Origin of the sequence: Bacillus sp. SA1-12 (genome assembly GCF_000981385.1) — a bacterium.
Lineage (GTDB): Bacteria > Bacillota > Bacilli > Bacillales > Bacillaceae > Metabacillus.
Map to the genome: position 1 here is coordinate 1 of NZ_LATZ01000025.1, position 53,488 is coordinate 53,488.

The window sequence follows — 53,488 nt, forward strand, 5'->3', positions numbered from 1 at the left end:
CTTTTTCTTAGTGTGCCAGGCATGGCAACTATCTAGGTGGTGAAAGTCCACTGTGGGGGTACACATCGACCAACCACTAAGGAAGCGCAAGGTACTTATCGTGAGGTAAGGGCTGGAGGAAGCGTGGAATAAAATCTTGACTCGACGAACAGAAATCTGATACTAAGGCTCTACAAAGGGATTAGACTCCTAAGCAAGTTAAAGTCCAAAAGATGTGCGTAACTTTGTAGAGTAAATCAGGCGAGTAAAAGAGGAAAGATAGTTGTCTTACCCTGGGAGATCTTGCGGATGTACAGAAGTACAGTCGAAAAAAGGTTTGTCGCAAGAAGTCAGCAGAAGCCATAGTAATGAAATAAATTCATGAAGGGCTGAACAATTTATAGTGTTTCAACACCACGAATGCGTGAGTGACGAACTCCGAATGTGTTAATGGTAAAAGTATGAGCGTATCTCAAAGGATATCCAAAAGGGAGCTATCACTTACTACGTGAGAGGGAAGGAGAAACGAGTGTGGAACTTTTAGAACAGATTCTAAGTAATCTAAATATGAATGAAGCTTACTTACGTGTCTATAAAAATAAAGGTACAAGTGGGGTCGATGGAGCAACAGTCGACGAACTAAAGCAATATCTGAAAGAGAATAAGGATGATCTGCGTCAGCGCATCAGAACAAGAAAATACCAACCACAAGCTGCCTTAAGAGTGGAGATCCCAAAAGGAAATGGAAAGATGCGCAAGTTGGGAATACCAACAGTAGTGGATAGAGTAGTTCAACAAGCCATTCATCAAGTTCTCAGCCCGATATTTGAAGAACAGTTCAGCGAATTCAGTTACGGTTTCAGACCAAAAAGAAGTTGTGAGATGGCGATTATGAAAAGCCTGGAAATTCTGAATGATGGTCATGACTGGGTAGTCGACATTGATCTTGAAAGATTCTTTGATACAGTCCATCACGATAAAATCATGCGAATTATATCCAACACAATAAATGATGGAGATGTCATTTCTCTAATAAGAAAATACTTAGTTAGTGGGGTTATGGTGAATGGGAAATATGAAGAAACACCAGTTGGGACTCCGCAAGGAGGCAACCTCAGCCCTCTTTTGAGTAATATTATGTTGAACGAACTGGATAAGGAACTAGAAAGTAGAGGACTTCAATTCGTGAGATACGCTGATGACGCCCTGATTTTTGTGAAGAGCGAGAAAGCAGCGAGCAGAGTGATGAAATCAATCGTGAGATTTATAGAAGAGAAATTAGGTCTGATAGTCAATGCAGAGAAGAGTAAAATCTCTCGTCCAAAAGATCTGAAATTCTTAGGATTTGGATATTATTACGATTATAAAAATAAGAGATATCAAGTGAAACCTCATCCAAGTTCGGTACAGAAGTTTCAAAGGAAGCTTCGACAACTGACAAAACGAAGCTGGAGTGTTCCACTAGACTACCGAATATTGAAACTGAAACAAGTTATATTTGGATGGGTAAACTACTTCAGAGTGGCAAACATGAAAAAGGTGACTGAACGAATAGACAATAAGCTTCGTTCCAGAATTAGGGCCATCATCTGGAAACAATGGAAAGTAGCGAAGAAACAAATCAAATCGCTTATCCAGTTAGGGATTCCAGAGGAAGAAGCAAAAGGATTAACCTACTGTCGAAAAGGTTACCGATACATAGGATTATCAAAAGTCGTCCAAAGAGCAATCTCAAACAAAAGACTAAAGCAAAGGGGAGTCCCCTCTGCTTTAGAACATTATCTAAAAGTACACACTGTGATATAAATTGAAACGCCGTATACGCGATCCGTACGTACGGTGTTGTGAGAGGGGCGAAAATAATACATTTATTTTCCCTCTACTCGATTTCAAGTAACGGAGCATTTTGTTTAAAGGAGTTATAGCTAAAATGAGAGGAATGTTTAGATGGATTACATACAACATTTAAGGTCAATGGTAGGAAACGAGAAGGTTATTATGATTGTTTCGGGTGCATTTGTTTTTGATAAAGAAAATCGAGTGCTGATGCAAAAACGTTCTGATAATGGTCAATGGGGATTTCCAGGCGGATTTATGGATTTAGGAGAAAGTGTTCAAGATACAGCTAGAAGAGAAGTTTACGAAGAGACAGGACTTAAATTAGAAGAACTTGAGTTATTTGGGATTTATTCTGGTCCTCAATATGATAAGACATTTTCAAATGGAGACCAAGTATTACATAGTGGGGAGTTAGTTGAAAGTAACGAGGAGTCTATACAGAATAAATTTTATTCACTTAAAGAACTACCAGAGAATATATTCACGGAACATAAGATGCTTGTCGATGATTTATTATCGAAAAAACAACTTCCGATTATTGGGTAATAATTTTTCAACAAACAGGTGTAAGAGTTTAAGATCCAGCTACCATACTTGGTGGCTTTCTTATTGTACTAAAGAAGCAGTTTAATTAAAAAGGACTTTATAAAAAAAGGTAGAACTTAAAAATTAAAAAGGGGAGGGATTTGATGGCTTTAAAACATGGAACTGAAAAGTTTTATGATAACATTGCAGAAAAATATCACTGGTTTTTTTCATCATGGGATGATGTAATGGAACGACAAATGAAGAATTTAGTTCCGCAATTAAGGAATTATAATGCAGATACTATTCTTGATTGCTCCTGTGGTACAGGACTTCAAGCAATAGGTCTTGCAAAAGTTGGTTTTGATGTTGTAGGAACAGATTTAAGTCAGAACATGCTTGATAAAGCACAGAGAAACGCTACTGAAGCAAAAGTAAATCTAAGATTGTTGAAATCAGACTTAAGAGAATTAAATAGTAATGTTGTTGGTTTGTTTGATGCGGTTATATGTATGGGTAATTCCATTCCTCATCTGATGTCAGAAATTGATTTGAAAAAGGCGTTAAAAAATATCTACAATTGTGTTAATCAAAGTGGTGTAGCTATTTTTGAAATGAGGAATTATGACAAAATGTTGTCAGAGAAGCCAAGATTTCTCCCCATGAGAATTAACGATGAAAAAGATGGTAAATTTGTCAGCGTTTTATATGTGTTCGATTATCTTGAAAAAATTGTTAGATTTAACATTGTTTATTTAATTGAGGATAAGAATTCAGGTAATAAATCAATGGAAGTTGAGTCTGTTGATTATAACCCTATAAAAAGTGAAATATTTAAAAAATTATTATTGGAAGCTAGGTTTAAAGAAATTGAAGTATTAGAAGATGACCACAACTTACAATATATTGCAAAAAAATAGAAGCTAATACAACCTAATTTAGTGAAGCAATTTATTATCACTACTAAATATTGAAGCTATTTTTTCTTCAACTATAGGGTGCTAAAGTTTAAGATCTGCTTAGGATATGTAGCAGGTCTTTTTTTAACTTGCTATTATAATAATAAAGGTTTTTTAGAAGGGAATTTAATTACATTGGAAAAAACGATTAACGAACTTACATTATTGTTATTGTACCTAACTTCTTGGAATGAGAATGATTTACCAAACGAAATGAGAAGAAGTTGGAAAGGTTATCCATTTGATGCATTAAATGAACTTACAGATAAGGATTTTATCAGAGGAAGTATAAAGGCAAAGTCGGTTTATCTTACAGAGGAAGGTATAAAGGAAGCAGAAAAATTAGTTGGCAAATATTTAAATAATATGTAGAATTGTTGATTTTGTTGAACTAACAGTGCACCTATAGAATAATAACAAAAAACAACCTCTTGTGAGAATGAGAGAGTCCAATAACTGGCAAGAGGAAAGTAAAATACTCAAATACCAAGAGGCATAAAATGAATTATAACTAAATTAAAAAGATTGATCAAGGTTACCCAGGAGAATGTTTGTTATAAAGCGATCTAGAAAAAGATACCTTGTAACGATTGAGAGCAACGTTCAGACTATAGTAATTTTAGTAATTGCTATTGATGATGGTATGTGTCGGATACTTCGTAATCATTTATTAGTTGATGACAATGGAAATAAAATAGGTAAAGTCTCATTTACAGAAACGGTATTAGGTTAATTAGTGTTACTGAGGAATTTAGCGTAATTAAATTTTGTATTACATGAAAAACTTTGGTTATTATGTAAGGTTTTTTTAAAAGGAGAATCCTAGTTAAATTAAAAAAACACCATATAGGTGATTTACAAATGAAAGTATCAAAAATCATGTGAAATTGGGAAATTGCTTAATTTATTTTTGTTAAAAATGGTATAGATGTTTTTGGATCAACACTCATAGTTGCACTCGAACTCATATATGTATGATTCGTTGGGAAGTACGTATGACTAGGAAAGTATTAGCAAAAGAATGATTAAAAACAGGTGATATAGCTAAACAAATACCTGGTATGCTGATTCAAAATTTATGGATATTTATCATACAAAAAAAGAATCCTAATAAAAAAGTGAGGGTTCTAACATGTCAATAAAAAATCAATCGTTACTTAATATTATAATGGTTGTACTATCTTGGTCGTCATTACCTTTTTTAGGTATTCGTAATATAAAAAATTTTTTTCCTGCTACACTCCTAATTGGGATTATAGAAATACTGCATGCGCGAATTGGAAAAAAACGCAAATACTGGGTTTTTTACAATAAGCCAAACTCCTATCTATTTGATGAACTACCTTTTAATACTGGTCCGTTTATTTTTATCTCATTGTGGACTCTTAAGATAGGATACGGAAATTTTAAAAAGTTTATTTTAATCAATGCACTAGTACATGCTTTCTTTGCGTTTCCATACACATTTCTAGCAAAAAAAGTAAGATATTATTCCTTAGTTCGGCTCAATAATTTTCAATTTTTCCTCTATTTCTTCTCTAAGGCACCTATATTATATGGGGCTCAATATCTTTATGAGAATAGGAAGAAAATAATAGATAATAAATTAAATAAGTAGGACAAAGGACCTTCATTTTGAAGTCCTTTGTCCATATGTTTTAAATATATAGATTATACCAATTCCGTATTATAAGAAAGAACACTTTAAAAAGACAAAGAAATATTTCCTTTTGACCTTTTTTAATTTACCCACTCAGAATACTAAGTCATTGCTATACAGAGAAACTTTCTCCTGAAATGTCCTTTCAAAAAGTACCCCATGCATCAAAATATTTATGACTGCTAGGACCCTCATAAAATGTCGGAACTCTGCTTCTATCTTCTGAAAAATAAAGAATGTGAGGGAGGACGTCTTTCTTAACATTCCGTAGGTTCCTGTTCCATTTACGGCAAGCCGCCATACCGAACGAGCCGAAAACCTGTTGAAAGATTATTCTAAGAAGAAATGGTAAATTCTTGTCTGTAGCCAAGAATCGTGTCGCTTGCTTCGCATTGCTCCAAATCATTAGAGATTTCGGGTTGTTATAGGGCATCGAACCCAAACAACCCGACTATATCAACACCATGTTTATGATATAGCACGCTCTTTTTGTCCTTTTAGATTCTTGACGAATCAAAAAGTTCCAAAGAGCTTTTTCTTTTCTACTGTTTGAGAGATTAATTGCTTCGGGCGTTGAACCCTTCGCAATTAGGCGTTTACAGATCTTTCGATCTGATAGAAACGCCCAGCTCTAGCGTAGTGAACCTTCTTTGTTCTCCTCATTGTAATGAGTGGGCTTATAACCGAGTGAAGGGCTGGCGTCAGGCAAACAAAATCGGCAAAGCCAAGTAGGCTAAGGGGCAGTAAGAAAGCAGAAAAACACTTTCTGACTGCCCCTAAGTCATTGGGCTTTACTCGATTTTGAACGACAACTGGCAAGGACTAGGCCTGTTGTCTATGCCTGACTGGCGAGTTCGCTTCTTCGTAAGCGAACCCTTCACACGGTTTGCGCCCATCATTAGGAGTTAATCAAACAAAGAAAGGAGTGTTATAAATGGAAAAAATATACGAAATTTTACGAATCAAACAAGTTATTCAAGAAGTTGAAGGTGGAGACAAGTACATAGTTCGGTCACCACAAGATGGAGCAACTGTCGCATCAATGTTCATAGGTGATGAAGATCGGGAAGTATTCTTTGTGATGTGTCTGAATACAAAAAATCGAATCGTTGCCGTCCATCGTTGTCATGTTGGAGGTCTTAATGCTAGTTTAGTAGTACCACGTGAGGTGTTCAAATCCGCCATATTAAATAACAGCGCATCAATCATTGTAAGTCATCAGCACCCTTCAGGGGACGTCAATCCATCAAGAGAAGATCTTGACGTCACGAAGCATTTGGTGGAGTGTGGCAAGATCTTAGGAATCGAGGTCCTCGATCACATCATAGTGAATGATAAAGCCAACTATTTCAGCATGAAAGAAAAAGGATACGTCTAATATTCGAAGGAAGAGGGCAACCTCTTCTTTCTTCTTTCTTTTTTATAAAGAGTGTCGAAAGTAGGGGCATTGAGCCCTAACATTTCGAACTGCATTCAACGATTCGCGTTGATGCAGCATAAAAAATAGAGATATGCTATTCGTTGACTAAGTCAACATCGTGTGATATATTCTGTTGACTTGGTCAACAGAAAGGGGATAGGATGTGAAAAGATCTACGAAACGAATTAATGAACATTTTCCCGAATTTGAAGGGAAATTAAAAGCAAATAAGAACAATGTATTAATTGAAGAATCAATGAAAGGATTAAATGAAGTTGAAGTTACTTTTTTAAAGTTAGCTTGTTTTTTTGAAAATCCTGAACACGAAAAGTTTGATATTGGGCTGTTGTATCAACACTTAGACAATGATTGGTTAGAACTAGCGTTAGAATTAATAGCTCAATTCTTCAAAGAAGATACTTATTTGATTCAAATGCCAGCCCTTTCGTTCGTTAGAAAAGACAGCAAAGGCTTTTTTAATCAAAAACAATTTGCTGATTTTTTAGCGGAGAATGAACTAAATTATGACAGACGTAAATTGAATGTGTATTTTAGTAGAGGGAAGCTTCCAAATCCTGATTTGGAACTTGGAGGAACACCTTATTGGAGTCAAACATCAGTTGAAAAGTTCTGCGAAGAAGAGAAAAAGCGGTTAAAAAAATGATGACTTTAATGTATGAATTCCTTCCTTATTTATTTGCTTTAAATACTTGAAAACAAGAAAAAATTAATGTTATTCTAAACAGCATAGTACAAGAAAAGACCTAAATGCTGCTGTACACCAGTATTTATAATTTTAGCTGCGTTGCATTTGAAGCAACGGCTCAGGTTGAGTAGTTAAAAGGAAAAAAAGTAACCTACCCTCTACCGTTTTGCCGAACAGACAGGGTGGTTACTTTTTTTGATTTATGGTGTTGATTATATTTTTGTAAATAGTATAAACAGTACTAGTGTCATTTTACTATTACAGAATAATGCAGAGAAAATACTTATGTAAATAATGTTAATTATTCATAGAATCATGTCTGTTTTTCTGCTATCATAATAAGACAATTGCATAGCAGGGTGGGCGGTTGAGCCTCTCATAAGGGAGGTGCAACTGATGGACATAAATACAGCAATGTTTATGATAGCGTTAGTGACTTTAATCGTCCTATTGATCGAGAAAATAAACAAGTAATCCACCCTGCTCTTTGGCCAGAACGGGTGGATTACTTCTCTAAGTAAGAACCTTATTACTGCCAATCGCTCACTTTGCGATCGCAATTGTACAGGTAACCGTAGTGTTGGCGCACTGCGGTTATTTTTATTGTACTGATTGTTTCTATAATTATTCTTATTGTACCCATTTTACCTTATTTTTCAATCTTTTTGAATCTTTTGTACTTACATTATAGCACTTTTCTTGCTTATAAAAAAATATATAGGATTCATTTCATTATGTAAAGTGATACATTATTAATTCATCAAATTTTAGTCAGGAGTATTGGTTACATACTCCAGAAGTCTTCAAAATCAACATTATATCCTTCTTTTTTTAGGGTCTTAATAATCTTTTGGCCGTTCTTCATGGAAGGCCGATACTCATCCGATTGTGTTAGCCGACTAATACTATTTCTATTGACCCCACTATGCTTTGACAAATCCTGTTGTGTAATGGAATGTCGATCAAGAAATTTGCCAAACTTTGATCTTTTCTTACCCAGCCCAAACATTGTTCTTTCCGCCTCCTGAACCATATTCTTAGCAACATCATTGACTGAAGGCTTGTCTTTTATTCACTTTCGTGTGATTTTTTCATCAAAGTGTGAATAATGGACAAGCCTTCCTTAATAGCATGTAGTAAAGGGCGTTGAGTACAAGACGTCAATAATAGGGAGGAATGAAGATGATTAAAGAAATGGCTATGTTATTGCTTGAAGGGAAGGACGTCTATTTAACAGAGGAAGGAAAAAGACTTCTCGAAGAATTGGTTTCTAGAAATACAAATCAAACTCAAGGAAGTGAGAAATAAACCATGGTATATCGACCAACGGTTCGTTATGCAGATACCTTTAAGGAATATGTGGATGATTTATTTCATGCTACTGACTTAGATCGTAATCAAATCATGAGGGCAGCTCTTTTTTCTGCGGCTTTTTCTCCTTCATTCGAATCCATTTTGAAACAATATCAGAAGGGAGATGTACCTCTTCCATCGGCAAAGTGGTTGGAAGAAGATCACTTGTTATGGCTTGAGCAAAAGCCATCAAATAAGAAAAAGAAAGGGAAAAACGTCTATGTAAACGTACGAAGAGAAGTAGAGATTACAAAAGATCCTAACAAAGATAGAGAATCTAATGAAGAAAAAGCACAAAAAAATGGAAGTATGCAGTTGGTCGAGAGACGAGAAGGGAAATTTCCTACTGAACGATTTGTCTTTAAAAACCAAGGAGGTATCTCCATTAAAATTGGATAGACCAAGGAAGATCTTGTATGTACCTGGTCATAATTGATTTTATGTAATGAAGAAAGTTGGTTCACAGAGAGTGAGATGGATGTACTGATTGTGTTTGCTATTATCGGTGTGTATTGGAGATTGTTTTTTTAGGATGGTATAAACTATCAATACCTTATGAACACTTATCGTGTTTTTAATAAAAAAGAGGGTGTTTTATGTTGTGATTTACGCTGTGGGAAAACACCCTTGCTAATTGAATAAATAATTTTTTGACTAAATGTATTCATCCCCATAGGCAGCTCTTCATTGATTTAGAATCTTTGAATATCATAATATGTATTTCGTAGTTGAATGGTCTGTATAAAATGACCCAGGTCTGCTGAATTAAGGTTGGAAAGATTGAGGGGAATTGACAGAGAGTCTAAAATTATAAGAACATTTTGATCTTATTTGTTTCCAGTAACATAATGACTTTTGAAGAGCGTTTATTAAACAAATTTTACTTTGAAAATATATAGGGGGTTTTAAGAATATCTTTAAAAGTTCGTTAAAAACAAAAGGAATTGGGCGGCAGCACTACGGACTGATCAGAAAGTAAAGGACACTTTCTGTCATTCCGATACGTGTCGCTTCGATACTAAATGGCCCGATAACCACGGTCTTTACGGCTATCGCCTACATTCCGTAGGTTCCTGTTCCATTTGCGGCAAGCCGCCGTACCGAACGAGCCGGAACACTAAAGACAAAAAGAATAATGAAATATGGTAGCAGCCTAAAGGCTGCTTTTATTTTTGTTTTTTCCTCCCTTTTGCGCTACGAATCGTACAAGTTCGTAATCCAGCTAACCATCTAGCAGGTTGAGCCTCCTAGGCTGCGCCCTCCACCTGCTAGAAGCTAAGTTGGATCGACACCAGGTCAAGGGGCAAAAAAGTTTTTTGATTAAGGGCGCTTTGCAACATCAAATAACTTGTTGTGCTATTCCCTTGACCCGTTGCCGATACTCCTTGTTCGTTCTCCACGTCAAAAGGGCGAAAAAAATTCCCTTTGGGAAATACATCGCTCATAGCGCAAAAACAAGGGAGGAAAAACAAATGGCAAAACAAAAAGCTCTAGAAGAAATCAACCAACAATTAGAACAAGGAATTCAAGAAATAATGATGAGTGAAAAGTTCCAAGAATGGTTGAAATTTCTCTCGACGTTTCATACGTATAGTTTTAATAATACGGTTTTAATTTACTCGCAAAAGGCAGATGCAACACTAGTCAAGGGTTTTAATGAATGGAAAAAGGATGGGAGGATCGTTAAGAAAGGGGAGAAGGCAATCAAAATTTTGGCGCCACTTATTCGTAAGCAAAGGGAAGAGAAAAAAGAAGAAAACGAAGGGGAGAAAGAAAAAAAGGTGTTATATGGGTTCAGATATGTTAATGTTTTCGATCTTTCACAAACAGAAGGAAAAGAGATTCCAACTCCAGAAGTAAAAATGCTAGAAGGAGACGGAGAACAAGAAAAAGCATTACTTCAGGAATGGAGTATAAAAATAGATATTCCTGTTGTGTTTAAGGATACTGGGGAAGCAAATGGTTATTTTCACCTTGTGGAGAATTACATAGCTATTCATCAAAATCGCAGCACCACACAGCAACTAAAAACATTGATCCATGAATATGCCCATTATTTGCTGCATGCAAAAGGTGCAAAGTTTGAGAAAGAAAATAGAAGAATAAAAGAAGCGCAAGCAGAAGCAGTTGCTTATGTGGTCATGAACCACTTTGGATATGATACCTCACAATACAGCTTTGGTTATATCGCTGGATGGAGCAAAGATGTTACGATCATGAAACAGATTGGGGAGGATATTGTAAAATGTAGTCATCATATCATCGAAGATTTGAATAAACCAGCAAAGAAAACAGAAGTAGTGAAGATCTAAAGGGATTTTCCTAATTTCCATAAATAAAAAACGGGGAGTTTATTTATCTTTACCAATGTAACTCCCCACCTAACTATTTTTGTTATTGGTCCTTTAAAGGAGGTAAATTCATGAATACATGTCCTTATTGTGGAAGTGAAGTTGAATCGTATGGAGATCATTATTCTTGTCTCTATTGTGTAATGTTAATCGATACGAACGATGTACAGGAGAACGGAAAACGAAAAAACTATCTTCCAGATTCTCAACCAAAATATGAAGATCTTTACCTGAAAACCCCTGAATTAATGGCCTTGAATACAATTGAGTTGTTGTACCTTTTAAAATTTGCTAGAGCTGAGCGAGGTTCCATTTATAGCCAGCGCAAATTATTCCTTCAGGCAATGAAGGAAGGTGCTAGTGAATATGAAGAGGCTGAAAAGTATACATTTAAAGAGTATGAATTCTGGACTCGAAAGTGCTTTGTCTTAGAAAATCTTATCCGGGAACGAATTAGTTATATACCTAAAAAATTAACAGAATCATATATTGAAAATTTTGCTGGTAGAATGCTGAATTCAGCGAAGAAAGATATGTGTATACGTCAGCCAAAACGCTTAAAGAAATAGAACTGAAATATCAACAGACAACAAATTAAATACAGTCATCCTCTCAGGCTCTATCATAGTCTCTTATTTCTTTTGAAGCTTCTTTTTGATTTTGTTTAAATTCCCTAGTCCTTAAGCTTCATTCCAGCTGGAGCTATGTTATTTTTCTTTTGGCTAACAAAGGAAAAATACTTTGTGTAAAGTATTTGTAATGACATATCTTAAGTAAAATATGTGTGCTTTCTTTATCAATAGGACCAATGAGTAATAAAGGAAAACTGCCGAAGCAAGATAATATCCTGCTCCGACTTTAATGTTTTTAGGAGATTATTTTTTCAGCCAGCTGCTCATATAGTCCTCATCTTCCAAAGCATGGGCATCTTTAACAATATAAAGGGGACGGAATGTATCAACCATGACTGCCAGTTCCTGGGTTTCCTTTTTTCCAATACTTGCTTCAATTTTACCTGGATGCGGTCCATGAGGAAGTCCGCTTGGGTGAAGGGTAATCGAACCTTGTTCAATACCCCGGCGACTCATAAAATCACCGTCGACGTAATAGAGAACCTCATCACTGTCCACATTACTATGTACATAAGGTGCAGGAATAGCTTCGGGATGATAGTCGTACAAACGTGGCACAAATGAACATATTACATAATTATGTGCTTCAAACGTTTGGTGGACTGGAGGTGGCTGATGAACACGACCTGTGATCGGTTCAAAGTCATGGATACTGAATGCGTAAGGATAGAGATAACCATCCCAGCCTACTGCATCGAGAGGATGGAAATCATAGGTGTAGGCTGTGATCATTCCTTGTGCACGTACTCGAATTTCAAATTCACCTTTTTCATTTTTGGGCTCTAATCTTTCTGGTGTTCTGAAATCGCGCTCACAAAAAGGGGAATGCTCAAGAAGTTGGCCAAATTCATTCCTGTACCGCTTTGGTGTCAAAATGGACGAATTTGATTCAACGATAAAAAAGCGGGCTTCTTCTGATTCCAAAACAACACGATAGGTTGTTCCGATCGGAATAACGAGGTAGTCACCAGATTTAAAGCTTAATTCGCCAAAAATGCTTTCGATTTTACCCGTTCCTTCATGTACAAATAACAATTCATCACCTTCGCCATTACGGTAAAAATAATCCATCTGCTGGTTGGGACGTGAGACTCCTAACGCCACATCATCGTTTGCCATGAAAATTTTCCGTGCTTCAAGGAAATCGCCGCCCGGTTCTGTGTTCCATGTCCGGAAATGCCGGTGTCTTAAAGCTCCTTTTTCTTCATATTCATATCGAACATCACGAATTTTTTCGGCTTTCTTCACTTGTGTTGGCTGATTGATGTGGTAAATAAGCGATTGAATACTAGAGAATCCTTTAGTGCCCATCAACTGCTCATAATAAAGACTTCCGTCTTCTTGACGGAATTGGGTATGGCGTTTATGGGGAATGCGCCCCATTTTAATGTAATGTGTCATCATTAAAAACTCCTTCCATAAACCTTTTTTAATAAAGTGGTTAAATTTCCATTGTTTCGGCATCTAAAATGTCAGCTATTGAAACAGCTGGCAAAACTTTGCCGCTTACTTCACCAAAGCCAATTCGATACCCGTCTCCCTGACACCATCCGCTGATGGTTATTGTGTCTCCATCTTCGATCCAGCACCGTTCACCTCCGCCGTTAAGCTGGAGCGGTTGAGCACCACGCCAAGTCAGTTCAAGCAGGCTTCCACGTTCTTCACGATTAGGCCCGCTAATTGTTCCAGAAGCATGCATATCGCCAGGACGAATGTTGCACCCTGTGATGGTATGATGAGCTACCTGCTGGGCAATCGACCAATACATATAGTTAAAATTGGTATTGGTAATTTTCGTTGTTCCTTCTTTATTTTCTGGGGTCAGATATACCTCAAGGTTAATATTAAAAGCGCCATCTTTTGTTTGCTGCAGGTAAGGAAGCGGTTTTGGTTCCTGCTTCGGTCCTGCTACACGGAACGGCTCTAGTGCTTCTAACGGCACAACCCAAGGAGAGATGGAAGTAGCAAAATTTTTGGCAAGGAATGGGCCCAGCGGCTGGTACTCCCATGCCTGTATATCACGCGCACTCCAGTCATTTACAAGAACAAGCCCAAAAACATGATCTTCAGCTTTATTAACCGGAATAGGCTCTCCAAGATTGTTGCCAGGTCCTATAAACCATCCCATTTCAAGTTCAAAATCAAGTTGGATAGATGGTCCGAAAACCGGATATTCTGAATCCTGAGATTTTCGCTGTCCTAATGGACGCCTTATGGACGTCCCGCTTGGAACAACAGAACTAGCACGTCCATGATATCCAACCGGCAGGTGTGTCCAGTTTGGCATCAGTGCATGATCTTTTCCCCTAAACATCGTTCCCACATTGGTGGCATGCTCTTTGGAGGCATAGAAATCTGTATAGTCCCCAATCTCAGCTGGTAAAAGCATTTGTACATCAGCCAATAAATTAAACGCTCTTGAGCGGAGTTCTTCATTATCACGTATATCAGGCGTATCTGCATTCAAAAGATATTGAAGTTTCGAACGAACAGCTGTCCAGACAGGACAGCCCAGGGCCATAAATGGATTAAGTGATGAAGCAGAAAAAATTTCTTTTCTTTCTGCTCCAGTGCCGTCTAATAACCCTGCTTCATCGATAACAGATAAATCCAGAACATAATCGCCAATAGCTGTACCTACACGTGGTGATTGGCCTTTTTTTTGAAAAATACCATAAGGTAAGTTTTGAATAGGAAAATGCGAATCTGGTTTTGTATCGATAAAAGAATGGTTCATCGTACTGCCTCCCCATGAAAGATCGTAAGCTCTCCTAGTTCTTGCCGAGGCTCATCAAAGCTGCAGCTTCCGTATGACGCAGCAAAAAAATTTCGGGCATGATTGATCTCAGAAGAATTAACGGTCAAGTTACACCAGGAAAGTGTGTCTCTTGTAAATGAAAAGTTGGTCATGTCCTCATCAAGCAGTATCGCTTGGATGATAGCTTTATTAACTGAACGGCAGTAAGCCATGATGGAAGCAGTGAAGACATTAACGAAACCATGCATGAATGTTTCAACTTCTTCCCGGTATTGGCGAAGTGGATGATGAAGACCTGCTGTGAATTTAAGAGCCAGACCTCGCTGTTTGGATTCATAAATAACAAATGCTACTTGTTTCGCAGTAGGAAACAAATTCGAAGTAATGCCACCCATACGAAATTTAATACCGAGACTTCCTGGTGATGTTTTATTGTGCTTCTGAATAAAATCTAACTTTGCTAGTAGCTGATCATTTGTTCCTGTTATTTCACAAAATATCCGATAATCCGCTAACTGTTTAGTAACTTTCTCTAAAAACACATAATCAAGCTGTGAGGAAAGCGGGACTTCAATAGTTTCTATAAAACCTGCATTTTTGTAGGTTTCCAAAAAGAGTTGTAAAGCCATTAATTCCGATTCAAACTTTTCAGAATTGCTAAGGATAACAGATAATCGTAGGGGATACTGATCATTAAAATCATCCCTAAAAGGTTCCAGTTCCTTCAATCTGGAAGCGGGAAGAACAAATGGTCCAAGCATCCAACAATTCGGTCCATGGATATACGAATGATAATTTTTAATTGCTTCCGTAAGGGAAAGGGCTGCTGGCGGAAACAGTCCAGCATAATCAATAAGTTCTGTCATGAAATGACTGACCGCGTCCTCTTTCCACATTACATTGACTTTTGTTAGCAATCGTCTAACACCTCCTGTTAAAGGAGGTCATACCGGATATCATCTCGGTATGACCGGTTTAAGTTAAATGTTTCCACGTAGTGCTTGTTCACGTTCAATCGATTCAAATAAAGCTTTAAAATTTCCATCGCCGAAGCCAAGCGCACCTTTACGCTGAATAATTTCTATAAACAAGGTTGGGCGGTCCACAAGTGGTTTTGTAAAGATTTGTAGCAAATACCCTTCATCATCTCGATCGACTAGAATATTAAGTTCCTGAAGTCGTTTTACATCTTCATCGATTTCTCCCACACGATTGGCGAGGTCTTCATAATAAGTATCAGGGGTAGTTAGGAATTCCACACCACTTTCCCTTAATGCAGCTACGGTACCAATAATATCGTTTGTCAATAGGGCAAGATGCTGAACGCCTGGTCCATTATAGTAATCTAGGTATTCTTGAATCTGAGATTTGCGCTTTCCTTCAGCTGGCTCGTTAATTGGAAATTTAATGCGTCCTGTTCCATTCATCATCACTTTGGACATGAGTGCAGAGTATTCAGTCGAAATATCTTCATCATCAAAATGTTTTAGAACAGTAAAGCCAAATACCTTCTCATAATAACTAGTCCATTCTTCCATTACTTCTACATTACCAACGAGGTGGTCAACACCGATTAATCCTGTAGGCTTGGCAGATAAGATATCATCACGCGCTTCAAACCCTGGCATAAATACGCCTTTATAATCAAGCGGTTCAACAAGCGTGTGAATCGTATCGCCGTAGGTACCAAGAACAGCTTTTTTTACTTTGCCGTTTTCATCCTCTTCAATCCATGGTTCCCGGATAGCGATAGCCCCTCTCTCGACGGCACCTGCATATGTTTTCTCTAAATCTTTTACAAGAAGGGCAATATCTTTTACTCCTTCACCATGAGTTTTAATAAATGAAGCTATGTCAGTGTTTTCTGATAATGTACCGGTCAAAATTAAACGGATGGTCCCTTGTTCCATCACATACGAAACACGGTCACGTGAACCAGTTTCCAGCCCTTTATATGCAACAAGCTTGAAACCAAATGCTTTAGCATAATAATAAGCAGTCTGCTTGGCATTTCCTGTATAAATCTCTACGTAATGAACATTTTTAACTGGAAAAACTTCCTCCTTCTTTGCTTTAGATGATTGAATTATTTTTTCTACCATTTTCACCGCTCCCTTATACATTTTTCGTGTAGACAGAATCTTCTAAATTAACTGTCTGTAATGTAAATCATCATATGACAGAAAAAAATATCCCGCAAACCTAGGTTTTAACGCGTTTTTTCTACAGTGCTTTAATTGTTTAGTACATTAAAACCTAGTTGCGTTTAGGGGTGCTCTTGCAAGCCTACTACCTATCAACTTAAAATGTTGGCAATAAATTTAAGGGGGGTAAACATGAACATTTGTGTGAAATTCTGTCCTTGTAATTTCGAAGATGAACTGGAAGCCACTAAGATAAAGCTAAGAGAGCGCGGTGATTTAGATGTGATTGAGGAAAGATGCTTGCTGTATTGCGGGCAATGTTTAATGGAGCCATTTGCACTTGTCAATGGTGAAAATATTGTTACAGAGAATCCAGAGGAACTTTATGAAAAAATTGATCAATTTATAACAGGGATCAAACAGGAAAATGCGTAATAAAGACAAAGCAACGAACCGTTAGCAAACCTTTAGAATAGTTCAATCTGTGATAAAATGGTAGAAAAGTCACGTTGAGTTAGTAGGGCATTATCCTAAAGGAGTATATTATGACGGCATTGATTGGGAAAAAGTTTCAAAATGGTGTTTTAATAATGGCTGATAAAAGAATTACCTATAGGGGAACGGATGTCTTTATTGATCATGAGAAAAAAATAATCGCTTTGAATCATAACGCAATTTTAGCCTTTGCTGGTGTGAAAAATATTATTGACGAGCGGATTGAAGAACTTAAAGCATTCTCTCTTAAAACAAATTCAATTGAAGAAATCGAAGCTTATTCCCAAAAATTATATAGTGCTTCTTTAGAATTATTCAAAAATGCCTATCCCGGACACGATTATGCAACTGTTTATCTGCTAGCCGGGTTTGCAGCTGATGGTATGCCCCGTGTTACCTATTTCTCTTCTGATGATCATTTTCAAAAGGGCAAACCTCTTGATTTTTTTTATAAAGCATTCCCGAATACGGAAATGGTCTATCTTCAAAGATTCTTGGTAAATGAAATTGATGTGTCTAAGAACAATATAGATTATTATATTCGTAAGTTTTCTTCAGCAATCCGCCAGATTAACAATGAAAAAGTTAGCAAGAACGCGTATTCAATCTTTTTATCCAATAAAGGTTTATTTGAGAGCGATATTGATGAAAACGGGAGATTTGAAATGATTCAACTAGAGATGGAAGAGCATTAGTCTTGCTGAACGGCAGCCAGGTCCATGTTCTACCATCTTTTTTATTTTACTTTAATACGGTGAAGAACAACTCACTTACAGAAAAAACGCGTTGATGTAAATGGTTGCAGTTCAACAAGCTAGGTTGTAAGATTTTAAAAAATCTAAAAAAGATTTTTTGTTTGCAAATATCAAGGATATTTAAACAGCAGAAAGGGGGCTCAAAGTCGTAAAAAGAAGTTGAAAAAATGCATGACCCTCTAGTCATAAGTACCAAGTTGTTATAGAATAAATATTATTTCAATTTATAACATGATTTTTTGTATACATTATTAGAAAATTATGACTATTGGTGGAGGTCAAATTGAATTCAAAAAAAGATCAATCTAAAACTCTTCAAGATCAGGTATATGAATATTTACACGAGAAAATTGTAAGCGGAAACATTAATCCTGGTCAACGAATCGTAGAAAAGCAAATTTCTCAGGAAACAGGGGTAAGCAGAAGTCCGATCAGGGAGGCTATTCGAAGGTTAAATAGTGATGGATTAGTTTCTGTCAGTCCAAGGGGCGGAGTAAGAGTGTATCGCCCAACTTTTTCAGATTTTAACTATCTATACGAATGCCGTATGAGTCTTGAACCAACTGCTGCTTATTATGCTGCTTTACGCTTTGATATAAAGCGTCGTGACCATTTGTCAAATGTAGTTGATGAAATGAATCTCATGGTTAGGGAGAAAGATATTAAAAGATTAAAAAAACTGAGTACCCAGTTTCACTACCTAATTGTAGAGGGGAGTGGCAATCCTTACTTAATGAAAATGATGAATCAGTTGTATTCGTTAATCTCCTTCTACCGTAATGCAGTATTAAATATACCAATGCGATTAGAAGAGGGGGCTGAGGAACATCTAGCGATATGGCAGGCTATTCAAGCCAGGGATGGAAAAACTGCAGAGGAGCTAATGAAGACACATATTCAACGTGATTTCCAATTTTATCAATCTATATATTCAGGTGTAACTGATAAAACGGAAGGCCTGAATGAATAGAAAAAGGAATATAAAAATATGTAAAGGAGTGCGAATGAATTTGATCTTTACTGAAAGAATTAAAGTAAGAGATGTCACATTGAGAGATGGTTTGCAAAATGAACAAATTTTTGTAGAGACTGACCAAAAGATAAATAAGATTAACCAATTAATTGCGGCAGGATTTGAACGCTTGGAAGTAACCTCTTTTGTTCATCCAAAGTGGGTCCCGGCAATGAAGGATGCAGATGAATTATCTCAAAAATTACCAATGAAGCATGGAGTGGAGTATGAAGCTTTAGTCCCTAACCAAAGGGGATTAAGTAGATTCCTAGATTCAAAGATTCATACCGCGCTTTTCTTCCTTTCTGCCAGTACAAAACATAACCAGGCAAATTTAAATAAAAGTACAGATGAATCTTTATTCGAAATAAAAGATTTAATTGAAGAAACAAACAAAAGAGGCAGAAGGACAATTGGTGCGATTGCTACCGCATTTGTCTGTCCGTTCTCTGGTGTTGTACCTTATTTAGAAGTAGAAAGGATAGCAGAGTTTCTTATAAACAGTGGAGTTAATGAACTGGGCCTTGGAGATACAATCGGGAAGGCAACACCTAAACAAGTATATGAATATTGCAGCCGTTTAGCAGAGAAATTTCCAGAGATCCCGATTGGTTTGCATCTTCATGACACATATGGATACGGGCTGGCAAATGTTATGGCCGGAATACAGGCTGGTGTTTATTTAGTGGATGTCGCTCAAGCAGGTTTGGGAGGTTGTCCATATGCTCCTGGGTCTCCTGGAAACATTCAGGCAAGCCGTGTTGTGGAATTTTTGGAACAACAAACGATCAAAACCGGTTTGAACCTAGAGATGCTAAAGAAGTTAGATGTTACATTTCCTCAATTATTAAGGAATGATCAGGTTGTAACAAAAACAGTATAAAGGTAATCAAGATTACGGATTAGGATTTTTCGTCGATAGAATTGCATACATTATCTGAAAATTCAGATGAATGTTTTCCCGTAATTATTTGAAAAGCAGATAAACAAATAATGATACAAAGGTGGGAGTCAGATGAGAAAACCCTTAGATGGAATTAAAGTATTGGAATTAGGAAATTTTGTAGCAGCTCCTTTTGCAGGAAAGATTTTTGGTGAGTTTGGTGCTGAAGTGATTAAGGTAGAAGATCCAACGAGTGGGGATTCTTTGCGAAATTGGCGTGTTATGCATAAGGGAACATCACTATGGTGGTATGTGCACGCAAGAAACAAAAAATCGATTACATTGAACCTTCGTGAAAAAGAAGGTCAGGATATGGTTCGGGAATTAGCAAAAGAAGCCGATGTTGTTATTGAAAATTTTCGTCCGGGAAGATTAGAGAGCTGGGGGATCGGTTACGAAGATTTGAAAAAGATTAACCCGAGTATCATTATGACCCGTATTTCAGGATATGGACAAACAGGTCCTTACCGAGACAAAGTTGGTTTTGGAAGTGTTGCTGAGTCAATGGGCGGGCTTAGATATTTGACTGGTTTTCCTGATCGACCTCCTGTTCGTGTTGGATTAGCAGTTGGTGATTCTATCGCAGGTCTTTATGCCGTAAATGGGACGTTATTAGCTTTAAGAGCAAGAGATATTGATCCTTTAAAAAGAGGTCAGTACGTAGACGTTGCTCTTACAGAGTCAGTTTTTTCACTGCTGGAGGGGGTTCTTCCAGAGTATGACATGAAGGGGATTGTAAGAGAGAGAACAGGAGCGACTTTAGAGGGGATTGCTCCATCTAATACTTATCTATGTTCAGACGACAAATATATTGTTATTGCTGCAAATAGTGATAGTATTTTTAAGCGTTTTGCACTTGCAATGGGACGTCCTGATTTTGCGGATGATCCTTTATTTTCAAACAATCAAGGAAGGGCCGAGCATGCAGAATATCTTGATCAGGTCATTGGAGAATGGACTATAAGGCATACACAGAAGGAGGTACAGAGAATTCTCGATGAAGCTGGTGTGCCTGCAGGTCCTATCTACAGCATTGAAGATATCGTTAACGATGAGCAGTTTCAAGCAAGAGATATGCTTAAACCTGTTACTTTACCGGATGGCGAAGAAGTACTTGTTCCAGGTATTGTCCCAAAACTTTCTGAAACACCTGGCAGCATTGAATGGATTGGTCCTGAGCTTGGACAACATAATGATGAAGTCATTGGCGAAAAACTAAGCAAGTTAAAATAGCACTTTCTGTAAGAGATTAAGAGATTTCATTGCTTCTCAACTTTAAGGATAAAATCACAATAAAATTTATAGCTATATAAAGGACAAATAATTGCTTTTTCTCTTCTACATAACAGAAGCAAGCAATCTCAGGTACCATTGATTTTGTTACTCTTGCCCCGGCATCCATAACAAATATTGGGGAGGAATATAGTTTATGTTGTCTATTTTAGGGTTTGCCATGATTCTCACCTTCTTGTTTCTGATCATGACTAAACGAGCATCTCCATTTCTTGGCTTGGCAATCGTACCTGTGATTTTTGGAATATTAGGGGGGTTTAGCACAGAATTAGGACCGTTGATGATGGAAGGGATCCAAAGTGTAGCCCCAACTGCCGTTCTTTTGTTATTTGCCATTTTGTATTTTGGCATTATGCTAGATACAGGATTATTTGATCCATTAACATCAAAGATTATTAAGTTAGCAAAAGGAGATCCTCTTAAAATTATTGTAGGAACTGCGGTGGTAGCTGGAATAATTGGATTTGACGGTGATGGATCTACGACAATGATGATTGTGGTAACAGCTTTTCTTCCACTTTATAAAAAGTTGGGGATTAGTCCTATCATCTTGGCCTCTATCACAATCATGCAAGTCGGGATTACCACCCTTGTTCCTTGGGGAGGTCCTGCCGGCCGTGTTGCAAGTGTCCTGAACCTTGATCCAGCCCAGTTATATCTTCAAATGCTGCCAGGAATGATTGCAAGCCTGCTGTATGTAGTAGGCGTTGCCTATTTTATCGGTTTAAGAGAACGAGCTAGATATAAAGTTGAAAATAGTAAATCAATTTCCATGACGGAAGCCAAAATAATGGATGCTGCAATTGAAAGCGCTACAATTGAAAATATTTTACCAGAAAATAAAAGCCTAAAACGGCCAAAACTATTTTGGATTAACTTTTTATTATCAACCGTGATTATGATTGCCATCGTTCTTGAAACGCTACCTGCGGCCGTACTATTTCTTATTGGTACCGCTGTAGCATTGCTTATTAATTATCCACTCGTAAATGATCAACGGGACCGATTGGCAGCCCACGCACCTAATGCATTAGCCGTTATTGTCATGGTTCTCGCAGCAGGAATTTTCTCGGGAATTTTTAAAGGTACCCCTATCTCTGAGTCAATGGCACATTCTCTTGTCTCAATTATTCCTACCGAAATGGGAGCTTCCATAGCCTTGTTTACTGCGATTATTAGTGCGCCGGCTCTCTTTTTAATAGGTCCTGATGGATTTTACTTCGGAATTCTTCCAGTCTTGGTTGAAACTGCTGCAGCTTATGGTATTGATGCTATAAAAATTGGAACCGCTTCACTATATGGCACTCCTTTCGGTATCATGGGACCACTCGTAGCATCGGTTTATTTACTAGTTCACATAACAGGTATTACGGTAGGTGATCTTCATAAACATGCTGCGAAATGGTCGCTGGGAATCCTGCTTATCTATCTTATTTTTGGCGTATTTTCAGGAATTATATCGCTGAGGTAGGTAGAAGATATTTGATGAAAACGTGATTTCAAAAACATTTTTTCTTAAGAACTTTTTAAAAAAAGTCACCATTTAAATAACACGGGGGTATAAAAGAATGTTGTATACATTTAAAGGACACTCTCCAGTGATACATCCAAGCACGTATCTTGCACCAGGAGCTCAGTTAATAGGCAACATTGAACTTAAAGAAAATACATCTGTTTGGTTTAATGCCGTTTTAAGAGGAGATAACGAGAAAATTACAATTGGGAAAGGCTCTAATATTCAGGATGGTGCAGTTGTCCATGTTGACTCGGGATATCCAATTCATGTGGGGGAAAATATCACAATTGGACATAACGTGGTATTACATGGATGCACAGTAGAGGATGGGGCATTAATTGGTATGGGTGCTACCATTTTGAATGGTGCTATTATAGGGGAAGGTGCCTTGGTTGCTGCTGGGGCACTTGTTCCTGAAGGGAAAATAATTGAACCTGGTGTTTTAGTAGCTGGAGTACCAGCAAAGGTCATTCGTACTCTTACTTCGGAAGATATCGAGCGTTCAAAACTAGGAGCATTTCAATATGTCATAAACGCTGGAACTTATAGGGAAGAGAACATTACTGAAAAAGCGAATATTCTTAAATAAGTATAATAAATTATTAATAATAATCATGCAGACCATCAATTTTTGATGGGTCTGCTTGTTTTACTACTAACACTGGTAGACAGGTAGATTTTATGAAGAATTGAAATATATATCACATAAAGCAAGTAATAAGAGAAAAATATACAAATTCATTCTAGAGGAAATGATAGAGTAAATGGAGGTAAAACAATGTATTTAAAAAAATTACCTGAGAAACCTGTAGTCCAGTTATTTAATGCTATCCTTTCTTTACAGTCAGAAGAGGAATGTGCAGCATTTCTTGATGATTTATGTACCATGAATGAGATAAAGTCCTTCATGCAAAGGCTCGAAGTAGCAAGAATGCTTAGAAAAGGCGATACATATTTGGATATTCAGATGGAAACAGGTGCCTCATCGGCTACTATAACAAGGGTTAAGAAATTATTAGATTATGGGAATGAAGGATATCAAATAGTATTTGATCGGATAGAGAATCATGAGAAGGTTTAGGAGAGCATGTAAGCTCGATCCACCTTTTGTCTTCAGAACATCACAGATAACGAAATTATAGAATTTAGTATATTACTAAATTGGTTGTCGGTAATGAACAACTACCAACTTAATTATAAATGGCATACGTATGTTCTATACTACCATCAATAAAATAAAGAGTAAATGCAACCCCATTTCAATCAAGGATTTGAAATGGGGGTTGTCTATGGGAGGATAATTGCTTCAAACGAGGTTTTAATGAAAAGTAAAAGTAAAGTAATCCGAGTTTTAAATATCAAAAAATCTCGCCAGTTCACAATCGACTGACGAGATTTTATATTTTTTCTTGAATTTCCATTACATAGGAAACCATTATCATATTATTCTATCATTGAATTTAAGGTATAATTACATCTGTTTCAATCAATCGTGGATGAATACTTTTCGCTTTTTCATATGTTTCAGCAGAGTTAACTGAGTATACATGCAGTTTTAGGCCTGCTTTTTTAATTTCTTTAGCAGTTTCTTCATCTACATTGTTAATTGATGTAGAGTAAATGGCGTTATCATATTGTTTTAATTCTTCAATATCAGCATCTACACTCTTCAACGCATTTCCAAGGAATGTCACAGTTGCTTCTGGATACCATTCGTTAAATTGGTTTCGAATATCATCATTACTTAGTACAAAGAATGAATGATTTAATACGTTGGCTTCCTCAGCTTCTTTCATAATACTGTCTACGAATTCTTTTTCATCCCAGTCGCCTTTTGAACCATCAAAATTTATACCAATATTGTATTTATGAGCTTCCTCTAACACTTCTTCAAGTGTTGGTACTTTATAATCTGTTACATTTCCTTCTTTATCTTCAATATCAAAACTTTGAATTTCTTCTAATGTTAAATCTTTTACCTCCCCAGTGCCTGTCGTAGTGCGGTCAATCGTTTTATCATGCATTAATATGTATTGGCCGTCCTTAGTTTTTTGGACATCAATTTCAACAAAGCCATATCCTAATAGTCCAGCCTGAGTTATCGCCTCTAATGTGTTTTCAGGAGCCGCCACTTGTGCACCACGATGAGCACTTAACTCCGTTTTGCTGCTATGTAACCAGTTATCATTTGGGGCTGCACTTGCAGCATTTCCGAACAAAGATGTTGCCAACACAAACGGCACAGCCAACGACAAAATTCTATTCTTTTTCACTGTTCTCCACTTCCTATTCTTTAATATATGGTCGCTATAACAATACATAAACAGTGTAAATAGCACATTAATTTTTTATAAATATTTAGTTAATTTTGTTGTTTTTTGTCGTTTTACTTAAAAAACACTGCAAGTAACCTTATGAAGCTAGTATAGTTTCATGGACACAACTTAGTTAAGTTTTGAAAAATTTGACATGGATGATAACGTTAGGTTGTGTTCCATATGGGAAACAAAAATACAGGCAAAAAATATAATGAAGATTTCAAAATGATGATTGTTGATCTCTATAACTCGGGTAGCTTAGCTGGCTTTCTGGCTAGGAAATTGTGCTCGCAGATGCCTCCATGTCAAGCTTCCTCCAGTTATCCTGTTTAAAAGTTTGAATGATTGATTTAAAACTTAACATATTGTTGTCAAAAATATTGACTCAGATCCAATTAAAAAGGACTCATTCATTTTAATAATTCACTAGCAGTATTATTTAGCTTTTTATTAATTTAATCTCTTGTAAGATAGCAACATTTTACTATTAGAACAAGTATTAATAGAGCATCTGCTTTTGCTAAAGCAGATGTTTTAATAATTTGAGAGGAATACTTTCGTTACTTTAAGATCTTGCAATGGATAGGATACCAAAGAAAGTAAATAATAATTAAAATTGGGAAAATGGAGTATGGACATGTTTAGAAAAATCTTTGATTAGTTGCAATAATTAGAGCAAAAAATTAAGCAGATAGAGTAGAAATAAAATCTAAAAATTAATGTTGCAAAATTATATAAAGTTCTTATCTTGTTTTGCTTTACTTAATAAAATGATGGTTAATAAAGATGAGCTAATACTGTCATTTTCGATAATTCCCTTCCTAGATTTGGGAAGGATAAAGTTTTTTAGGGTGGTCAAATGAAGCAGCAAATAATAAGTGCACTCCAACTTTTTTATGTTATTGTGGGATTCGAATTAGGAACAGCTATTCTTTTTGGATTAGGAGCAGAAGCTAAGCAGGATGCATGGTTGGTTATATTGATTGCAATGTTAAGTAGTCTGATATTAATGGGTGTTTTTATACAATTATCAACTTATTATCCAGATGATACATTGTTTTCAATGATACCTAAAATTATCGGAAAGTATCTTTCTTATCCAGTAATTATTATTTATATTTTAGATTTTACCTATTTAGCTGCAAGAGCATGTCGTGATTTCGGAGATCTGATCGTCTCGACAATCTTAGTTGAAACTCCAATCGTTGTTGTGATCGGAGGTTTTATGATGTTAATGATTTATTGTCTTCAAGGTGGAGTTGAGGTTTTTGGACGAATGGGGGAAATTGTCTTTCCAATTTACATTATGGCAATGGTAATCGTTTGGATATTATTAATTAGTATAGAAAATTTCAATATTAAAAATCTTACCCCTGTCTTAGGTAACGGAATAATACCACTATTAAAAGAAGTATATCCTGGTTTCATAAACTTTCCATTTGGGGAAACGATTATCATTATGATGTTTTTTCCATATTTAAATAAAAAGCTGAGACTCAGAAAGGTAGGCATGTTAATAATTTTAGTTGGTGGAATTTTGCTTTCAGTTAATTCAATTCTCCTATTATCCGTATTAGGACCAGAAATTTACGGTAAGGATTTTTTTCCACTTCTTTCAGCTACACGTTTGGTTTCGATTGCTGATTTTCTTGAACGTTTTGATGTATTGGTTATCTTATTGATGGTAGCAGGAGTGTTTTTTAAAGTGGGAGGGTTTATATTCGGATCTATTATTGGAATTGCCCAATTATTTAAGATAAATCATACAAAATCGCTATTACTTGCTTTAGGTACCATTATTACTCCTTTATCGTTATTAATTGCAACTGATTTTGTTGAACATTTAGAAATCGGATTGGTTTTTTTGCCGCCATATGTTCTTTCTATACTACATATTTTCGTTCCGATATTGCTACTGTGCATCGCATTTATTCGCAAAAAATTTAGTGCTTCCTAGTGTAACTACAGCTTTAAATATCGGGTTTAGTTTAATTATAAGTTTAAAAATTGAATATCCAATTTGGGTCTGTTGACAAACTAATAGGGTTTTCTTAAACCTGTGTAGATTTAATCTATACAGGTTTTTATATTGGTTGAACTATTATGAAGGGGCAGGGATAGCTAATGTTTCTGTAGATTTCATATCGCCAGTTGTCTTTGTGTTTGTCTATTACAATAAGAAAAAACCATATAGCTTATGCATGCTTCACACTTTCACCGTTTTTTGGTAATAAATTAACTAGAGTACTTCGACCGTCATTAATTCAATCTGTCTGTATACATTAGCTTTAGAAATGGCTGCTTCGATGGGTACCAGTATTTTGACACTTTTTGATGGAATCGACCACATAACAGGGATCGGTTCTTTACCAGTATTATGGGGAATTGCTGTTGTAATCGTCACCTTTAGAATCTCAACAGCAACGGGATTATTGAAAGGGGTTCGAATCCTTTCTGATATCATTATGAAAGTTTTTTATGACATCATGGCCTTTGTCTTTCTAGTTAGTCCTATTCCCTTTATCTTAAATACTAGTACAGAAGCGTTTGGCGTGTTTCTTACAGAGTTTTTTCAAAATAAGTTTATTTACGGGACTAGCAGCCAGAGACCCGTGTCCACAGTAGTGGAAAACATTTTATTGGGCTAGCTGGTTTGCATGAGCGTTAATTTTATCTCTATTACTTGGAAGGATTTCCCATGGATGAAGATCCCTTACTAACCTTTATTAGAAGACAAAATTTTGGGGACAGTCCCCCACCGCATTAACACGGTGGGGAATTGTCCCCGTTTTTTGAATTAATCAAGATATTTAGTAATTTCTTGGGCAGCACCGATTAAACGATCGGCTAATGCTACCATTTTTTCCTTTGTAAATCGAAAGCTTGGACCACAGACACTGATAAAGGCTACCAGATTCTTTCGTTGATCAAAAATAGGTGCGGAAATGCCATTTTCGTTTTCATCCAGTTCTCCAACTGCTGTCGCAACTCCACGTCTTCGAACCATTTGAATTTCATCTAGAAGTTCGTTACGGCTGGTAATGGTTAACGGTGTCATTTTTTCAAGTGGTTGTCCCAATATAATGTCTAGTTCTTCAGGAGGGAGCAGGCTTAACAGAAGCTTCCCATTAGACGTACAATGCAGGGGCAGATAGGCATTTACATAATCCACTAATCTGACGCTGTGTGCCGGATCTATTTGATCAATAGTTAATGTTCCATGATGTTTCGGTACACTCAGCAAGACGGTTTCTTGGGTTTCTTCCCGCAATTTCTCCATACTTGTACGTGCCCGTCGGATCAGCGACCCGTAAATGGTTGCTTGTGCAGCTAGTCGATTCGCTGCATATCCGAGCTGGTACCCTTTCGTAAAGGGATCTCGTTCTACATACCCGTAATTTTCAAGCGTGCCAATCAGACGCCAGACAGTGGTTCGATTCATATGGGATTTTTCTGCCAAGTCACCAACAGATATGGGAGTGTGACTCTCAGCTACGAGCTGCAGTAATGATAAAGCACGGCCAACGGCCTGAACGGATGAATTTTCTTGTTTATTTTTTTCCTTGTTTGGTAATTCATTATTGTTTTTCATGTCTTTCATTATAGCGTATATCACAAAACATAATCTAATGTTTTAAATATTTTAAAAAAATCTCCATTTTATGTTTGACATGAATGATCTTCCAATTTACAATGACATTAAAGTTCTTAATATGAACATATAGTTCATAATACGAACAATACTTACGATTAAATAATAGAAATATAGACTCATTTGGAGATGGTTTCATGAGGGAAGAAGAGGATCAATTTGGCACCATTGAGATTTCAAACGACGTCCTATACGGAATTCAAACGGTGAGGACTCTACAAAATCTCTCGTTTTCTGGACGTAAGCTGAGCCACTATCCTACGTATATCGAATCGCTTGCAATGGTCAAAAAGGCTGCAGCTCTCGCCAATCAGGAAGCAGGAGTGTTTGACGGACAAATTGGAAGCGCCATTATCCATGCATGCGAAAGCTTGATTAAAGGAGATCACCGGGGGCAATTTCCGATTGATATTCTGCACGGTGGTGGCGGAATCGGCACAAATATGAATGTGAACGAAGTCATTGCCAATCTAGCGAATGAATCCTTGGGGTACCCAAGAGGAAGCTATTCTCCCGTTCATCCTGCTGATCATGTAAACGCTTCCCAGTCAACTTCGGATGTGTGTCATACTGCCATAAGGTTAGCCATCATGAAAAGCTTTCAGCCACTCTTTGCAGCATTAGACCAATTAGTCGAAGGAATAAAAGCAAAAGCTAGTGAGTTTCAAGACGTGACAACGATTGCTCGTACATGCTTGCAAGACGGGATGAGGGTTCAGCTTGGTGATACCTTCAGCGGGTATAGTCAAGTGATTAAACGGAGGCTCCTTACATTAGAAGAAGCAGTTACTAAACTTCAAACTGTTAATCTTGGCGGCACAGTGATTGGGTCAGGTGTTGGAGCTCCGAAGGCATACCGAGACACAGTAGTATCTAAACTTTGTGAGGTTTCAGGGATTGAGCTGACCCATCGTGAAAATTTATATGATGCGGCTCAAAACATCGATGATTTAGCTAGCGTTTCAAGTGAATTACGCATCCTTGCCTCCTGTTTACTGAAGCTGGCAAAGGATTTACGGCTTCTATCATCGGGGCCGGAAGCAGGTTTTGCTGAAATTCAGCTGCCGGCTGTGCAGGCTGGATCCTCTTTCTTTCCTGGAAAAGTGAATCCTGTCATACCTGAAACAATGATTCAATGTTGCTTTCAAGTAATAGGCTGTGATCATGTTATACAGACTACACTGGAACATGGAGAATTAGGGCTAAACGTCTTTGAAGGTGCAGCGGGTGCTAACCTTTTAGATGCGCTAGGGATGCTTGAAAAAGCACTTGGCACATTTACCGAAAAATGTATCAAAGGAATAGAACCGAATCGAGAGCGCTGTGAGGAGCTAGCCAATAGCTTTATCCCTGTGATTGTCGAGTTAAAAGAAAAGATCGGCTATACAGCCGCTACTCGACTAGTAAAGGAAAAAGGTAAAGAAGAATTAAAGTATATGATTCAAAATGGAGGGATTGAACGTGACACAAGCAACGAATAGTAAAGTATTTGAAGGAATTGAACAGCCGAAACTGAAATGGGCTAAGGAATGGCTAAAAACTACTAAAAAACTATATATTAACGGCGAGTGGGTAGATAGCACAAGCGGTCAATTTATCGAATCTATCAATCCAGCAAATGGACAAGTGATTGGAACCATGCAAGCTGCTTCAAAAGCGGACGTGGACCAAGCGGTATCAGCTGCGCGTGAAGCGTTTGATCACGGAGTGTGGAGAACCGTTACTCGTAAAGAGCGGTCCAAAATTATGCGCAAAATCAGCGATTTAATGGATCAGCATCGTGCGGAATTGGCTACGCTTGAGACATTGGACAACGGGAAACTATATACGGAATCCTATCATGATGCAGTGGGAGAAGCCGTTGATATTTTTGAATATTATGCAGGATGGACAGACAAATATTATGGGGAAAACAATCCTGTTGAAGGGGATTTCTTAAGCATTACAACCAGAGATCCGATTGGTGTGTGTGGTCAAATCCTTCCTTTCAACTTTCCGCTTGATATGGCGGCATGGAAGTTGGCACCCGCATTAGCGATGGGCAATACGGTCCTATTAAAGCCGTCGGAAAAAACGTCTTTTTCGGTGATTCGTCTGTTCGAATTAATTGATGAAGCCAACCTTTTGCCTAAAGGAGTCATCAACTTACTTCTTGGCGATGGAGAAACAGGAGAGAATATTTCTACCCATATGGGTATTGATAAAGTAGCTTTTACAGGAAGCACGGAAATTGGGAAGAAGCTTGTCCACAATTCAGCTGACTCAAACTTAAAACCTGTTTCCCTTGAACTTGGAGGAAAATCTCCAAACATTATCTTTAATGATCCACCAAACCTTGATCAAGCGATTGAGCGTTCATTTTATGGGTTATTTACACATAAAGGCGAAAAATGCTCGGCTCCAACCCGTTTGTTTGCTCACGTGGATGTGTACGACAAAGTGGTTGAAGACATTGCGAAACTTGCAAACAGCTATGTAGTAGGAGACCCATTCGATCCAAACAGCCATCAAGGTGCCCAGGTTTCTGAAGCACATATGGAACGGATTTTAGGCTATATCAAAAGTGGAAAAAGCCAAGGTGCTAGATTAGTAGCTGGTGGGGAGCGTGATCTGACAGGGGAAAATGCAAATGGCTTCTTTATCCGTCCTACAGTCTTTGCTGACGTAGACAATAAGATGAAAATCGCCCAAGAAGAAATCTTTGGACCTGTGCTATGCATTATTCCTTTTGAAACAGAAGAAGAAGTCATTGCCATGGCCAATGATACCATCTATGGTTTGGGTGCTGGTCTATGGACGAATGATGTTTCCAAGGCACATCGTGTGGCTAATAAACTTCAAGCAGGTATGGTTTTTGTGAATAAATATGGATGTTATGATTATGCCAGTCCTTTTGGCGGCTTGAAACAAAGCGGATGGGGGAAAGAGTACGCGATTCATTCCCTAGCATCTTATACAAAACAAAAAGCAATTTGGTTTGCTTACTAAAAAATTCCGAGGACACGGGGGAACGTAAGATGAAAATGAAAGCTGCAGTCATGACGGGGGTTGGAAAACCGTTAGAAATCCAAGAGGTGGAGCTTGCGTCACCAAAAGCGAATGAGGTACTTGTAAAAATTGAGGCAACAGGAGTCTGTCACAGCGATTTAAACGCCTTAGGCGATGAAACAACTCCTAAGCCTACCATCCTTGGCCATGAAGGAGCAGGAAGAGTCGCAGCGGTTGGATCCAATGTTACGAAAGTAAAAGTGGGCGATAAAGTGGCGTTAAGCTGGGCTCCTTATTGCGGAACTTGCGAGTTCTGTGTAACAGGGAATGTTCACTTATGTGAAACGGCATTTGGTCCTATGTTTGAAGGAACTCTTTTGGACGGGACCTCTCGTTTAAGCAAAGATGGAGAAACGATTTATCACAACTCGCTATTATCTACCTTTGCAGAATATACCGTTGTACCAGAGCTTTCATGCGTGAAGCTTCCTGATGAAATGCCGCTTGCTCAAGCGTCGTTAATCGGCTGCGGTGTGGCAACTGGTTACGGTGCTGCCGTTCATGCTGCAAAAGTAACACCAGGTTCGACCGTCGCGGTATTTGGGATCGGCGGAGTTGGTGTCAATGCGATTCAAGGAGCACGTATTGCAGGAGCAGCAAAAATTATTGCGTGTGATATGAAACCTGCTAACTTGGAAATCGCGAAAAAATTCGGTGCGACTCATACGATAAATGTCGCAGAACAAAATGCGGAAGAAGCGTTAAAAGAGCTAACATGCGGACTCGGTGTACATTTCGCGATCGACTGTACCGGTCACACAAAAGCAACTGAAAGTGCGTGGAAAGGTACAAGAAAAGGCGGCACCGTTGTTGTTGTTGGAGCTTTCAACCCAACTATGGCACTCCAGTTGCCAGCAGGCGGATTCCACCGCGTCGGAAAAATCTTAAAGGGCAGCTTCTATGGAGATACACAGCCATATCGCGACTTTCCGACCATTGCCCAGCTTTATTTAGATGGCAAATTTATGCTCGATGAACTTGTACTTGATCGTATCCAGCTAGATGATATTAATAAAGCCTTCGATAGTTTCCATGACTGCAACTGTATCAACGTGGGCAGAACTGTCGTTGAGTTTTCATTACAAGAACAAAAGGAACTAGTAGATACGTCTGATAGTGTCCCTACAATCTAAAGACCTATGAAAACAGACCGCCTGATTCTCAGGTGGTCTGTTCTTTTTATTCTCGTTCTCCCATTAATCTTGCAATGATTTCTTCGATGAAAATAAAGAATACAGTTCGCGTTTTTTCATACGGTAACAACTTTTCGTTTTGAGTAGATTGGGTTAAGAAAAAGATATTATCTGTTATTAAAGTGGATGAATGGTCATATTCCTCCAAGATCAACAATATTTCAGCCCCTTTAGCCTTTACTCCATTGAAGAGGTGTTCGAAAGAGGTAAATTTCCCTGTTACTGAAAAAACGATCAAAAGAGTGTCCTCATCAACTAAATGCTGAGCATGATCTTCTCCTTGGGACACTAAAATATTTTTTCCAGAAACAAGAGCGAGCTTATAGGCAAAGTATTCTACACAAATAAAGGATGGACCTAAACCGAATAAGACGATTCTGTTGTACTTCTTGAAAAGGGTAATAAACTCATCTACTAATTCGGGGTTAAAATTTTCAATAAAGTGTTTTAATCGTTCCAGTTCACTTGAAATCTTTTTGTCTTCCTGAATGATGGAATGTCCCCCGAGAAATTGCTTGTATTGTTTAAAACTATTAAAGCCAAGTTTTCTTACTAGCTTGGATACTTTAGATGGAGAAACTTCACAATACTCAGCTGCCTCTATTATTTTTAGTTGCTCATTGTCCTTTATAACTTCAGAGAGTTTATTATGGACCGAAAGCTCCAGGTCATTTAATTTATTTAAATTGATATTTATAGTCTTTCCCTCCTCCATTTAGTACGTAAGAAAAGTATATCATTATGGAAAATTTTCCACAACATAAAAATAAATTTAAAAAAATAGAAAATTTTCTATAGAAATCGTTTACATGGGAAAGCATTTATAGTAAATTAACGTTAATAACGTTATTAATATTTAAAACTTTCTAAGAAGAAGGGTTAAACAATGACTACTCAATTAGCTGATATTAAAGACTTTTCAATGAATTTTTTTAGCTTAAAAGGAAAAGTGGCGATCATCACTGGAGGGAATTCTGGATTAGGGCAAGGCTTTGCTTTAGCACTAGCAAAAGCGGGGGCAGACATCTTTGCGGTCAGCATCGCTGGTGACAATGATGAAACCAAAAACCTTATTGAAGCAGAAGGGGTACGGTATCATCTCATGATTGCAGATGTGACTCAAGAAGGGGCTTGTCAAAGGATTGCAGAAGAATGCATCTCTACATTTGGAAAAATCGATATCCTCATGAATAACGCAGGTATTTGTATCAATGAACCAGATGTAACCAAGTTCACTAGACTTCAATGGGATAAAATGGTCTCCATCAATTTAACAGCAGCTTTTGAATTATCTCATGAAGTGGCAAAATACTTGATTCCACAACAAAGCGGGAAGATCATTAACACTTGTTCCTTGTTTTCATATCTTGGGGGTCAATGGTCACCAGCCTATGCAGCCACCAAACATGGTTTAGCAGGTTTTACAAAAGCCTATTGTGATGAACTTGCTCAATATAATATTCAAGTAAATGGGATTGCACCTGGATATTTTGCAACGGCGGTTACAGCAGAGACAAGAGCGAACTCTGAAGCAAATCAACGGATCTTAGATCACATTCCAGCCAATAGATGGGGCAATATCTTAGATTTAATGGGAGCAGTTGTTTATTTAGCTTCAGACGCTTCTAACTATGTAAATGGAACTCTCTTAAATGTGGATGGCGGCTATTTAGTTCGATAATTTAGAAACGGATCGTAAAGGAGAATGCAGCGATGACAAATGAACAATTAGTTAAAGAAGAAATAAAGTTAGTGAAAGAGCAGTTATTGAAAGAATTAGAGTCCATTATTTCACTAGAACAAATCAATGTAGATCATGAAGCACTCTATGATGCGTCAGCCGATCGTTATAAGAAATATGCAAAAGCGAAAAAAGTCTTGGATGTTCCAATGCCAATGGCTATTGTTTATCCATACTCAACAGAAGAAGTTCAGTCCCTTCTGAAGTTCTGCAATAAGCACAAGATCAATGTGATTCCTCGAAGTGGGAAAACAGCTACGGAAGGCGGTCTTGAAAACTGGAAGGAAATCGCAGTAGTCATTGACGGCTCAAAAATGAATCAAATCATAAAAATTGATCCTTATAACATGCAAGCAACGGTTCAAGCAGGTGTTAAGCTGCAAACGTTAGAAGATGAGTTGCGTAAAATTGGCTACACAACAGGGCACTCCCCGCAGTCAAAACCTGTTGCCCAATTTGGGGGATTATTGGCAACAAGAAGTATTGGCCAATTCTCAACTCTTTACGGTGCGATTGAAGACATGGTCGTTGGCTTAGAATGTGTATTCCCTGATGGACATATTTCCAGAATCAAAAATGTTCCTAGAAGAGCGGGCGGACCTGATATCAGACACATTGTTATCGGTAACGAAGGAACCTTATGCTACATTACTGAAGTAACGGTAAAGATTTTTAAATACTATCCTGAAAACAATGTGTTCCATGGTTATTTAATCAAGGATGTAGATACAGGTATTAAGATTTTAAGAGAAGTAATTACTAACGGTTTTAGACCATCTGTTGCACGTGTCTATTCCGAAGAAGATGCAAGACAGCATTTTTCTCATTTCTACAAAGACAAATGCGTGTTGATTTTCATGTCTGAAGGGCCAAAGGGTATTGTCAAAGCAACGAATGAAGCGATTGAAGAAGCGGTGGCTAAATTCCAAGAAGGCATCGTTGAAAAAGTAGAAGATCAATTAATCGAGAATTGGTTTAATAACTTAAACTGGACACAAGGACACATTGATCATGAGTTCCAAACGATGGTGGATTTCCATAAACATGATGGTTTTACAACGGAAGTATCTGCTGACTGGGAAAACATCACAAAGATTTATCACAATGTCATGAAGCGAGTGAGAGAAGAGTTTGATCGATTCGAAGATATCACGATGCTTGGCGGCCACTCCTCCCATAGCTATCTAAATGGAACCAATATGTATTTTGTCTACAACTACAATATTAATTGTGCGCCGGAAGACGAAATGAGAATCTATCACCATCCGATTCATTCTATTATTATTGAAGAAACATTAAAGCTTGGCGGTTCGATGTGTCATCACCATGGTATCGGAAAGTATCGTACCGAGTGGACACATGAAGAGCATGGTTCTGCTTACTATATGCTAGAAAAATTAAAAGAAGCGTTTGACCCTAATGGCATCATGAATTTTGGCACCATTTTCCCTCAGGAAGAAGGCCTTAAATATATTAAAGGTTAATAAAAGGTGATTATATGAGCAGATATGTAATGGGGATTGATAACGGCTCGCAAAGTACAAAAGTGGCCATTTATGATGTGGAAGGAAATGAAGTGGCCTTTGGATCTCATCAATTAAAAGAAACCTTATCTCCTGAACCAGGTGTCGTCATCCATCCTGATGATGATTTATGGGACAGTGTGTTTGGAGCCATGAAAAATTGCCTGGCTAATTTTACTGGCAATCCTAAAGAGATTGCCGGAATTGGCCTTTGTACTATAAGGTGCTGTCGTGTGTTATTAAAGGAAGATGGCCATCTAGCTTATCCTGTGATAAGCTGGATGGATTCTCGGTTGAACAAACCCTATGTCCATTCTGATGATCAAGTCAAATATGTCACGACTACTTCTGGGTATCTAGGCTATCGGTTAACTGGGGAATTTAAAGATTCGGCTGCCAATTATGAAGTTCATTGGCCGTTGGATCACGAAACGCTAGATTGGTCTTGCGACGAGGAAGTATTTCAGGCGTATGGCTTGAAAAGAGAGATGGTATTTACTCTTGTCAAACCTGGTGAAAAGCTGGGAACGCTTCGACCAGAATTGGCTGAGGAGATTGGTTTAAATCAAGATATACCGGTAGTAGCAACGGCGAATGATAAAGCGGTAGAGGCGTTGGGCTCCGGTATCAAGGATGAAGGGACCATCATGATCTCTCTTGGAACCTTCATTTCTTCCATGCTGCTAAGAAATGAATATAAGGAAAATGCAGTTAACTTTTTCCCAACGCTTGCCTGTATTCCCTTTAAATATGTGTATGAATCTAATGGCATTCGACGAGGGATGTGGACCGTGAGTTGGTTTAAAAAGCTGATTGGCGAAGAGCTCGTCATAGAAGCGGCAAAACTGGGTGTATCGGAAGAAGAATACTTGAATAGGAAAGCACAAGATGTTCCAGTGGGCAGTGACGGCTTGATTACCATTTTAGACTGGTTATCGACACCATCTGAACCCTATCGAAAAGGGATCATGATGGGGTTTGATCAGCGTCATACCAAATTCCATATTTACCGTTCAATTTTGGAAGCGATTTCCTATAACATTAAGAACAATATTGATGATATGGCAGAGGAAATAGATGCTACATTAAAGGATGTAGTAGTAATAGGCGGTGGGTCGAAAAGTGATGTCCTGATGCAAATTATTGCCGACCTATTTGGATTACCGGTGCATAGACGTGAAGGCAGCAGTGTCGCCTGTCTAGGAGCGGCGATTTGTGTCTGCCAGCATTTATCTATTTATAGTGACTTCTATGAAGCTGCAAATATAATGGTAAAAACGCAAACAACGTTTCTACCGAATCCAGAAAACCACGTACTCTATACTACCGTAAATGATACAGTCGTTAAGCAGGTAAGAAAACATACTGATGAAATATTTAAGCTTACTTATCCAATTTTTAATTAAGATTTACTTTATTAGAGTCATTAAGAAGCCGGAACATACCAATTGTTAAAACACCTGGTATGTTCCGGCGTCAAATATATACGTAGATTTCTTAATTTTAAAAAATAAGGGGGAATATTGGATGAAAAATTTGAGACACAGTGTATTTTGGCCTCCGTTCTTGTTATTAATTGCCGCCGCTTTATTTAGCTTTTTTAACAGAGAGGGCTTCATAAAAATGGCAACAGAAGCAAATAACTGGCTGTTAACAAATGTGGGCTGGTTATTTAGTCTAGGTGGCTTGATTATGCTGTTAACGGTTGTAGGGGTCTATTTTTCGCCACTAGGGAAAGTAAAAATTGGTGGAAAAAATGCAAAACCAATGCTTAAATTATCAAATTGGCTAGCGATTACCCTATGTACTACCATCGCATCAGGTGTAACTTTTTGGGGAATTGTTGAGCCTGTCTACCATGTAACAGCTCCTCCTGAGTCTCTAGGTATCGAACCAAATAGCCCAGCGGCTGCTATTTTTTCGATGTCAACGATGTATCTTCACTGGACCGTTACGCCATATGCTATATACTGTGTACCTGCACTAATGTTCGCCTTTGCTTATTATAATATGCGTAAACCGTTCAGTTTAAGTTCAACGTTATCTCCGCTTTTTGGCGATAAAGTATTTGGCGGTTGGGGGAAAACAATTGATGCCTTATGTTTATATACATTGGCACTTGGGATGGCCGCAGCAATGGGAACCAGTATTTTAAACTTAGCAGGTGGAGTGAGTTACTTATCGGGTATTGCTAGTACTCCAACACTTTGGGCCATTATTTCTTTGGTGGTCATGGTGACGTTTATTCTTTCTGCTTCCAGCGGTTTAATGAAAGGAATCAGAATTTTATCGGATATCAATATGAAAGTGTATATTGTGATCGTCCTATTTATGTTTGTTGCTGGGCCGGCAGCCTATATTGTGAATCTAGGGACTGAATCCTTTGGTAACTTTTTAACTCATTTCTTTGAAAAGAGTTTATTTACTGGATCTGCAGCTGGAGACCAGTGGCCTCAGTGGTGGACAGTGTTTTATTGGGCTAACTGGTTTGCTTGGGCAGCAATTACAGCCTTGTTCCTTGGAAGAATATCTTATGGTTATTCCGTAAGAGCTTTTATTATGGTCAACTTCGTTGTCCCTTCTGCCTTCGGTGCTTTATGGATGACTATCTTTGGAGGAACTGCGATCCACAAGCAGATGACGGAAGGAACCCTGGGTGATATTTTAACAAATCAAGGGCCAGAATCTGTATTATATTCGGTTTTATCTGATGTACCATTGTCTAGTCTAGTTATTCCTTTTTATCTGTTTGTTGTCTTTATCTCTTTCGTAACAGCTTCTGATTCAAATATCTCCGCAATGGGCGGTATCAGTTCTACTGGAATTACGCCTGAAAGCCCAGAAGCAGGCATGTTCATTAAAGTTGTTTGGGGCGCTGCGATTGGTATTATTTCTTGGATCATGATCAGCTTCGCTAAAATTGATGGAATCAAAATGCTTTCGAATTTAGGTGGAGTACCTGCACTCATATTGGGGCTATTAACGGTCTTTGCCTTAATTAAGGTCGCTAGAAATCCAGAAAAATATGATGTTGCCAGCAGGGACCAGAGTGATGAACAGGAAGAATTGAAAAAGGTAATGTAACTTTTAGAACTTTGAAACAAAAGGTGTTTTTAAGGGCTGTTGACAATCTAATATGATTTTCTTATACCTGTATAGAATTTAATCTATACAGGTTTTTTATTGGGGGAAATATTATGTTTGTATGTAGTGTTTCATTATCATTATAAAACTATTATCTAACAGCATCAGAATAGGTAATATAACAATTTCAAATATCAATGAAATTTAAAGAAGATGATCTCTTTCTTATAAATAGCGATTATGTAATTGTGAAGATACGTACTTAAATAACCGACAATATATTTAAATTAGATTGAAAGATATTTCAGTGATAAAATATTTATAGAATTTGTTTAAAACGGGGTGCTTTTTTGGGGACTGAATTAATTTTCATAGGCATTATATTAGTGGGTTCTGTCCTACAAACAAGTACAGGTTTTGGCTTTTCCATAATGGCGACACCTTTCTTACTAATGTTATTCCAACCACAAGAAGCTATACAAATAAACATTATTTTATCTTTAATTATCTCAATATTATTAATTTGGAAAATAAGAACGGACATTGATTATATGATTTTAAAAAGATTTACTTACGGAAGTATAGTTGGTGTGCCATTTGGTATTTTAATTTTTATATCCATAAACATTAACTCATTTAAATTAGCAGTTAGCCTCCTTCTTTTGCTATTAACATTGTTACTGATATGCAAGTTTAAGGTTAAATCAACACAATTTAGAGATTACATTATAGGTGGGTTATCAGGTCTTTTAACGACAAGTATAGGCATGCCTGGACCACCGTTGTTACTTTACTTTACAGGAACTGATACTGAAAAAGGGAAGTTGAGAGCAACTACTTTAGCATTTTATTTGTTTATATATTTCATTGGTCTTATTACCCAAATTATCATTACTGGAACTAACAAAATAATATGGGAATCAAGTCTTTATGCAATACCCGTCGTATTAATAGGTTTGTATATAGGTCAAATTATCTTTAAAGTGCTTAATCAACGGATTTTTAGAATATTTACATATATCCTTTTGAGTTGTACAGGAATTTATCTATTTATCGAAAGTTTAAGTTCATTTTAAATATGTTTTATTAAACCAACAGGTGCTTCAATTTATATTTTGTCCTTTTTTGCAATGGAAGGTTATTATGGGGGAATATAACATCGGGATAGACCTTGGTGGAATCCTATCGCCGTATTTTTAATCAAGGCAGGATCTTCGATTATCGGATAATATGCCTATTCTATTTGCCGTAGGGGTAGCGCTTGGCATGTCTAAAAACAAAGATGATTCGGCTGCTTTGAGTGGATTGGTTGCCTACTTGGTCGTTACAACCCTGCTTTCAACAGATTCAGTCGCTATGCTTCAATGGATTGACGCAGAAAATGTAAACCCTGCCATTGCGAAATAGGAAATAAAGTTCGTTAGGATTCTTTCTGGTATCGTAGCATCCATTATGTACAATCCCTTTAGCGATGTTCAGCTTCCGGCTGCATTGGCATTCTTTAGCGGAAAACGATTAGTTCCGATTTTGACAGCTGTTTTTACTGAACAAACAAATTTCGTATATAATTTCGTTCCAATTCAAAAAGAAGAGTGAGATTTATGTAACAAAATTCAATAAAAATTTAAGTGAAGCTTTACATAACTTGTAAACAATTGAACATATGCTTAGAAGTCCAAGGTGATATCAAACCTTTTCTATGCTAAACTGTTTTCAATATTTTTGAAAGGGGAAGTAAGATGAAGGTTGCGGATGCTTTACATATTGGTGAACTCTCAACTGGTACAGTTATTGCTGGTAAAAAGGGACTTACACGGGAGATTGCTTCGATTGAGGTCATGGAGGTTCCTGAAGTAGGAAGCTGGGTAACTGAAGGAATTCTAATGATGACTACCTTTTATTCAGTTAAAGACGATTTAAAAAAGCAATGTGAGATATTAAAAACACTTATAGAAAAAAATGCTTCAGGGATGGTTGTAAAATTAGGGAGATTTGTTGATCAGCTTCCAAAAGAAATGATTGAGCTAGCAGAAGTCCATTCATTTCCTATCATTTCAATCCCTACTAATGTCTCTTACATTAATATATTAACTCCTTTATATGAAAAGCTTTATGAAGAAAGGAAAAAAGTAGCACAGGACTCATTAAACCCTTTTCATGCCTTTATAAAAGAGGAGTATGCTACAGTTTCCGATGCAATTGAAAGCTTATCGAAGATTGTAGACTCTCAAGTTTATATAGAGGATTGTGAGGGGCGGTTGCTATATAGTACGGAGAAAATTTCATCAGATGGCTGGCGAAATTCTAAGTTGTTATTGTCTAAGCCTATACATCCTAGATATAGGGAGGTAACAAATGAATGGCGTACAGAATTTCAACACAGTAATCATAAACGAGTAAAATTTTCAGATAAAAGAAATCGGTTGATCATTCCTCTTGTATCTAAGAATAAAATATTTGCTTTTGTCCATCTTCCTTATAAAAACCAGTCTAAGTTTAATGAGATCGAAACTCAGAATGTAGACAATTTGATTCGTAAACTTTCCGAAACAGTAATGAGTGAGCAGTTAGAATTACAAAAGGAAAGGATTAAGGATATAGATGCTTTAGAATTCCTCTTGGATGATCACAATTACGTTAAGACGAATGCTTCTTTTACGCTATTGTTTTTTTCAAGGGAAAACCTTGAATCTCCGATCTTTCAACAGGCAACTTTAATGGAAGGTAACGTTTTAATTCGAAAAAAAATAAAAGAGTTTTTAAAGGGCATCCCGTTTGAACAAAATATCGTATTTGAGAAGTACAATCATTTTTTTGCTTTAGTTCAAAATTCATTAACTGATAATCAAACCATTTTAGCACAATTTACAAATGCGTATCAAACAGCTATGATACACTCTTCTATTGAAGATATGCATGTTTCAATTAGTTCGCCATTTAATGATTTAAATGACTTTGACGAGAAAATAAAAGCAACCATGAAAATTATGGAGATAGGTCTTAAAGTTCGACGTGACGAAAAGATTTATTCGTATGATAAACTAGGAATTTATGAAATTCTTATCAAATTAAGTGGAGATCCATTTGCTGTGAAGTATGCAGAAGAAGTTTTGTTGCCGCTTGCTAGTAATGATGGACAGTTGTTAGAAACGCTCATCTTGTTTTTAAATGAAAATGGTAATGTATCACGAACCGCTGAAAAGTTATTTATTCACCGAAGAACAATGACATACCGTCTTCAAAAAATAAAAGAACTGATAAATATGGAGCTAGATGATCCAGAAAATCTTTTTATTCTACGTTTTTGTTTAAAAATGAAAGAGCTAACATAACGAAAAGACGGAATCCAACCGTCTTTTTTTAGTGGACTAAATTATTTAGGTAAAGGATTAATGAATTGAAATTATGTTGATTGGGTCAGTATGGGAATAAATAAGTGGTAATCATTAGGATTCCACTTATTTAATAAAAAAGAGTGTAAATAGTGAGAAAAGACGGAGCAAAATGTTTTCCCACTTTATACATACTACATAATAGTTTTAATTTTTATAATATTCAAAAAGGAGGGGTAATTATGCTAGGAATTATACGTGTCTTAACAACTGAAGATGAAAATATACTGCAGGAACACGGTAGGAAAATGCATGAGTATGCAGAGATCTCCTCGGTATCACACTGTATACCGGATCAACCTAATGGAATATATGATTATTTATCTGAAAAAGAAGCTATTCCAAAAATCGTCAAGCTAGCGAAATGGATGGAAGGAGAATTAAATGTTAAAGCGCTTACAATTAGTTGTGCTGCAGATCCTGCTATAGAAGAATGCAGAGCTGCTGTCAATATTCCAGTACTGGGGGCAGGAAGCTGCGGTGCCCACACAGCTTGTATGGTTGGAAGCCGAGTAGGAGTCATTGGAATTACTGGAGAGCCACCTAGCCAGATTATAAAGGAGTTAGGTGAACGTTATCATTCATATATTTTTTCTGAAAAGTTAAGAAAGACGACGGACTTATTTGAAAAAGGGGCAAAAGGAGAATTATTAAATGCAGCAAAGGAATTAATTCATTCTGGTGCTGATGTTATTTTATTTGCATGTACTGGATTTTCAACCATTCGTTTAAAAGATTATTTTATTCAACATGTAACTGTACCAGTAGTTGACCTAGTTGAAGCGCAGGCAATTGCTTATCAATTAATTAGAAAGGAGGACTAGCAATGAATCAAAAAACCTTTGATATTTCGTTTATTCTATTTTCCATTATTATTGCAATATTTGGTGCAATTGTAGGTATGCAGCTTATTACAACTCTCGGGATTACACCAAACACATCAATCATAGGAGCATTAATCGCGATGTTGATTGCACGTATTCCGATGCAAATGTTCTATAAATACAAGTTGCTGGATAATCAGAACTTAGTTCAAACAACGATTTCCGCTGCCACGTTTGGAGCAGCAAATAGTTTATTAATCCCGATTGGGTTACCGTACGTCCTAGGGATGCCTGAGTTAATCATTCCAATGTTAATTGGTGCAGGGATTGCTTTATTTATTGATGGATTCATTCTTTATAAGGTATTTGACTCAAAGCTATTTGGTTCGAATGAGGCTTGGCCTCCAGGTATTGCGACAGCTGAAGCTCTTAAAGCTGGTGATGAAGGTGGGCAAAAAGCGAAATACCTTGGTTTAGGTATTTTTGGTGGACTTATAGGTTCCCACTTTGGTATTTCAATGTCAGCTTTTGGGGTTGCCTTCATTGGGAATATTTGGGCTCTTTTAATGTTTGGATTAGGTTTGTTATTAACAGGTTACTCCGGTCAATTGTTCGGTGTGGATCTAAATGCATATTACATCCCACACGGAATGATGATTGGCGGTGGTGTTGTAGCATTGTTCCAGTTCATCTATACGTTTACTTCGTCTCGTCAGAAAATGAAAGCTGAAAAGGAAGCTGATCATGAATTTACACGTACAGAGGTTGATGTAAAAAAAGGATTTGGAATTGGTTTCTTGCTTTATATTGGAGGAGCAGTCCTGCTTGCTATAATGGGCGGGATCATTAGTGAAATGCCACTTTGGCAGGTTGCACTTTTTGTTTTATACGCTGCGGTGGCAGCCTTAGTTCACGAAGTCATTGTTGGAATTGCAGCCATGCATTCAGGTTGGTTTCCAGCGTTTGCCGTTACGCTAATCTGTCTTATCATCGGTATGCTTTTAGGGTTCCCGCCAGTAGCTCTAGCCTTATTAACAGGCTTTACTGCTGCAACAGGTCCTGCATTTGCCGATATGGGATATGACTTGAAAACGGGTGTTCTTATTCGTAGAAGTATTTCATCTGCAGAGGAGCTTTTTGCACGCAGACAGCAATTTAAAAGTGCAATGATTGGTTTTGGAGTTGCGTTCGTGATGGTAGCCATTTTTGCAGAGTCATTTTTCTCCCAGGACTTAGTTCCTCCAGTTGATCGAGTTTATGCTACGACCATTGAGAAGGGGATAACAGGAAATGTTGGAATGTTATTGTTCTTATGGGCCATTCCAGGGGCACTTATCCAGTTAATCGGGGGTTCAAAAAGACAAATGGGAATTATGCTTGCAACAGGATTGTTAATTACAAATCCGCTTGCAGGTTGGGCAGTTATAATTGGGATTTTGATCAGAGTTATCATTCTAAAAGTTCGTGGCCCAGAAGCTGAAAATGCGATGTTTACTACAGCAGCAGGATTTATTGCAGGAGATGCATTATATAGCTTCTTTACATCTATGTGGAAAGCACGATGATGAGGTGATGATATGACGAAAAAAATATTGACAAAAGAAGACGCATTTAAAGCTGTATATGGCGGCTGCATTTTAGGAGGCGGTGGCGGAGGCTGGATTCATGACGGCCTTCAAAAAACAGAATCTGCTTTTAAAGTCGGTTCTCCTACTCTTATTACAGTTGACGAATTGAAGGATGATGATTATGTCGTGTGTGTATCTCTTGTAGGTGCCCCTTCAGCAAAGGAACAATATGTGGATTCGTTGCAACTTATCGAAACAGTTCAACGGATGCAAAAAGAATTTCCGTATCCAATTAAAGCGATTATGACAAATGAAAACGGGGCTTCTACAACAATAAACGGGTGGCTGCAAGCTGCAGGCACTGAACTTCCAGTTCTTGATGCACCTTGTAATGGTAGAGCACACCCAACAGGATCCATGGGTTCTTTAAATTTATCTGAAGTGGATAATTACACTTCACTTCAATCTTATTCCGGCGGTAAAGATGCCAAAAAAGTAGAGGGTTTTGTCTCGGCCACCCTTGATATTTCGTCCAATGTGGTTCGCTTTATGTCCGTTGAAGCTGGTGGCATGGTTGGTGTTTGCCGAAATCCAGTGACATTGGGTTATGTCAAAGAAAATGCTGCAGTTGGCGGCATTACACAAGCGATAGAGCTTGGCGAAGTCTTTCTTTCAGAACCAGAGGGACCAGGACGAATCGAAGCTGTCGCATCGTTCTTAAAGGGCCGGGTTATTCATTCTGGAAGAGTTAGTCATTTTGAAATGAATCAAACAGGTGGATTTGATGTTGGATTTGTGAAGATTGATGATTTAGAGCTTACCTTTTGGAATGAATATATGACAGCTGAAATGAATGGTGAGCGTAAAGGAACATTCCCAGATCTCATAATGACGTTTGATGCAAACACTGGACTTCCTCTAGTAAGTGCAGAAATGAATGAAGGACAAAGTATCGCCGTTCTTTCAGTACCGAAGGAAAACTTAAAATTAAGTTCGACGATGTTTAATAAAAAGTTATTAAAAGCAGTAGAACCAATTATTCAAAAAAAGATTATGTAAAGGAGAGTATTTAATCATGTCATTGAAATATACGTTTGAAGTAATGGAGCTCCTAGATGATCCTAAGGCAAATGGAAAGATGGTAACGGATCTTTTTACAGAATTATCTTATGTAGAGGCGTCTTATCAAACCGTACAAGGTGATCGTGGGTCAACAGATTTCGTGAAAATTGTTGTAAAGGGAACAGAAGGAAAACTAGCAGGCGGCAATGCACCTTCTTTAGGAATTGTTGGACGATTAGGCGGACTTGGAGCAAGACCTTCTCGAATTGGATTTGTTTCAGATGGGGATGGAGCTGCAGCTGCAGTTGCGACTGCTCTAAAGCTTGGGACGATGGCAGAAAAAGGTGACCGGTTACCGGGTGATGTGTATATTACGACACATATCTGTCCGGATGCTCCAACAGAACCACATGAACCTGTTGATTTTATGGGATCACCTGTTGATATTCTTACGATGAATCAACATGAAGTATTACCTGAGATGGAAGCTGTTCTATCAATCGATACAACGAAGGGAAACAAAGTTTTTAACCATCGTGGAATTGCCCTTTCACCAACAGTAAAAGAAGGGTATGTATTAAAATTCTGTGATGACTTGATTCGAATCATGGAAATGTCTACAGGAGATCTTCCTGTCACGTTTGCGGTAACAACACAAGATATTACACCATATGGAAATGATGTATACCATATTAATAGTATTTTACAGCCAGCAGTTGCAACTGATGCCCCTGTTGTAGGCCTTGCAATTACAGCTAAAACAGCAGTACCTGGATGTGGAACAGGTGCAAGCCATGAGGTAGATGTAGCACAAGCTGTTCGCTTTAGCATCGAAGTTGCGAAAGAATTTACCAGAGGAAATATTCAATTCTATGATTCTGCGGAATTTGATCGTCTTGTAAGTTTATACGGTTCAATGAAGAAGCTGCAAACATTGGGAAGTGCCACATCATGATTCAAAAATCTGTTGGTGTTTTGACAATTGGCCAATCACCGCGGATAGATGTCACTCCTTCAATTCAACATATACTTGGGAACTCAGTTGATCTTGTTGAAGCTGGAGGACTCGATCGAATTGATGATGATAATATTCACACCATCACACCCGATAATGACGAAATAACGTATATTTCGAAATTAAGAAACGGTCAATCTACTAAAATAGGAAAATCAAAACTATTGCCATTATTGCAAGAGGAATTAACTAGATTGGAAGATAAGGTCTCTGCCGTTATTATGCTTTGTACAGGGGATTTTCCAACAATTAATAGTAAAAAACCATTAATTTATCCCGATAAAATTTTAAGCCATACCGTACAAGCAATTTTAACAAAAGGAAAACTTGGGTTAATTGTTCCATTGGAAGAACAAAGATATACATTAACTCAAAAGTGGAAAAGCACTGGAATTGATCTTTGTGTAGAAGTTGCATCACCATATGAAGACAGTGATATAAAAGGGGCTGCTCGAAAGTTAAAAAAACAGGGAGCAGAACTAATTGTTCTTGATTGTATGGGATATAACGAAGCCCATAAAAAAGATGCTATGGAAGAAAGCAGCTTACCAGTTCTGCTTCCTCGCACCTTAACTGCCCGCATTGTTGCAGAATATGTTTAGTGGAATGGATCCGGTTTTCCGGATCTTTTTCTTAAGGAGAAGGATGTAAAATGCCTATTATTGCACTACTTATTTTAAGTCTTCTTTGGGGATCCACGTTTTATATTACAAAATTATTGCTCCCTGATTTTCATCCCGTTTCGATTGTATTTTATCGATGTTTATTTGGTATGGTGGCGTTATTTCCATTTTTCTTATGGAAAAAAACCAAAGATGATTTTCAAAAAGTTCCTATTCTTTTGCTTACAACTTTAATAAGTGCAGGAATTCCGTGGGTTTTTATGAGCTTTAGCTTAAGAGAGCTTGATACCACAATCGGTGGAGTGTTAAATGCATCTGGACCAATATTGGGAATGATTTTAAGTGTATTCATTTTAAAAACACCTGTTACGAAACAACAATTAATTAGTGTATTCATTGGTTTCATTGGAATATGCACAACATTGATGGGGGGAATGAATGGATCTGGTCAATTCGAATTAGGACCTGCAGGACTGCTTTTAGTAGCTGTTTGTTTCTATTCTATGTCAGCTGTACTTTCCGCGAAATATTTGAATCATTGTTCGCTTTTTACTCTTTCATTTATGACAATGCTTGTAGGTTGCGTTTATTCTGGTATATTTATGATATTTATTGAACCGAAAAGTTTTCAGTATTTTAATTCTTGGAAACCAATCTTTTTGTTTATTGTTTTAGGGATGATTAGCTCTGGGTTCGGGAACGTACTATATTATTATCTAGTTAAATCTTGCGGGGCTATTTTCGCTTTATTCGTTACTTATTTAATGCCAATCATGACGATCCTTTTAGGGGTACTGTTTCTAGATGAAAAGGTCAATAAAGGTATGATTATTGGATTGTTATTTGTATTTACAAGTATTTATATTATGAATAAGAAAATGATGAAAAAAAGAAGGAGTGAATATGTATGAGTGAGTTTCATACAATAGTTGCAAATATTATGACGAACAATTTACATGTCTCTAAATCTAATTCAATTTTGGTGTTCACAGATAATAGTACTTCTTCGTTAGCTGAAAAATTTAGAGACGCTTTGATAGCAAACGGGTGGAGGGTTTCTTTTTTTGAAATGGAAGATAGAATGAAATCCGGTGAAGAACCACCCAATGAAGCTTCTGAAGAGATGCTAAAGCATGATGTTGTCTTTTGTTTAACGAAACATTCTTTAACCCATACAGCAGCAAGAAAGAATGCGAATCTCCACGGGGTAAGTGTTATTACTATGCCAGGGATTACGGAAGATATGTTCTTACATGGTGCAATAAACGCTGATTATCAACGTGTAGAAAAAGAAACTTTGGAAATGGCTGAAAAGCTATCTAAAGCTGAAAAACTAATGATTAAAACTGGAGAAAATATATTAGAAATACCGCTACAAGGGAGAGATGGTGTTCCAAGTACGGGAGTTTTCAAAGAAAAAGCTGCTTCGGGTAACTTACCTTCAGGTGAAGCCTATATTGCTCCTGTTGAAGGTGAAGCAGAAGGGAAAATTGAAATAAATGGTTCAATTGCTGGCATTGGACGATTGGAAAAGCCAATCGTTTTATCAATCCAAAAAGGCAGACTTATCGAAGCTACAGGTGAAACAGGGGAGAAATTACTTACCTTGCTTGGAAATGGAGATGGAAGATTACTTTGTGAATTAGGAATTGGAACAAACCATGCTGCAAGAGTAACCGGCAATATATTAGAAGATGAAAAAGCCTACAATACGATTCATGTAGCTTTTGGTTCTAACCATACGTTTGGAGGCACAATCAAAACAAATGTACATATTGACTGTGTGACTGTAAAACCAGAAATAGAATGGGTATTTTCTGAAAATTGAATAACCAATACACCAGATGTGTATATCGGCTTAATAAAAATGTTTGAGGGAGAGTATTAAAAAACATCAGTGATGCTCTCCTCTATTGGAGAGAGGTATACAGCACGATAAGAAAACCAATGGGGCAACTTTGATGTGGCTGTTAGATAGTCCTAAAAACTGAGCTGTTGCTAGTGAAGTAATATAGTACTGTACGCTTAGTTTTATAAGTCCCCGCTACCCAAAATTGCCATAACAAAACATTGACTGATGGTATAGCTGCTCCTTATATATAAGGATTCTTAAAAAGCTCTAGGGAAAAACAAATCCTTAGAGCTTTTTAAAGGTGGATTTATTTAACGGCTTCTTTTAGTTCTTTACCTGGTTTAAATGCTGGAACTTTAGAAGCAGGGATCTGAAGTTCCTCTCCTGTTTGTGGATTACGGCCTGTTCGAGCTGCACGTTCACGTACTTCAAAAGTTCCAAAACCGATTAACTGGATTTTCTCTTCCTTAGAAAGTGTATTAATGATGGTATCAATTAAAGCATCTACAGCCTTTGTAGTATCTTTCTTTGATAATTCTGTTTGAGAAGCGACAGCATTAATTAGTTCTGTTTTATTCATTTCCAAACACCTCTTCATTATTATTAGATTGTTAGATAGTATGTAGAGAGTGATAGCATATCATATCTAATAGAAGGTTTTCCAATTTGACAGACTAATAAACATCCATTATTGAAGAATTAGTACTCTAAATTAGAGTAAGAAAGGAGTTATAAACAGTCCTGAGTAAACTTTCATAAATTGACTACTGAAAGGACCATATTCTGCTTGAATTTTCATGTCGGCTGTATGACTATTACCACTAGTTACTTGATAAGTGGGTTGCAAATAACAAAGGATTTGAATTATGGTTAATCTAAGATCAAAATACTTGAAGGTACTACTTACATTGAAAGTGAAGGTTCACCATTAGCTAAACATTTAAAGTAGCAATGTTATAGGTTGGTTAGGGTAGATTTGCAGTTGAGATTTATTTCCTATTAACCTTTATCATTAATTTTTGATAATTATTAATAAGTATATCCATTTCCTTACTACATTTTAAAGCCTCATTTGATAATATACCAAACTTCTCAACGCTCATATGGAGTTCTTCACGTTTATATTCAATTACTATAAGTAATTTATTTTTATCATCCATAATTTCATCCTCAAAAAGATTAATCAATATTTTCATTAAAAATAAAAAAGAATTTTATATGTTTATTGAGATTAAATTAATTATCCAAGGTTTGTAAAGATTCTAATTAGTATTGTTAAGTGGTTGAAAACAAACTTTTAAAAAAGCATTTAAGGAAAATTATCATTTTGAAAAAACTCTTTCCCAATAATACCATATTTGGATATTGTATAGTAAAATATTAAAATTTAATTTTAGAAGTTACTTCCTAAAACTGAAATAAAGAAAAAATAACAGGAATAGTTGTTTAATAATACTAGCGATACTCTTTTTTGAATTATGGTATCTTTAATATATAAACAAAGTTCGGTTTTTTATTGATAAAGTTCCCGAGTTCATTAAGGAGATTGAAGGATGAATCAAGTTCCATTTTATATACTAGAATCAAAGCGATCTTGTGGCTTAAATGGTATGGATCCAAATGATATACCTTTCCCAAAATTATGTTTAATGAGAAATGTTCTTATTCAAAGAGTTTCGGAATATCAAGAGGTTCTGACTGTTTCAAGACATTTCATGAAAAAATTACTCTTTTTTATGAAGAGCACCCCCACGTTGGTAGTAATCTCAGACGATAAAGGATATGTACTTGAAATGTATGGTGATCAATCCATACAAAGCATGGTTCATTCCTTAGGTATTCATGAAGGAGTTTTATTTGATGAAACAGGTGTTGGGACTAATTCCATTTCCTTAGCATTGAAACATAAAACGCCTATTCAATTAATTGGTGTTGATCATTATCATTATTGTTTACATTCAACTGCTTGTATGACAGTTCCTTTTTATTTTGAGGATCCCGAAAGAAGATCTGGTACTGTTTCAATTATGAGTACAATTGATTATGCAAGCTCTTTTCATTTAGGTTTATTATCTTCTGCAGTAGACTCTATCGAAAGGGAGCTAAAGATTAGAAAACAAAATAGGCGTTTAAATGTATTACATCAAGTTATGGTTGATTCCACACAAAGTGGGATTGTTATCATGGACACTAAAGGAATCATTACCGAATTTAATCAGGCTGGTGAGTATATAACAGGTTATGATAAAGAAATGATAATCGGTTCCCATATAGACATTTTGAAACCAATTAGTTCCTATGTAAATAAAATTTTGAAAAACGGTAGGGAATATAAAAATTTAGAGTTAACATTTAACTCTCCAAAGGGAGGGAAAGAGAAAACCTGCTTATTTGACGCTTTACCCATTTATGATGAAAACAACAGTTTACTAGGTGCTTTTGTCCAGTTTCGGGATATTTCTGATCGTATTGAACTTGAAAAACAAGTTATAGCAACAGAAAAACTTTCCCTAATAGGTAAACTCGGTGCAGGTTTAGCACATGAAATTCGAAATCCCCTTACTTCTGTAATAGGATTTATTCAATTATTAAAAAAAGAGGTTGAGAAAAAAGGCACAGAAAAACATTTTAAGATTATCTTAGATGAACTTGAGAGAATTAAGCGCTTGGTTAATCAATTGGTGATGATGGCTAAACCAAGTACTCATGAACGAAAAGAATGTAATGTTGAGGAGCTTATAAAAGAAACCATTTATCTAATGAATAGTCAAGCCGCTCAACATAATGTAACAATTTATTTTGAAACTAGTTTAAAAGAAAATTCTCTAATGATTGATGAATCACAGATTAAACAAGTTCTCATAAATATCATAAAAAATGCAATTGAAGCCGCCAATGATAGTGGTGGGATCATAAACGTCTCTCTTACTCAAGTTAGTAATATAAATGATCCTTTTATTGAAATTATAGTAAAAGATGATGGTAAGGGGTTGACTGAAGAGCAAATCCAGAAACTTTTTACTCCCTTTTTCTCCTCAAAAGAAAATGGATTAGGTCTAGGTCTATCTATTTGTAAACAAATTATTGAGTCTCATAAAGGGAAAATAGAGGTTTCTTCGGTCATAGATCAGGGAACCACCTTTAAGATTTTACTACCAAGTAAATCATAAATTCACTTTATATTTATTTAAGAAAAAAGGGGTTTTAGTTGAGGTATTGTATTTTATCTAAAAAGAGATAAATGGGGGAGAGTTTCTACTCTCCCCCTATTTAAGTAAAAGGGTATTAGAAACGTCCCATTGATTGTTGAGCCATAGCAACAAGACGTTTAGTAATTTCTCCACCAACTGATCCATTAGCTCTTGATGTTGTTTCAGCACCAAGGTTAACGCCAAACTCTGATGCGATTTCAAACTTCATTTGTTCAATAGCTTGTTGAGCACCAGGAACAACTAATTGATTGCTGTTATTATTTTGTGCCATTCAAATCATCTCCTTAAAAGTTTGTAAGAGTTAGATTATGCAAGCTTGCTTAATTGTAGTTTAAGGTTTTAAGCAAAACTTATACATGTAAATAATGGAATTAGTATAAGGCAGATTATACCTAATAGTGAAAGGGGGGAGTGAAGAATAGATTCATCTGGGTAAAAACAATTTTTCCTTCACAATCGGGCCATTTAATGGTGCGAAACGTTTCTAACCTAACTTGGGAGTGGTCACATTACCCAGATAAAAGTTAGACAATTCCTTCTGGAATTGAAGGATTATATCGAAGAGTCAAATGAAAGAGTAACGCCTTGAAGGGCTCTCTCTGCGTCGAATAGTACTTGATTTAGTAAGAATGATAGTGTTATAAGCTCGGCAAAGAAGGCGTAAGAATTTACCGTATCAGTTCGGCTGACGAAAGCCTACCCGAGGGGGTGGTGTAAATCATGATGCTTGAGTTGAATGAGTAAGGTGAGAATGCAAAAGAACCTACAGTAAAAGGTTAAGCTGACGAACTTCTGAATGTACGGGTCTAGAATGGCAATACATAGAAATGTGTATATCACCTAATGTGAGGTTAGCAGTGGATGAGTAAGACTGATTAATATGAAAATCCATGATATGTTACAGGCATATGAACGGCTAACAGGCTTACAGGAAGCACCTAAGTTCATTCCATAATAGATATAATTCAACGTTGTAAGCTGATACCGTGGAGGGCTTACTCCCTATGAAGCGTTGGTAAGGAAAGCAATAGTGAGAATAGC

At 37.0% G+C, this 53,488-nt stretch carries 49 protein-coding genes and 1 pseudogene; 39 read left to right on the forward strand and 11 right to left on the reverse strand.

What is annotated here, in order from left to right; genetic code table 11:
* The first annotated feature begins 510 nt into the window (after positions 1-510).
* The 7 genes from ltrA (at position 511) to WQ54_RS14465 (ending at position 7,046) form a co-directional block, all read left to right on the forward strand.
* Complete coding sequence (gene ltrA / locus WQ54_RS14425) at positions 511-1,785, forward strand: group II intron reverse transcriptase/maturase (protein ID WP_046517641.1); 1,275 nt, start codon at positions 511-513, stop codon at positions 1,783-1,785.
* 141 nt (positions 1,786-1,926) lie between these two features.
* The gene (locus WQ54_RS14430; RefSeq protein ID WP_046517643.1) at positions 1,927-2,364 is read left to right on the forward strand and encodes an NUDIX hydrolase; all 438 of its coding nucleotides are present in this window, start codon (positions 1,927-1,929) and stop codon (positions 2,362-2,364) included.
* 143 nt (positions 2,365-2,507) lie between these two features.
* The gene (locus WQ54_RS14435; RefSeq protein WP_046517644.1) at positions 2,508-3,263 is read left to right on the forward strand and encodes a class I SAM-dependent methyltransferase; all 756 of its coding nucleotides are present in this window, start codon (positions 2,508-2,510) and stop codon (positions 3,261-3,263) included.
* Between the two features lie 174 nt (positions 3,264-3,437).
* Positions 3,438-3,674, forward strand: a complete 237-nt coding sequence (locus WQ54_RS14440) for a DUF6429 family protein (RefSeq protein WP_046517646.1) — start codon at positions 3,438-3,440, stop codon at positions 3,672-3,674.
* Positions 3,675-4,434: 760 nt separating this feature from the next.
* The gene (locus WQ54_RS14450; RefSeq protein ID WP_046517649.1) at positions 4,435-4,920 is read left to right on the forward strand and encodes a hypothetical protein; all 486 of its coding nucleotides are present in this window, start codon (positions 4,435-4,437) and stop codon (positions 4,918-4,920) included.
* 976 nt (positions 4,921-5,896) lie between these two features.
* Positions 5,897-6,340: a RadC family protein gene (locus tag WQ54_RS14460; protein WP_084822065.1), complete on the forward strand. Its 444-nt coding sequence runs from the start codon at positions 5,897-5,899 to the stop codon at positions 6,338-6,340.
* Positions 6,341-6,545: 205 nt separating this feature from the next.
* The gene (locus WQ54_RS14465) at positions 6,546-7,046 is read left to right on the forward strand and encodes a hypothetical protein (protein WP_046517652.1); all 501 of its coding nucleotides are present in this window, start codon (positions 6,546-6,548) and stop codon (positions 7,044-7,046) included.
* A gap of 826 nt (positions 7,047-7,872) precedes the next feature.
* Here the strand turns inward: WQ54_RS14465 and WQ54_RS14470 are convergent.
* On the reverse strand, positions 7,873-8,097 hold the full coding sequence (locus WQ54_RS14470) for a helix-turn-helix transcriptional regulator (RefSeq protein WP_046517654.1): 225 nt from the start codon (positions 8,095-8,097) through the stop codon (positions 7,873-7,875).
* A 173-nt stretch (positions 8,098-8,270) separates the two neighbouring features.
* On the opposite strand from WQ54_RS14470, the gene WQ54_RS35295 reads away from it, so the two are divergent.
* The 4 genes from WQ54_RS35295 (at position 8,271) to WQ54_RS14485 (ending at position 11,361) form a co-directional block, all read left to right on the forward strand.
* Entirely contained in the window at positions 8,271-8,396 is a 126-nt protein-coding gene (locus WQ54_RS35295) for a hypothetical protein (RefSeq protein WP_269431572.1), read from the forward strand.
* 3 nt (positions 8,397-8,399) lie between these two features.
* Entirely contained in the window at positions 8,400-8,840 is a 441-nt protein-coding gene (locus WQ54_RS14475) for a hypothetical protein (RefSeq protein ID WP_046517656.1), read from the forward strand.
* A 1,073-nt stretch (positions 8,841-9,913) separates the two neighbouring features.
* Entirely contained in the window at positions 9,914-10,753 is an 840-nt protein-coding gene (locus WQ54_RS14480; RefSeq protein WP_046517705.1) for an ArdC-like ssDNA-binding domain-containing protein, read from the forward strand.
* A gap of 110 nt (positions 10,754-10,863) precedes the next feature.
* Positions 10,864-11,361, forward strand: a complete 498-nt coding sequence (locus WQ54_RS14485; protein WP_046517658.1) for a hypothetical protein — start codon at positions 10,864-10,866, stop codon at positions 11,359-11,361.
* A gap of 306 nt (positions 11,362-11,667) precedes the next feature.
* Here WQ54_RS14485 and WQ54_RS14490 read toward each other — a convergent pair whose 3' ends face one another.
* The 4 genes from WQ54_RS14490 to hppD form a co-directional block, all read right to left on the reverse strand.
* Positions 11,668-12,825 carry a homogentisate 1,2-dioxygenase gene (locus tag WQ54_RS14490; protein ID WP_046517660.1) on the reverse strand — a complete coding sequence of 386 codons (1,158 nt, stop codon included), beginning with the start codon at positions 12,823-12,825 and terminating at the stop codon, positions 11,668-11,670.
* A gap of 40 nt (positions 12,826-12,865) precedes the next feature.
* A complete protein-coding gene (gene fahA / locus WQ54_RS14495; RefSeq protein ID WP_046517661.1) occupies positions 12,866-14,161 on the reverse strand; it encodes a fumarylacetoacetase in 1,296 nt (431 codons plus the stop codon).
* A complete protein-coding gene (locus tag WQ54_RS14500; RefSeq protein WP_052737796.1) occupies positions 14,158-15,099 on the reverse strand; it encodes a hypothetical protein in 942 nt (313 codons plus the stop codon). The genes fahA and WQ54_RS14500 overlap by 4 nt, the downstream gene beginning before the upstream one ends.
* A 63-nt stretch (positions 15,100-15,162) precedes the next feature.
* Positions 15,163-16,284 (reverse strand): 4-hydroxyphenylpyruvate dioxygenase, encoded by a 1,122-nt coding sequence (gene hppD, locus WQ54_RS14505; protein ID WP_046517663.1) that lies wholly within the window; start codon positions 16,282-16,284, stop codon positions 15,163-15,165.
* Positions 16,285-16,518: 234 nt separating this feature from the next.
* Between hppD and WQ54_RS14510 the strand changes: the two genes are divergently transcribed.
* The 8 genes from WQ54_RS14510 to WQ54_RS14545 all read left to right on the forward strand — a co-directional run bounded on the left by WQ54_RS14510 (position 16,519) and on the right by WQ54_RS14545 (position 23,421).
* On the forward strand, positions 16,519-16,761 hold the full coding sequence (locus WQ54_RS14510; protein WP_046517664.1) for a DUF1450 domain-containing protein: 243 nt from the start codon (positions 16,519-16,521) through the stop codon (positions 16,759-16,761).
* A gap of 110 nt (positions 16,762-16,871) precedes the next feature.
* Positions 16,872-17,516 carry a hypothetical protein gene (locus tag WQ54_RS14515; RefSeq protein WP_046517667.1) on the forward strand — a complete coding sequence of 215 codons (645 nt, stop codon included), beginning with the start codon at positions 16,872-16,874 and terminating at the stop codon, positions 17,514-17,516.
* Between the two features lie 343 nt (positions 17,517-17,859).
* Entirely contained in the window at positions 17,860-18,546 is a 687-nt protein-coding gene (locus tag WQ54_RS14520) for a GntR family transcriptional regulator (RefSeq protein WP_046517669.1), read from the forward strand.
* Positions 18,547-18,580: 34 nt separating this feature from the next.
* Positions 18,581-19,471, forward strand: coding sequence for a hydroxymethylglutaryl-CoA lyase (locus tag WQ54_RS14525; RefSeq protein WP_052737797.1), 891 nt, complete (start codon positions 18,581-18,583; stop codon positions 19,469-19,471).
* Positions 19,472-19,603: 132 nt separating this feature from the next.
* A complete protein-coding gene (locus WQ54_RS14530; protein ID WP_046517671.1) occupies positions 19,604-20,764 on the forward strand; it encodes a CaiB/BaiF CoA-transferase family protein in 1,161 nt (386 codons plus the stop codon).
* A gap of 196 nt (positions 20,765-20,960) precedes the next feature.
* Positions 20,961-22,295: a CitMHS family transporter gene (locus WQ54_RS14535; protein ID WP_046517673.1), complete on the forward strand. Its 1,335-nt coding sequence runs from the start codon at positions 20,961-20,963 to the stop codon at positions 22,293-22,295.
* A gap of 97 nt (positions 22,296-22,392) precedes the next feature.
* Complete coding sequence (locus WQ54_RS14540) at positions 22,393-22,929, forward strand: gamma carbonic anhydrase family protein (protein WP_046517675.1); 537 nt, start codon at positions 22,393-22,395, stop codon at positions 22,927-22,929.
* 189 nt (positions 22,930-23,118) lie between these two features.
* Positions 23,119-23,421, forward strand: a complete 303-nt coding sequence (locus WQ54_RS14545; RefSeq protein ID WP_046517677.1) for a YerC/YecD family TrpR-related protein — start codon at positions 23,119-23,121, stop codon at positions 23,419-23,421.
* Between the two features lie 379 nt (positions 23,422-23,800).
* On the opposite strand, the gene WQ54_RS14550 is transcribed toward WQ54_RS14545, so the two are convergent.
* Positions 23,801-24,613, reverse strand: a complete 813-nt coding sequence (locus WQ54_RS14550; protein ID WP_052737798.1) for a glycerophosphodiester phosphodiesterase family protein — start codon at positions 24,611-24,613, stop codon at positions 23,801-23,803.
* Between the two features lie 904 nt (positions 24,614-25,517).
* On the opposite strand from WQ54_RS14550, the gene WQ54_RS14555 reads away from it, so the two are divergent.
* The gene (locus WQ54_RS14555) at positions 25,518-26,615 is read left to right on the forward strand and encodes an endospore germination permease (RefSeq protein ID WP_046517679.1); all 1,098 of its coding nucleotides are present in this window, start codon (positions 25,518-25,520) and stop codon (positions 26,613-26,615) included.
* Between the two features lie 301 nt (positions 26,616-26,916).
* A complete protein-coding gene (locus WQ54_RS31940; protein WP_269431573.1) occupies positions 26,917-27,306 on the forward strand; it encodes a BCCT family transporter in 390 nt (129 codons plus the stop codon).
* A 149-nt stretch (positions 27,307-27,455) separates the two neighbouring features.
* Here the strand turns inward: WQ54_RS31940 and WQ54_RS14565 are convergent, their stop codons facing one another.
* Positions 27,456-28,259, reverse strand: a complete 804-nt coding sequence (locus WQ54_RS14565; RefSeq protein WP_231597534.1) for an IclR family transcriptional regulator — start codon at positions 28,257-28,259, stop codon at positions 27,456-27,458.
* Between the two features lie 188 nt (positions 28,260-28,447).
* Here WQ54_RS14565 and WQ54_RS14570 point away from each other — a divergent pair, with 188 nt between their 5' ends.
* From WQ54_RS14570 to WQ54_RS14580, 3 genes are read left to right on the forward strand one after another with little or no spacing between them, the layout of a single operon-like run.
* The gene (locus WQ54_RS14570) at positions 28,448-29,791 is read left to right on the forward strand and encodes an aspartate ammonia-lyase (protein ID WP_046517681.1); all 1,344 of its coding nucleotides are present in this window, start codon (positions 28,448-28,450) and stop codon (positions 29,789-29,791) included.
* A complete protein-coding gene (locus WQ54_RS14575; RefSeq protein ID WP_331435117.1) occupies positions 29,772-31,298 on the forward strand; it encodes an aldehyde dehydrogenase family protein in 1,527 nt (508 codons plus the stop codon). The genes WQ54_RS14570 and WQ54_RS14575 overlap by 20 nt, the downstream gene beginning before the upstream one ends.
* 29 nt (positions 31,299-31,327) lie before the next feature.
* On the forward strand, positions 31,328-32,491 hold the full coding sequence (locus WQ54_RS14580; protein ID WP_052737800.1) for a Zn-dependent alcohol dehydrogenase: 1,164 nt from the start codon (positions 31,328-31,330) through the stop codon (positions 32,489-32,491).
* 46 nt (positions 32,492-32,537) lie between these two features.
* Here WQ54_RS14580 and WQ54_RS14585 read toward each other — a convergent pair whose 3' ends face one another.
* Positions 32,538-33,266 (reverse strand): MurR/RpiR family transcriptional regulator, encoded by a 729-nt coding sequence (locus WQ54_RS14585; protein ID WP_052737801.1) that lies wholly within the window; start codon positions 33,264-33,266, stop codon positions 32,538-32,540.
* A gap of 171 nt (positions 33,267-33,437) precedes the next feature.
* Between WQ54_RS14585 and WQ54_RS14590 the strand changes: the two genes are divergently transcribed.
* The 14 genes and pseudogenes from WQ54_RS14590 (at position 33,438) to WQ54_RS14650 (ending at position 49,211) form a co-directional block, all read left to right on the forward strand.
* Positions 33,438-34,232, forward strand: a complete 795-nt coding sequence (locus WQ54_RS14590; protein ID WP_156177953.1) for an SDR family oxidoreductase — start codon at positions 33,438-33,440, stop codon at positions 34,230-34,232.
* Between the two features lie 32 nt (positions 34,233-34,264).
* Positions 34,265-35,776 (forward strand): FAD-binding oxidoreductase, encoded by a 1,512-nt coding sequence (locus tag WQ54_RS14595; protein WP_046517682.1) that lies wholly within the window; start codon positions 34,265-34,267, stop codon positions 35,774-35,776.
* A gap of 14 nt (positions 35,777-35,790) precedes the next feature.
* The gene (locus tag WQ54_RS14600) at positions 35,791-37,221 is read left to right on the forward strand and encodes an FGGY-family carbohydrate kinase (RefSeq protein WP_046517684.1); all 1,431 of its coding nucleotides are present in this window, start codon (positions 35,791-35,793) and stop codon (positions 37,219-37,221) included.
* Between the two features lie 121 nt (positions 37,222-37,342).
* On the forward strand, positions 37,343-38,899 hold the full coding sequence (locus tag WQ54_RS14605) for a BCCT family transporter (protein WP_046517686.1): 1,557 nt from the start codon (positions 37,343-37,345) through the stop codon (positions 38,897-38,899).
* A 350-nt stretch (positions 38,900-39,249) separates the two neighbouring features.
* Positions 39,250-39,975 carry a sulfite exporter TauE/SafE family protein gene (locus WQ54_RS14610; RefSeq protein WP_046517687.1) on the forward strand — a complete coding sequence of 242 codons (726 nt, stop codon included), beginning with the start codon at positions 39,250-39,252 and terminating at the stop codon, positions 39,973-39,975.
* 102 nt (positions 39,976-40,077) lie between these two features.
* Positions 40,078-40,438, forward strand: a pseudogene (locus WQ54_RS32665) (PTS transporter subunit EIIC); the annotation flags it as partial.
* Positions 40,439-40,638: 200 nt separating this feature from the next.
* Positions 40,639-42,231: a PucR family transcriptional regulator gene (locus tag WQ54_RS14615; protein WP_046517689.1), complete on the forward strand. Its 1,593-nt coding sequence runs from the start codon at positions 40,639-40,641 to the stop codon at positions 42,229-42,231.
* A 242-nt stretch (positions 42,232-42,473) separates the two neighbouring features.
* On the forward strand, positions 42,474-43,115 hold the full coding sequence (locus tag WQ54_RS14620) for an aspartate/glutamate racemase family protein (RefSeq protein WP_046517691.1): 642 nt from the start codon (positions 42,474-42,476) through the stop codon (positions 43,113-43,115).
* Positions 43,116-43,117: 2 nt separating this feature from the next.
* A complete protein-coding gene (locus WQ54_RS14625) occupies positions 43,118-44,680 on the forward strand; it encodes an OPT/YSL family transporter (protein ID WP_046517692.1) in 1,563 nt (520 codons plus the stop codon).
* A gap of 12 nt (positions 44,681-44,692) precedes the next feature.
* Positions 44,693-45,742, forward strand: a complete 1,050-nt coding sequence (locus WQ54_RS14630; protein ID WP_046517694.1) for a DUF917 family protein — start codon at positions 44,693-44,695, stop codon at positions 45,740-45,742.
* Between the two features lie 16 nt (positions 45,743-45,758).
* Positions 45,759-46,700 (forward strand): DUF1177 domain-containing protein, encoded by a 942-nt coding sequence (locus WQ54_RS14635; protein ID WP_046517696.1) that lies wholly within the window; start codon positions 45,759-45,761, stop codon positions 46,698-46,700.
* Complete coding sequence (locus WQ54_RS14640) at positions 46,697-47,362, forward strand: AroM family protein (RefSeq protein WP_052737802.1); 666 nt, start codon at positions 46,697-46,699, stop codon at positions 47,360-47,362. Before WQ54_RS14635 ends, WQ54_RS14640 begins: the two co-directional genes overlap by 4 nt.
* A gap of 50 nt (positions 47,363-47,412) precedes the next feature.
* Positions 47,413-48,294 (forward strand): DMT family transporter, encoded by an 882-nt coding sequence (locus WQ54_RS14645; RefSeq protein WP_046517697.1) that lies wholly within the window; start codon positions 47,413-47,415, stop codon positions 48,292-48,294.
* The gene (locus WQ54_RS14650; RefSeq protein ID WP_046517698.1) at positions 48,291-49,211 is read left to right on the forward strand and encodes an aminopeptidase; all 921 of its coding nucleotides are present in this window, start codon (positions 48,291-48,293) and stop codon (positions 49,209-49,211) included. The genes WQ54_RS14645 and WQ54_RS14650 overlap by 4 nt, the downstream gene beginning before the upstream one ends.
* 331 nt (positions 49,212-49,542) lie before the next feature.
* Here the strand turns inward: WQ54_RS14650 and WQ54_RS14655 are convergent, their stop codons facing one another.
* Together WQ54_RS14655 and WQ54_RS32670 are read right to left on the reverse strand one after the other, a co-directional pair.
* Complete coding sequence (locus WQ54_RS14655) at positions 49,543-49,815, reverse strand: HU family DNA-binding protein (protein ID WP_046517701.1); 273 nt, start codon at positions 49,813-49,815, stop codon at positions 49,543-49,545.
* Positions 49,816-50,224: 409 nt separating this feature from the next.
* Positions 50,225-50,395, reverse strand: coding sequence for an aspartyl-phosphate phosphatase Spo0E family protein (locus WQ54_RS32670; RefSeq protein WP_156177955.1), 171 nt, complete (start codon positions 50,393-50,395; stop codon positions 50,225-50,227).
* A gap of 393 nt (positions 50,396-50,788) precedes the next feature.
* On the opposite strand from WQ54_RS32670, the gene WQ54_RS14660 reads away from it, so the two are divergent.
* Positions 50,789-52,405, forward strand: a complete 1,617-nt coding sequence (locus tag WQ54_RS14660; RefSeq protein ID WP_046517702.1) for an ATP-binding protein — start codon at positions 50,789-50,791, stop codon at positions 52,403-52,405.
* Between the two features lie 115 nt (positions 52,406-52,520).
* On the opposite strand, the gene WQ54_RS14665 is transcribed toward WQ54_RS14660, so the two are convergent.
* A complete protein-coding gene (locus tag WQ54_RS14665; RefSeq protein ID WP_046517343.1) occupies positions 52,521-52,718 on the reverse strand; it encodes an alpha/beta-type small acid-soluble spore protein in 198 nt (65 codons plus the stop codon).
* Positions 52,719-53,488: the final 770 nt, after the last annotated feature.

Excerpts from the sequence above, each read along its gene's own strand:
- WQ54_RS14430 (WP_046517643.1), top strand. The coding sequence starts at position 1,927 with ATGGATTACATACAACATTTAAGGTCAATGGTAGGAAACGAGAAGGTT.
- WQ54_RS14435 (WP_046517644.1), top strand. The coding sequence starts at position 2,508 with ATGGCTTTAAAACATGGAACTGAAAAGTTTTATGATAACATTGCAGAA.
- WQ54_RS14450 (WP_046517649.1), top strand. The coding sequence starts at position 4,435 with ATGTCAATAAAAAATCAATCGTTACTTAATATTATAATGGTTGTACTA.
- WQ54_RS14460 (WP_084822065.1), top strand. The coding sequence starts at position 5,897 with ATGGAAAAAATATACGAAATTTTACGAATCAAACAAGTTATTCAAGAA.
- WQ54_RS14470 (WP_046517654.1), bottom strand. The coding sequence starts at position 8,097 with ATGTTTGGGCTGGGTAAGAAAAGATCAAAGTTTGGCAAATTTCTTGAT.
- WQ54_RS35295 (WP_269431572.1), top strand. The coding sequence starts at position 8,271 with ATGATTAAAGAAATGGCTATGTTATTGCTTGAAGGGAAGGACGTCTAT.
- WQ54_RS14475 (WP_046517656.1), top strand. The coding sequence starts at position 8,400 with ATGGTATATCGACCAACGGTTCGTTATGCAGATACCTTTAAGGAATAT.
- WQ54_RS14480 (WP_046517705.1), top strand. The coding sequence starts at position 9,914 with ATGGCAAAACAAAAAGCTCTAGAAGAAATCAACCAACAATTAGAACAA.
- WQ54_RS14485 (WP_046517658.1), top strand. The coding sequence starts at position 10,864 with ATGAATACATGTCCTTATTGTGGAAGTGAAGTTGAATCGTATGGAGAT.
- WQ54_RS14490 (WP_046517660.1), bottom strand. The coding sequence starts at position 12,825 with ATGACACATTACATTAAAATGGGGCGCATTCCCCATAAACGCCATACC.
- fahA (WP_046517661.1), bottom strand. The coding sequence starts at position 14,161 with ATGAACCATTCTTTTATCGATACAAAACCAGATTCGCATTTTCCTATT.
- hppD (WP_046517663.1), bottom strand. The coding sequence starts at position 16,284 with ATGGTAGAAAAAATAATTCAATCATCTAAAGCAAAGAAGGAGGAAGTT.
- WQ54_RS14510 (WP_046517664.1), top strand. The coding sequence starts at position 16,519 with ATGAACATTTGTGTGAAATTCTGTCCTTGTAATTTCGAAGATGAACTG.
- WQ54_RS14515 (WP_046517667.1), top strand. The coding sequence starts at position 16,872 with ATGACGGCATTGATTGGGAAAAAGTTTCAAAATGGTGTTTTAATAATG.
- WQ54_RS14525 (WP_052737797.1), top strand. The coding sequence starts at position 18,581 with ATGAATTTGATCTTTACTGAAAGAATTAAAGTAAGAGATGTCACATTG.
- WQ54_RS14530 (WP_046517671.1), top strand. The coding sequence starts at position 19,604 with ATGAGAAAACCCTTAGATGGAATTAAAGTATTGGAATTAGGAAATTTT.
- WQ54_RS14535 (WP_046517673.1), top strand. The coding sequence starts at position 20,961 with ATGTTGTCTATTTTAGGGTTTGCCATGATTCTCACCTTCTTGTTTCTG.
- WQ54_RS14540 (WP_046517675.1), top strand. The coding sequence starts at position 22,393 with ATGTTGTATACATTTAAAGGACACTCTCCAGTGATACATCCAAGCACG.
- WQ54_RS14545 (WP_046517677.1), top strand. The coding sequence starts at position 23,119 with ATGTATTTAAAAAAATTACCTGAGAAACCTGTAGTCCAGTTATTTAAT.
- WQ54_RS14555 (WP_046517679.1), top strand. The coding sequence starts at position 25,518 with ATGAAGCAGCAAATAATAAGTGCACTCCAACTTTTTTATGTTATTGTG.
- WQ54_RS14565 (WP_231597534.1), bottom strand. The coding sequence starts at position 28,259 with ATGAAAGACATGAAAAACAATAATGAATTACCAAACAAGGAAAAAAAT.
- WQ54_RS14570 (WP_046517681.1), top strand. The coding sequence starts at position 28,448 with ATGAGGGAAGAAGAGGATCAATTTGGCACCATTGAGATTTCAAACGAC.
- WQ54_RS14580 (WP_052737800.1), top strand. The coding sequence starts at position 31,328 with ATGAAAATGAAAGCTGCAGTCATGACGGGGGTTGGAAAACCGTTAGAA.
- WQ54_RS14585 (WP_052737801.1), bottom strand. The coding sequence starts at position 33,266 with ATGGAGGAGGGAAAGACTATAAATATCAATTTAAATAAATTAAATGAC.
- WQ54_RS14590 (WP_156177953.1), top strand. The coding sequence starts at position 33,438 with ATGACTACTCAATTAGCTGATATTAAAGACTTTTCAATGAATTTTTTT.
- WQ54_RS14595 (WP_046517682.1), top strand. The coding sequence starts at position 34,265 with ATGACAAATGAACAATTAGTTAAAGAAGAAATAAAGTTAGTGAAAGAG.
- WQ54_RS14600 (WP_046517684.1), top strand. The coding sequence starts at position 35,791 with ATGAGCAGATATGTAATGGGGATTGATAACGGCTCGCAAAGTACAAAA.
- WQ54_RS14605 (WP_046517686.1), top strand. The coding sequence starts at position 37,343 with ATGAAAAATTTGAGACACAGTGTATTTTGGCCTCCGTTCTTGTTATTA.
- WQ54_RS14615 (WP_046517689.1), top strand. The coding sequence starts at position 40,639 with ATGAAGGTTGCGGATGCTTTACATATTGGTGAACTCTCAACTGGTACA.
- WQ54_RS14620 (WP_046517691.1), top strand. The coding sequence starts at position 42,474 with ATGCTAGGAATTATACGTGTCTTAACAACTGAAGATGAAAATATACTG.
- WQ54_RS14625 (WP_046517692.1), top strand. The coding sequence starts at position 43,118 with ATGAATCAAAAAACCTTTGATATTTCGTTTATTCTATTTTCCATTATT.
- WQ54_RS14630 (WP_046517694.1), top strand. The coding sequence starts at position 44,693 with ATGACGAAAAAAATATTGACAAAAGAAGACGCATTTAAAGCTGTATAT.
- WQ54_RS14635 (WP_046517696.1), top strand. The coding sequence starts at position 45,759 with ATGTCATTGAAATATACGTTTGAAGTAATGGAGCTCCTAGATGATCCT.
- WQ54_RS14640 (WP_052737802.1), top strand. The coding sequence starts at position 46,697 with ATGATTCAAAAATCTGTTGGTGTTTTGACAATTGGCCAATCACCGCGG.
- WQ54_RS14645 (WP_046517697.1), top strand. The coding sequence starts at position 47,413 with ATGCCTATTATTGCACTACTTATTTTAAGTCTTCTTTGGGGATCCACG.
- WQ54_RS14650 (WP_046517698.1), top strand. The coding sequence starts at position 48,291 with ATGAGTGAGTTTCATACAATAGTTGCAAATATTATGACGAACAATTTA.
- WQ54_RS14655 (WP_046517701.1), bottom strand. The coding sequence starts at position 49,815 with ATGAATAAAACAGAACTAATTAATGCTGTCGCTTCTCAAACAGAATTA.
- WQ54_RS32670 (WP_156177955.1), bottom strand. The coding sequence starts at position 50,395 with ATGGATGATAAAAATAAATTACTTATAGTAATTGAATATAAACGTGAA.
- WQ54_RS14660 (WP_046517702.1), top strand. The coding sequence starts at position 50,789 with ATGAATCAAGTTCCATTTTATATACTAGAATCAAAGCGATCTTGTGGC.
- WQ54_RS14665 (WP_046517343.1), bottom strand. The coding sequence starts at position 52,718 with ATGGCACAAAATAATAACAGCAATCAATTAGTTGTTCCTGGTGCTCAA.